Origin of the sequence: Streptomyces sp. NPDC059255 (genome assembly GCF_042752355.1) — a bacterium.
GTDB lineage: Bacteria > Actinomycetota > Actinomycetes > Streptomycetales > Streptomycetaceae > Streptomyces.
Map to the genome: position 1 here is coordinate 1 of NZ_JBHYZP010000029.1, position 57,157 is coordinate 57,157.

58 protein-coding genes (1 of these 58 cut by a window edge) are annotated in these 57,157 nt (G+C 70.4%); 46 read left to right on the forward strand and 12 right to left on the reverse strand.

Translation table 11 applies throughout. The annotated features are described in order from the left end of the window. Positions 1-332 precede the first annotated feature (332 nt). The 8 genes from ACFXKG_RS28295 to ACFXKG_RS28330 all read left to right on the forward strand — a co-directional run bounded on the left by ACFXKG_RS28295 (position 333) and on the right by ACFXKG_RS28330 (position 8,977). Complete coding sequence (locus ACFXKG_RS28295; protein ID WP_384844929.1) at positions 333-1,445, forward strand: C40 family peptidase; 1,113 nt, start codon at positions 333-335, stop codon at positions 1,443-1,445. A gap of 114 nt (positions 1,446-1,559) precedes the next feature. Continuing rightward, positions 1,560-1,871 (forward strand): DUF6112 family protein, encoded by a 312-nt coding sequence (locus ACFXKG_RS28300; RefSeq protein ID WP_384845266.1) that lies wholly within the window; start codon positions 1,560-1,562, stop codon positions 1,869-1,871. Beyond that, positions 1,871-2,560 (forward strand): hypothetical protein, encoded by a 690-nt coding sequence (locus tag ACFXKG_RS28305; RefSeq protein WP_384844932.1) that lies wholly within the window; start codon positions 1,871-1,873, stop codon positions 2,558-2,560. The genes ACFXKG_RS28300 and ACFXKG_RS28305 overlap by 1 nt, the downstream gene beginning before the upstream one ends. Before the next feature lie 15 nt (positions 2,561-2,575). Continuing rightward, positions 2,576-3,973, forward strand: a complete 1,398-nt coding sequence (locus tag ACFXKG_RS28310) for an ATP-binding protein (protein ID WP_384844935.1) — start codon at positions 2,576-2,578, stop codon at positions 3,971-3,973. An 81-nt stretch (positions 3,974-4,054) separates the two neighbouring features. Continuing rightward, complete coding sequence (locus ACFXKG_RS28315) at positions 4,055-5,527, forward strand: SCO6880 family protein (RefSeq protein ID WP_384845269.1); 1,473 nt, start codon at positions 4,055-4,057, stop codon at positions 5,525-5,527. 57 nt (positions 5,528-5,584) lie between these two features. After that, entirely contained in the window at positions 5,585-6,028 is a 444-nt protein-coding gene (locus ACFXKG_RS28320; RefSeq protein ID WP_384844938.1) for a DUF6238 family protein, read from the forward strand. 25 nt (positions 6,029-6,053) lie between these two features. Further along, entirely contained in the window at positions 6,054-7,565 is a 1,512-nt protein-coding gene (locus ACFXKG_RS28325; protein WP_384844941.1) for an ATP-binding protein, read from the forward strand. Between the two features lie 140 nt (positions 7,566-7,705). Continuing rightward, a complete protein-coding gene (locus tag ACFXKG_RS28330; RefSeq protein ID WP_384844944.1) occupies positions 7,706-8,977 on the forward strand; it encodes a DUF317 domain-containing protein in 1,272 nt (423 codons plus the stop codon). 430 nt (positions 8,978-9,407) lie between these two features. Here the strand turns inward: ACFXKG_RS28330 and ACFXKG_RS28335 are convergent, their stop codons facing one another. After that, positions 9,408-9,839: a DUF3592 domain-containing protein gene (locus ACFXKG_RS28335; RefSeq protein ID WP_384844947.1), complete on the reverse strand. Its 432-nt coding sequence runs from the start codon at positions 9,837-9,839 to the stop codon at positions 9,408-9,410. 605 nt (positions 9,840-10,444) lie between these two features. Here ACFXKG_RS28335 and ACFXKG_RS28340 point away from each other — a divergent pair. From ACFXKG_RS28340 to ACFXKG_RS28365, 6 genes are all read left to right on the forward strand, one after another. Then, complete coding sequence (locus ACFXKG_RS28340) at positions 10,445-11,410, forward strand: hypothetical protein (RefSeq protein ID WP_384844950.1); 966 nt, start codon at positions 10,445-10,447, stop codon at positions 11,408-11,410. A 32-nt stretch (positions 11,411-11,442) separates the two neighbouring features. Beyond that, positions 11,443-11,991 (forward strand): hypothetical protein, encoded by a 549-nt coding sequence (locus tag ACFXKG_RS28345; protein ID WP_384844953.1) that lies wholly within the window; start codon positions 11,443-11,445, stop codon positions 11,989-11,991. A gap of 106 nt (positions 11,992-12,097) precedes the next feature. Next, positions 12,098-12,883: a hypothetical protein gene (locus tag ACFXKG_RS28350; RefSeq protein WP_384844956.1), complete on the forward strand. Its 786-nt coding sequence runs from the start codon at positions 12,098-12,100 to the stop codon at positions 12,881-12,883. A gap of 295 nt (positions 12,884-13,178) precedes the next feature. Beyond that, complete coding sequence (locus ACFXKG_RS28355) at positions 13,179-14,015, forward strand: hypothetical protein (protein ID WP_384844959.1); 837 nt, start codon at positions 13,179-13,181, stop codon at positions 14,013-14,015. A 12-nt stretch (positions 14,016-14,027) separates the two neighbouring features. Continuing rightward, positions 14,028-14,579: a hypothetical protein gene (locus tag ACFXKG_RS28360; protein WP_384844962.1), complete on the forward strand. Its 552-nt coding sequence runs from the start codon at positions 14,028-14,030 to the stop codon at positions 14,577-14,579. Positions 14,580-14,745: 166 nt separating this feature from the next. After that, positions 14,746-15,018 carry a hypothetical protein gene (locus tag ACFXKG_RS28365; RefSeq protein ID WP_384844965.1) on the forward strand — a complete coding sequence of 91 codons (273 nt, stop codon included), beginning with the start codon at positions 14,746-14,748 and terminating at the stop codon, positions 15,016-15,018. Here ACFXKG_RS28365 and ACFXKG_RS28370 read toward each other — a convergent pair. Further along, positions 15,002-16,681 carry an ISAzo13 family transposase gene (locus ACFXKG_RS28370; protein WP_384844968.1) on the reverse strand — a complete coding sequence of 560 codons (1,680 nt, stop codon included), beginning with the start codon at positions 16,679-16,681 and terminating at the stop codon, positions 15,002-15,004. The two genes, ACFXKG_RS28365 and ACFXKG_RS28370, sit on opposite strands and share 17 nt — an antisense overlap. 395 nt (positions 16,682-17,076) lie before the next feature. On the opposite strand from ACFXKG_RS28370, the gene ACFXKG_RS28375 reads away from it, so the two are divergent. From ACFXKG_RS28375 to ACFXKG_RS28440, 14 genes are all read left to right on the forward strand, one after another. Next, positions 17,077-18,159: a hypothetical protein gene (locus ACFXKG_RS28375; RefSeq protein WP_384844971.1), complete on the forward strand. Its 1,083-nt coding sequence runs from the start codon at positions 17,077-17,079 to the stop codon at positions 18,157-18,159. A 40-nt stretch (positions 18,160-18,199) separates the two neighbouring features. After that, the gene (locus ACFXKG_RS28380; RefSeq protein WP_384844974.1) at positions 18,200-18,640 is read left to right on the forward strand and encodes a hypothetical protein; all 441 of its coding nucleotides are present in this window, start codon (positions 18,200-18,202) and stop codon (positions 18,638-18,640) included. Beyond that, the gene (locus ACFXKG_RS28385) at positions 18,637-19,827 is read left to right on the forward strand and encodes a hypothetical protein (protein WP_384844977.1); all 1,191 of its coding nucleotides are present in this window, start codon (positions 18,637-18,639) and stop codon (positions 19,825-19,827) included. The genes ACFXKG_RS28380 and ACFXKG_RS28385 overlap by 4 nt, the downstream gene beginning before the upstream one ends. 35 nt (positions 19,828-19,862) lie before the next feature. Then, a complete protein-coding gene (locus ACFXKG_RS28390; protein WP_384844980.1) occupies positions 19,863-20,381 on the forward strand; it encodes a hypothetical protein in 519 nt (172 codons plus the stop codon). A gap of 186 nt (positions 20,382-20,567) precedes the next feature. Then, a complete protein-coding gene (locus ACFXKG_RS28395; protein WP_384845272.1) occupies positions 20,568-20,789 on the forward strand; it encodes a hypothetical protein in 222 nt (73 codons plus the stop codon). A gap of 196 nt (positions 20,790-20,985) precedes the next feature. Beyond that, complete coding sequence (locus ACFXKG_RS28400) at positions 20,986-22,128, forward strand: AAA family ATPase (protein ID WP_384845275.1); 1,143 nt, start codon at positions 20,986-20,988, stop codon at positions 22,126-22,128. Beyond that, on the forward strand, positions 22,125-23,924 hold the full coding sequence (locus ACFXKG_RS28405; protein ID WP_384844984.1) for a hypothetical protein: 1,800 nt from the start codon (positions 22,125-22,127) through the stop codon (positions 23,922-23,924). Before ACFXKG_RS28400 ends, ACFXKG_RS28405 begins: the two co-directional genes overlap by 4 nt. Positions 23,925-24,086: 162 nt before the next feature. After that, complete coding sequence (locus ACFXKG_RS28410; protein WP_384845278.1) at positions 24,087-24,524, forward strand: hypothetical protein; 438 nt, start codon at positions 24,087-24,089, stop codon at positions 24,522-24,524. Between the two features lie 100 nt (positions 24,525-24,624). Then, a complete protein-coding gene (locus ACFXKG_RS28415; RefSeq protein ID WP_384844987.1) occupies positions 24,625-25,050 on the forward strand; it encodes a hypothetical protein in 426 nt (141 codons plus the stop codon). Beyond that, a complete protein-coding gene (locus ACFXKG_RS28420) occupies positions 25,047-25,811 on the forward strand; it encodes a hypothetical protein (RefSeq protein WP_384844990.1) in 765 nt (254 codons plus the stop codon). Before ACFXKG_RS28415 ends, ACFXKG_RS28420 begins: the two co-directional genes overlap by 4 nt. A 168-nt stretch (positions 25,812-25,979) precedes the next feature. Next, entirely contained in the window at positions 25,980-26,408 is a 429-nt protein-coding gene (locus ACFXKG_RS28425) for a hypothetical protein (RefSeq protein ID WP_384844993.1), read from the forward strand. Between the two features lie 26 nt (positions 26,409-26,434). Beyond that, a complete protein-coding gene (locus tag ACFXKG_RS28430; RefSeq protein ID WP_384844996.1) occupies positions 26,435-27,199 on the forward strand; it encodes a hypothetical protein in 765 nt (254 codons plus the stop codon). Between the two features lie 32 nt (positions 27,200-27,231). Then, a complete protein-coding gene (locus tag ACFXKG_RS28435; protein WP_384844999.1) occupies positions 27,232-28,242 on the forward strand; it encodes a hypothetical protein in 1,011 nt (336 codons plus the stop codon). A gap of 220 nt (positions 28,243-28,462) precedes the next feature. Continuing rightward, the gene (locus tag ACFXKG_RS28440; protein WP_384845281.1) at positions 28,463-29,011 is read left to right on the forward strand and encodes a putative immunity protein; all 549 of its coding nucleotides are present in this window, start codon (positions 28,463-28,465) and stop codon (positions 29,009-29,011) included. Positions 29,012-29,045: 34 nt separating this feature from the next. Here the strand turns inward: ACFXKG_RS28440 and ACFXKG_RS28445 are convergent, their stop codons facing one another. From ACFXKG_RS28445 to ACFXKG_RS28455, 3 genes are all read right to left on the reverse strand, one after another. After that, positions 29,046-29,879, reverse strand: a complete 834-nt coding sequence (locus ACFXKG_RS28445; protein WP_384845002.1) for a transposase family protein — start codon at positions 29,877-29,879, stop codon at positions 29,046-29,048. A gap of 66 nt (positions 29,880-29,945) precedes the next feature. Then, a complete protein-coding gene (locus tag ACFXKG_RS28450) occupies positions 29,946-30,977 on the reverse strand; it encodes a hypothetical protein (RefSeq protein WP_384845005.1) in 1,032 nt (343 codons plus the stop codon). 123 nt (positions 30,978-31,100) lie between these two features. Next, positions 31,101-31,556, reverse strand: a complete 456-nt coding sequence (locus tag ACFXKG_RS28455) for a hypothetical protein (protein WP_384845008.1) — start codon at positions 31,554-31,556, stop codon at positions 31,101-31,103. Positions 31,557-31,808: 252 nt separating this feature from the next. On the opposite strand from ACFXKG_RS28455, the gene ACFXKG_RS28460 reads away from it, so the two are divergent. From ACFXKG_RS28460 to ACFXKG_RS28530, 15 genes are all read left to right on the forward strand, one after another. Continuing rightward, positions 31,809-32,213, forward strand: coding sequence for a hypothetical protein (locus ACFXKG_RS28460; protein WP_384845011.1), 405 nt, complete (start codon positions 31,809-31,811; stop codon positions 32,211-32,213). 455 nt (positions 32,214-32,668) lie between these two features. Next, positions 32,669-33,052 (forward strand): hypothetical protein, encoded by a 384-nt coding sequence (locus tag ACFXKG_RS28465; protein ID WP_384845014.1) that lies wholly within the window; start codon positions 32,669-32,671, stop codon positions 33,050-33,052. Further along, positions 33,049-33,852, forward strand: a complete 804-nt coding sequence (locus tag ACFXKG_RS28470) for a DUF317 domain-containing protein (RefSeq protein ID WP_384845017.1) — start codon at positions 33,049-33,051, stop codon at positions 33,850-33,852. The genes ACFXKG_RS28465 and ACFXKG_RS28470 overlap by 4 nt, the downstream gene beginning before the upstream one ends. Before the next feature lie 64 nt (positions 33,853-33,916). Next, positions 33,917-34,735, forward strand: coding sequence for a DUF317 domain-containing protein (locus ACFXKG_RS28475; protein WP_384845020.1), 819 nt, complete (start codon positions 33,917-33,919; stop codon positions 34,733-34,735). Between the two features lie 65 nt (positions 34,736-34,800). Beyond that, positions 34,801-35,358 (forward strand): hypothetical protein, encoded by a 558-nt coding sequence (locus tag ACFXKG_RS28480; protein WP_384845023.1) that lies wholly within the window; start codon positions 34,801-34,803, stop codon positions 35,356-35,358. A gap of 3 nt (positions 35,359-35,361) precedes the next feature. Next, entirely contained in the window at positions 35,362-36,144 is a 783-nt protein-coding gene (locus ACFXKG_RS28485; protein WP_384845026.1) for a DUF317 domain-containing protein, read from the forward strand. 42 nt (positions 36,145-36,186) lie between these two features. Next, the gene (locus tag ACFXKG_RS28490; protein WP_384845030.1) at positions 36,187-37,974 is read left to right on the forward strand and encodes a type IV secretory system conjugative DNA transfer family protein; all 1,788 of its coding nucleotides are present in this window, start codon (positions 36,187-36,189) and stop codon (positions 37,972-37,974) included. After that, the gene (locus tag ACFXKG_RS28495; protein WP_384845033.1) at positions 37,971-38,429 is read left to right on the forward strand and encodes an XF1762 family protein; all 459 of its coding nucleotides are present in this window, start codon (positions 37,971-37,973) and stop codon (positions 38,427-38,429) included. The genes ACFXKG_RS28490 and ACFXKG_RS28495 overlap by 4 nt, the downstream gene beginning before the upstream one ends. A 154-nt stretch (positions 38,430-38,583) precedes the next feature. Then, positions 38,584-39,162 (forward strand): hypothetical protein, encoded by a 579-nt coding sequence (locus tag ACFXKG_RS28500; protein ID WP_384845036.1) that lies wholly within the window; start codon positions 38,584-38,586, stop codon positions 39,160-39,162. Positions 39,163-39,197: 35 nt separating this feature from the next. Then, on the forward strand, positions 39,198-40,016 hold the full coding sequence (locus ACFXKG_RS28505; protein WP_384845039.1) for a hypothetical protein: 819 nt from the start codon (positions 39,198-39,200) through the stop codon (positions 40,014-40,016). A 395-nt stretch (positions 40,017-40,411) separates the two neighbouring features. Then, positions 40,412-40,699, forward strand: coding sequence for a hypothetical protein (locus ACFXKG_RS28510; protein ID WP_384845042.1), 288 nt, complete (start codon positions 40,412-40,414; stop codon positions 40,697-40,699). 154 nt (positions 40,700-40,853) lie between these two features. Beyond that, a complete protein-coding gene (locus tag ACFXKG_RS28515) occupies positions 40,854-41,723 on the forward strand; it encodes a hypothetical protein (protein ID WP_384845284.1) in 870 nt (289 codons plus the stop codon). Positions 41,724-41,728: 5 nt separating this feature from the next. Further along, positions 41,729-42,994: a DNA cytosine methyltransferase gene (locus ACFXKG_RS28520; protein WP_384845287.1), complete on the forward strand. Its 1,266-nt coding sequence runs from the start codon at positions 41,729-41,731 to the stop codon at positions 42,992-42,994. Continuing rightward, positions 42,994-44,121 (forward strand): DnaB-like helicase N-terminal domain-containing protein, encoded by a 1,128-nt coding sequence (locus tag ACFXKG_RS28525; protein WP_384845045.1) that lies wholly within the window; start codon positions 42,994-42,996, stop codon positions 44,119-44,121. The genes ACFXKG_RS28520 and ACFXKG_RS28525 overlap by 1 nt, the downstream gene beginning before the upstream one ends. Before the next feature lie 60 nt (positions 44,122-44,181). Next, positions 44,182-45,576 (forward strand): DUF317 domain-containing protein, encoded by a 1,395-nt coding sequence (locus tag ACFXKG_RS28530; protein ID WP_384845048.1) that lies wholly within the window; start codon positions 44,182-44,184, stop codon positions 45,574-45,576. Positions 45,577-45,645: 69 nt separating this feature from the next. On the opposite strand, the gene ACFXKG_RS28535 is transcribed toward ACFXKG_RS28530, so the two are convergent. The 7 genes from ACFXKG_RS28535 to ACFXKG_RS28565 all read right to left on the reverse strand — a co-directional run bounded on the left by ACFXKG_RS28535 (position 45,646) and on the right by ACFXKG_RS28565 (position 53,069). Further along, positions 45,646-45,771 carry a DUF6233 domain-containing protein gene (locus tag ACFXKG_RS28535; protein ID WP_384845051.1) on the reverse strand — a complete coding sequence of 42 codons (126 nt, stop codon included), beginning with the start codon at positions 45,769-45,771 and terminating at the stop codon, positions 45,646-45,648. Positions 45,772-45,811: 40 nt separating this feature from the next. Beyond that, complete coding sequence (locus ACFXKG_RS28540) at positions 45,812-46,147, reverse strand: YciI family protein (RefSeq protein ID WP_384845054.1); 336 nt, start codon at positions 46,145-46,147, stop codon at positions 45,812-45,814. Positions 46,148-46,245: 98 nt separating this feature from the next. Next, positions 46,246-47,157, reverse strand: coding sequence for a 3-hydroxyisobutyrate dehydrogenase (mmsB, locus tag ACFXKG_RS28545; RefSeq protein WP_384845057.1), 912 nt, complete (start codon positions 47,155-47,157; stop codon positions 46,246-46,248). Positions 47,158-47,533: 376 nt separating this feature from the next. After that, positions 47,534-48,421 carry a LysR family transcriptional regulator gene (locus ACFXKG_RS28550; protein WP_384845060.1) on the reverse strand — a complete coding sequence of 296 codons (888 nt, stop codon included), beginning with the start codon at positions 48,419-48,421 and terminating at the stop codon, positions 47,534-47,536. A 441-nt stretch (positions 48,422-48,862) separates the two neighbouring features. Then, on the reverse strand, positions 48,863-49,282 hold the full coding sequence (locus tag ACFXKG_RS28555) for an FUSC family protein (RefSeq protein WP_384845063.1): 420 nt from the start codon (positions 49,280-49,282) through the stop codon (positions 48,863-48,865). Positions 49,283-50,356: 1,074 nt separating this feature from the next. After that, positions 50,357-51,745 carry an MFS transporter gene (locus ACFXKG_RS28560; RefSeq protein WP_384845066.1) on the reverse strand — a complete coding sequence of 463 codons (1,389 nt, stop codon included), beginning with the start codon at positions 51,743-51,745 and terminating at the stop codon, positions 50,357-50,359. A gap of 121 nt (positions 51,746-51,866) precedes the next feature. Next, complete coding sequence (locus ACFXKG_RS28565) at positions 51,867-53,069, reverse strand: CaiB/BaiF CoA transferase family protein (protein ID WP_384845069.1); 1,203 nt, start codon at positions 53,067-53,069, stop codon at positions 51,867-51,869. Between the two features lie 640 nt (positions 53,070-53,709). Here ACFXKG_RS28565 and ACFXKG_RS28570 point away from each other — a divergent pair. From ACFXKG_RS28570 to ACFXKG_RS28580, 3 genes are all read left to right on the forward strand, one after another. Beyond that, a complete protein-coding gene (locus tag ACFXKG_RS28570) occupies positions 53,710-55,212 on the forward strand; it encodes an aldehyde dehydrogenase family protein (protein ID WP_384845072.1) in 1,503 nt (500 codons plus the stop codon). Positions 55,213-55,255: 43 nt separating this feature from the next. After that, positions 55,256-56,221, forward strand: coding sequence for a quinone oxidoreductase family protein (locus ACFXKG_RS28575; protein WP_384845075.1), 966 nt, complete (start codon positions 55,256-55,258; stop codon positions 56,219-56,221). Positions 56,222-56,322: 101 nt separating this feature from the next. Further along, on the forward strand, positions 56,323-57,157 hold the beginning of the coding sequence (locus ACFXKG_RS28580; protein WP_384845078.1) for a methylmalonyl-CoA mutase family protein. The gene runs 1,013 nt beyond the window's last position; only the first 835 of its 1,848 coding nucleotides appear in the window; it begins with the start codon at positions 56,323-56,325; its stop codon lies off the right edge, out of view.

Below are 57,157 nucleotides of genomic sequence, written 5' to 3' on the forward strand. Positions count from 1 at the left end.
TTTTTTTTTTATACCCTGGGGGGGGGGGGGCCCCCACCCCCCCCCCCCCACGCCCCACTTTTTGGTCAACCGCCGATCCGCGCCTACAGTTTTACAACCGCCAGGAACACACCGACGACTGTCCCAACCTCGTCGGCGCCGCACGCCTGGCAAGCCTCGCGGGTGGCAACTCGCCCGCGCCCCACCCTTGATCGTCCGCCCTCCGGACGCGGGGCCTCTTCCGCCACGCCCCGCGTACGCCGCGCCCCGGACACCACCGTGAAGGACACCCTCATGACTTCCCGTTGCCCTCCCCTGTCCGCGCCCGATAGTGGGCGAGCGGGTCACGCGGGTTGAAGGCGCTCGCCGCCGGTATCGGCGTCGTCGTCCTCTCCCCGTTCCTCCTGGGCGGCGCGGCTGTGATGATGGCCGCCTCCAGCGAATCCGCCCAGAGCACGGGCGCCATCGGCTCGTGCCTGCCCGCCCTCGACACCGGGAAAATCACCGGGGAGGTGACCCGGATTCTCGACGGCGCGGATGCTTCCGACGTGCGTATCGAGGGTCTGGCCCTGCCCGACGAGCAGATTCCCCATGCTCAGACCATCGTCGCCACCGGCATCGGGCTGCAGGTTCCCCGGCGCGGGCAGATCGTCGCGCTGGCCACCGCCATGCAGGAAAGCCGTCTGCGTAACCTCTCCTACGGCGACCGCGATTCGCTCGGGCTGTTCCAGCAGCGGCCCAGCCAGGGCTGGGGCACCGCCGAGCAGATCCGCGACCCCGTCTACGCCTCGCAGAAGTTCTACAAGGCGCTGCTGGGGGTGAGCGGCTGGCAGCAGATGACGGTCACCCAGGCCGCCCAGGCGGTCCAGCGCTCCGGCTACCCGGACGCCTACGCCCAGTGGGAGCCCCTCTCCACCGCCCTGCAGAAAGCCATCGCCGCCACCTTCCCCGGCGCCGGCGACAACACCGCCGGCCAGGACACCGAACCCGCCACCCCCGGATGCGACCGTGCGGACGGCTCGGCCTTCGGGAAGATCCCCGAAGGCGCCGTGCCGAAGGGATACACCATCCCCAAGTCAGCCGATCCGCGGGCGCGCAAGGCCATCGAGTGGGCGATGCGGCAGCTCGGGATGATGTATCAGTGGGGCGGCTCCTGCACCGATGCGCACGGCCCGGACCCGATGGGCCGCTGCGACTGCAGCTCGCTGATGCAGCAGGCATACGCCCACGCCGGCGTGACACTCACCCGCACCACATACACACAGGTCAGCGAAGGCAAGGCCGTCTCCCCCAACCGGCTCCGGCCCGGCGACCTGATCTTCAGCCGGGGCACCAAGAGCCGCCCCGAACATGTCGGCCTGTATCTCGGCGAGGGCCTGGCCATCGAGGCGCCGCGCACCGGAAAGCCGGTCCGGATCACCCCGCTCACCGACTGGGACATCCTCACCGTCCGCCGCGTCCTCTGACACCAGTCCACCCTCACGCATCGCTGGGCATCGCTGGCGCCCCTCCCCATTTCCCCCGCCCGTCTTCCGTTGGCCCTCACCCGGCCCGCGTACGCAAGGAGCCTTGTCATCCCTCTGCCTCCCCTCCCCGACCGTCTCGTCCAGCTCGCCTACGACCCGGGGATCACCCCGAAGGACGGGGGCCTGCCCGGTCTGGCGGTCCTGAAGAACGTCGTCAACTCGATCAACCTGTTCGGGATCGTGGCCGTGGTCGGCGCGCTCGCCGTGTCGCTCGGTGTCTGGGCGTGGGGTCACCATTCCGGTGGCCACCAGGCCGAGGCGAACGGGAAGAAGGGCGCGGTCGTGGCGGCCGGCGCCGCCATCGGGCTCGGTGCCGCCAACGGGATCGTCCGGTTCTTCTCCGCCCTCGGCTCCCAGGTCCAGTGATGCGCAACCCTTTCCCCTCCCCCGCGCCCTTCGGTCAGGGCTTGTCGGCGAACCGGCGCATCGCTCTGCTCGCGACCGGCCTGGCCTGCCTCCTCGCCATCGCCGGCGCAACCGTGTATTTCACCGGCCGCGGTGAACAACACCGTCCCCCACCCGCCGCCGCATCCCCGTCCGAGGCCGACAGCCCTTCGCCCTCGAACAGTGCGCGGCCGACGGACGGGAAGACGGGCTCGGTGCCCGCCCCGCCGCGGATCTCCGATCCGGTGGAGTTCGCGAAGGCCGCAGCCCGGATGCTCTGGTCCTACGACACCCGCACCACCCGCCACGAGCAGCAGCTCGCCGGCATGGAGGCGTGGATGACCGAGGAGAGCCGGTACAGCGACTGGTCGTCGGTGTCCGCGCAGATGCCGACGCCGGCTTTGTGGGCGCGGATGGGCGACCAGCACCAGCGTGCCACCGCCACGGTGACCGAGGGCCACTATCCCTCCGCGTTCAAGCAGGCTCTGGCGGAGGATCCGTCGGCGATCACGCAGGCGTACATCTATGCCGTGACCGTGACGGGCAAGCAGCGGATCGCCTGGTCGAAGGGCGGTCAGGGGGCGGAGGACCGTTCGGTCACGCTCGCCGTGCAGTGCCGCCCCTCGCAGGACTGTTCCCTCGTGTCCATCGCCCCGCGCGTAGCGCCCTGACGGAAGGAGTCCCTCGTGGAGTTCTGTGATCTTCCCCTGACGGGCCCGGTCTGCGTGGTCGGAGAGGCCGTCGATTTCGCTTCCGATCCGGGCAAGGCGATCGGTGACTGGCTGGCGAAGTCGACCGGTGAGCTGGCGGCGGCCTCGGCCGATCTCGCGGCCAAGGCGGTCGACGCCACCACCCGCGTCGACCTCAACGCCGCCTGGTTCCGCGACAACTACGAGACCATCCTCCCGATCGCCCTGATCGTCCTGGTGGCCACGTTCTGCGCCCAGTTGGTGCGGGCCGCAGTCAGGCGGGACGGCCAGGCCCTCGCCCAGGCGTTCACCGGCACCGCCTCCGGTGTGCTCTTCGCGTTCGCCGCCATCGCCATCACAACGGTGGCCCTCGAAGTGGTCGACGCGTTGTCCGCGGGGCTCCTCGCGTCCGCCAACCTGTCGATCGAGACCGCCGTGCGGCGCATCGTGCGGGTCGGACAGCTCGGGGCGCTCTCGGGCCTGGGCTGGATGGTGATGGTTCTCGCCGCCCTGGGATCGGCCATCGGAGCGCTCCTGTACTGGTGCGTGATGATGGTCCGCAAGGTCGGCATCCTGATCATGGTCACGCTGGCCGCGTTCGCCGGAGCCGGCGGCGGCTGGGAGGCCGGACGCCGCTGGCGCAAAGGCTGGATCGTGGCCACTTCCACCCTCGTCGTCTCGAAGCTGTTGATGACGATCATCTTCGTGCTCGGTGTCTCCGCGATGGGCGAGACCGAGTCGAAGGACGGTCTGACCGCGCTCGCCGACGTCCTCGCCGGCATCGTGATCATGATCCTGGTGCTGCTCTGCCCGTATGCCACCTTCAAGTTCGTCCACTGGGCGAGCGAGGGAAGCGACGGCGAGTCCCTGCACCGCGCCGGTGGCGCCGGCGCCCAGCTCGCCAAACAGCACGCCGAGCGGGCGGCGAAGAAGGCCGCCGCGATGGCGGCCACCGCCGGAACCGGCGGCGCCGCAGCAGGAGCCGGCGCAGGAGCTGGTTCCAGTGCCGGATCCGTTGGCGGAGCCGCCCCGCAAGGCCCGGACTCACTCCCCGGCAACATCACCTCCGGCCCCACCGGCGCAGGAGACGGCCAGGGCAGCCCACAGAGCGGTGGCACCGGCCTCTCGCCCGGCGGCGATGCGGTCAAGTCCGGTCTGGAGAAGGCCGTACAGCCCGCGCCGACCAGCCCGTCCCAGGACACCAGCGGCCAGATCGGCGGCAGCCCGGGACCAGGCGCCTCCTCGCCCGGCGCCACGGCCGGCCAGGGCAGCGAACGGGTTTTCACCCCGCCGACGACCAGCCCGCCGCCGCAGGGCCCGCCGCCGTCCGCGTCCGGTCCGCAGTCCGCCGGGGCCGGCCCGGCGGCAGCCGGGCAGCCCCCGTCCGGCCACTGACCAACTGCCCCATTCCCTGGGGCGGGAGGTGTCCCGCCTCGCCTCCCGACCCCGGTTCCGCCCGCGCATCCAGGACACCCACTGTCTGATCTCTCCGTTGCCCCGCTCACGGTCAAATTCCCGCACCGGTCACGGCGAGGCATCCTCCTCGGCCTCTCCCTGCCCCAACTCATCCTCACCTCCACCGCGTTGGCGCTGCTGCTGGGGACGTTGCTCTCTGCCGGTCTGCTCGGTGCCATCGTCCTGGCCCCGCTGTGGGCCGCGATCGGCGCGCTGGTCGTGATCCGGCGTCACGGGCGCTCGCTTGTCGACTGGGCTCCGGTCGTCGCCCGCTACGCGTACCGGCGCCGGACCAGCCAGATCCTGTGGCTCGCCCGGCCCGTGACCCGTCCCCGCCACGACGGCATCCTCCACCTGCCCGGAACCGCAGCCTCTCTGAGGGTCGTCACCCCGGGCGACTCCGCGAACGGAGCCGCGGCCGTGCACGATCCGCACCGTCAGACCCTGACGGCCGTTGCCCGTGTCTCCTCGCGCGCTTTCGTCCTGCTCGATCCCGCCACGCAGAACCATCACGTGACCGGCTGGGGGCGCGCTCTCGCCGGCACCGCCCGGACCGGGCATGTCGCCGCGGTGCAGGTGCTGGAGCGGACCGTTCCCGACGGCGGCGACACCCTGGCCCGCCACTGGGCCCGGCACGGCCACTCCACCGCACCGGTCGCCGGACAGATCTACGCCGATCTCGTCGCCTCGGCCGGACCCGCCGCAGCCCCGCACGAGACCTACCTGGCCATCTCCCTCGACCTCAAAGCCGCCAAGAGGCTCATCAGCCAGGCCGGGGGCGGACTGCCCGGGGCGTTCACGGTGATGGAACAGACCACCGCGTCGATCGCGCAGGCAGCGCGGGACGCCGGACTGATGGTGAACGGATGGCTGAACGCGCGGGAGATCGCCGCCGTCATCCGCACCGCCTACGACCCCACCGCCCTGCCCGCCCTGCAGCAGTGGTCGGCGACCGGCCGGGCCGAGGCCGACCCGGCCGCTGCGGGCCCTGTCGTTCAGTATGAGGAGTACGACCGGCTCGCCACCGACACCGCCCGCCACACCACCTACTGGGTGGAGAACTGGCCCCGCACCGAAATGGGCGCAGGTTTCCTCCACGGGCTGATGTTCACCCCCGGCGTCCGGCGCACCCTCTCCCTCCTCTACGTGCCGCAGTCCCTGGAGTCCGCGCTGCGCGACGTCCAGCGCCGCAAGGCCGCGATCATCGCCGACGCCAGCGAACGCACCCGTCGCGGGCAGGTCGACAGCGAGGAAGACTCCGTCGAATACGCCGACGTCAAAGCCCGTGAACGCCAGCTCATCGCCGGGCACGCGGACGTCGCCCTGACCGGTCTGGTCACCCTCACCGCCACCACCGACCGCGCTCTGGACGCGGCGTGCGCACAGATCGAGACCGCCGCCGTCACCGCCGGCGTCGACCTGCGCCGCCTCCACTACCAGCAGCCTCCCGCCTTCACCCTCGCCGCCCTCCCCCTCGCGCATACCGCTTTGTGAGGAAGCCGCCCGCACAGACGATTCAGCCCCGGCAGCGGCAGGAAGGAACACTCTCTTTTGACCACATCCTCGCGCCCGAGTGACGCGCACCCCTATCTCCGGGCCGCGAGCGCGGGCATCCGCCACCACACCCGAAGTGTCCGGGCCGACACCCTGGTGGTGGACCGCGTCCACCTGAACGTGCTCCACGCCCACCTCACCGCCCTCCACCAGCTCCTCGACCAGCTCGCCGAGACCGCGCGCCCGCCCCATCCGGGCGCGGGCCGCAACCTCGCCACCGCGCGCACCCGCCTCTGGCAGACGACCGCCGCCGTCCACGACGCCTTCCACCTCCTGCCCGGCACCGCGCCGGACGCGGACCGGTGCCACCCCGAACGGCTCCCGGAAGGACCCCCCGTCCTCACGATCTGCCAGCGGCACCTGGCCGCCGGACACATCGCCCGCCGTACCACCACCCCCACCGACCTCAACCGCCCCCACACCACCGCATGTGTGCGATGAACAGCCGCCGAAACCAGGAGGCCCGTTGAGCCGGCCAGGGCGCCGGGACCGCCGTGCTTCCGCCAGCCCGCTGTTCACCCCGCACGGCACCGACCGCGCCAGCCGCAAAACGGCACGCCGTGAACTCGCCGAAGCCACCGCGAAAGCCCGCGCCGAAGCCACCACCCCTTCCCCGGGCTCGGAGCCCGCGGAACACGCAGCCCCCGCGCCCCTGTATCCGGCGGGCGGACGCCCGGGGCCGGCTTCCGCCCGCGGGAACCGGCTGAAACTGCCCGCCCACCGCATGACCACCGCCATCGCCGCCGGGGCGTACCCGTTCCTCGCCGAAGGCGGGCTCGGCGCCGAAGGCATCTACATCGGCCGCGACGTCCACGCCGAAGCCTCCTACGTGTTCGACCCCTTCGCCCTGTACGGGAAGGTCGAGGGCTTCACCAACCCCAACGTCCTGCTCGCCGGCGTGATCGGCCAGGGCAAGAGCGCGCTCGCCAAGAGCTTCGCGCTGCGGTCGGTGGCCTTCGGATACCGTGTCTACGTCCCCTGCGACCCCAAGGGCGAATGGACCCCGGTCGCTCTGGCGCTGGGCGGCACCTCCGTCGCCCTGGGCCCCGGGCTGCCCGGCAGACTCAACCCCCTGGACGCCGCCCCGCGCCCCGCGAGCGTGACCGAGACGGACTGGGCCGGGGAGATCCGTAAACGGCGTCTGCTGCTGCTCGGCTCGCTGGCCCGCACCGTCCTCGGCCGGGACCTGCTGCCCACCGAGCACACCGCCCTCGACATCGCCCTGGACACCGTCGTCACCCGGGCCGCCGAAACCGGCCGCGCCCCGCTCCTGGGCGACATCGCCGCCGCCCTGAACGACTCCGCCGCCCTCGACGAGGCCGCCGGCATGATGTCCGGGCGGCTCGGGGACGCGGCCCGCGACCTCGCCCACGCCATGCGCCGCCTGGTGGCCGGCGACCTCGCCGGCATGTTCGACGCCCCCTCCACCGTACGGTTCGACCCCAGCGCGCCGATGCTCACCATCGACCTGTCCCGGCTCGGCGGATTCGGCGACGACACCGCGCTCGTCCTGGCGATGACCTGCGCCTCCGCCTGGATGGAGTCCGCCCTCACCGACCCGAACGGCGGCCGGCGCTGGATCGTCTACGACGAGGCATGGCGCCTGATGCGCCACGCCGGCCTCCTCCAGCGCATGCAAGCCCAATGGAAACTGAGCCGCGGGCTGGGCATCGCGAACCTGATGGTCATCCACCGGCTGTCCGACCTGCTCACCGCCGGCGACGCCGGATCACAGGGCCGCGCCCTGGCCGAGGGCCTCCTCGCCGACTGCTCCACCCGCATCATCTACCGCCAGGAAACCGACCAACTCCACGCAGCCGCCGCCCTCCTCGGCCTGACCACGGTCGAGATGGACGCCATCGCCCACCTCAACCGGGGCCGCGGACTGTGGAAGGTCGCCGGACGCAGCTTCATCGTCCAGCACCTCCTGCACCAGCAGGAACTGGCCCTCTTCGACACCGACGCCCGCATGCACTGAAAAGCCTGTCAGTTCCGGGAAATTGCGGCCGCATTCCCGTGAGCTTGCGGGCGAGTCCCCCTTCGACAAGAACGCCGCCACCTGAGGAGAACGCCGTTCATCCACCTTCCGAAACCGGCTCCGCCCATGAGGGCACCGAGGTGCTCGTCACTCCGCGCTACCTGGCCGGCCCTCGCGACGACGCCTTCGAGATCTTCACCGCCGCCTTGTTCCAACACGGGTGGACCTGCATCGACGACGGGTATGACTTCAGGCTCTTCACGAGCCCGTGCCTGCGTGTCCGGGTCGGCTGGCTCCCCGAAGTCCCCGCAGAAAAGCCGATCCAGATCACCGCCAGCACACATCCGCTGAAGTCGCCCCTGTGGCACATCTCCCTGGACGACCAGGCGCCCACCGAGTTCCTGACGGCCGTCATCACCACGCTGGCACGCACACTCGCCGAATCCCCCCACACCCTGTTCGCCCCGGACAACGACCAGCCCGACGACCTTCCCCTCCCGCCCACCTGGACAGGCTCCTCAGGACCACGCGTCTCCCACGGAAAAGCACCCGACAACCTGGCCAGCTACTCCGCCACCCCCTACAGCCACCCGGCGAACCGGCCGCCTGAGGAACAAACCAGATGGGAGTTCCGCGCCGGTCCACGAGAACACGCCTGGCAAGCCCGGTTCAGCCCGGCCACACCACCCGTACTCGTCGAGGCGTTCCACCGCTCCTTCACCGACCCCGCGCCCTTGACCCGGCACAGGTACGAACTCGATCCCCTCCTGCTTCCACACCTCACGCTCACCGACCCGGCCACATCAAGCCCCGGCGACGCCCCCACCACCAGCCAGAGCGGTCAGTCCATGAATGCCGACGCACGTCGCGACCTGATACCCCGCAGCACCACGCTAAGCCTCATCGAAACCCTCGACACCCTGCGAGGCAGATTCCTCGACGCCACCGAGCAGTGGGAACTGCTGGACGAGACCGGTCATGTACCGGCTGAGCCGTCCTATCCCGGGCTGCTCCAGCAGGCTCTCGACTCCCAGGCCCTCTCCCGCGAAGTCGTCCAGCTGACCGTCGGCTTCGCCCACAGCGCCACCAGCACGACCCGCGCCGGCACCAGCCTGCTCGCCCACCTCGCCATCGCAGCCACCCACTCCAGCCACGCCGTGCCGTACTTCGCCGGGACCGCGCAGGAGGCTCTGTCCCTGAACTCCTCGCCGACCGACCGGAAGTACCAGGAAAACCGCATGGTCATCATCCACGCGACGGCGCGCCGCTATCTGCGGCGCACGTCGGAATCGCTCGGCGAGGCCGTCAAGGGTCTCCACGACCATCTCGAATTCCACCGCTTCTTCCCCCCGTCTGCCGGCCGGGAGGTCCCGGCGCCTCCGCCGCCCGGGCAGGGCGCGCCCCACCGTTAGGGCGGGTATCGGGTCGTGATCAAGACGTTTGCGTGAGGTCTTTGATCCAGATCACGATCGTCCGCGGCGGTGTGCCGTCATCGGCGCCAGCGCGAAAGGCTGGAGAGGATCTGGCAGCACTCCTCGCTGATCTCCACTACGGGCAGACGGTGGCGATCTCCCGATTGAACTGGTCGAACTTGCGCCGACGACGCCAAGCAGTCCCGCATCGCTGTCATTACGTGGGCGTTGTCGCATGATCGAGGGACGGCCCGCGGGCGCGGTCAGCGGGGCGCTGGGGAAGCTGGCCACAACCTGCCTCGGCGGCATGGAACAGAGGCGCACACAACGCGGTCAGTCAAAGAGGGAAGGCAGATCGGTCGCCTACTCCAACCTCGTCAAATACCTCCGGGGCCGCCACGGCATCCGCCCCTTGGACTCTCTCACCTGATCAGAGGACAATCTCGGTGAAAAGCGCCACCGCAGTGGCAAACAAAGCGAGCGCGATGAAGGCCGTCTTGACGCGGCCGTCTCCGCGATACCCGGCGATTTCTATGCTCTGGGGGTTGACGGGGTCGTAGATCACCCGGACCTTTTCATCCGAGAAGGCTTCCATTTTGGGCGGATAGGACTTCCAGTTCGGGGACTCGGCGATGATCTCCTCGCCGCCGGGAGGGGTGAATGCCACGACGGGATAGAAACGTGCCCTGCCGTCCTCGTCCTCGTCCTCGCGTGCGCCGACCAGGTCGGCGTCGATCCACTCCCCCCGCATGGACAGCCGGAACTTGCGCCACGCGTTCACGGACTCGCTGACCCCGATGATCCCCAGCAGAAGAAAGAGAAGAACGCCGAAGATCTTTTCCAACACGACTTCCGCTACCATGCGCCGCATTTTACCTCGACCTTTGGTGAGGGGTCGCCGGAGCAACAAGGAAAAGGCGGTCCGCCTTGCCGGGCCGGGATCGGAACGTAAAATTTCCGGAACCTGCTCCTGGAATTCATTGCGGCTTGCCCTCAGGTTTGCATCCAGGGGCGGCGAGGAAGAGGAGTCCCGCCTCCTGAATCCCTTACGCCGCACCAGACCGGCGCCGAAGCAGAGACCTGATCGGCCGTATCGGGCACCGGCTGGAGGCGGACGCGAAGCTGTTGATGCTCATGTCCACGTCCCGCTACAACCCGGCCATCCAGCCAAACCCGCAGCTCAGACAGCAACATCCTGCTGGAGTACCGGCTTGCACCGAAGTATCCACGTACCAGTCTCAAGGAGCCCTCTGACCCGCCCCGCCAGTTTCAGCGACGCCGACTGGGCCGAGCACCAGCAGTGCCAAGCCGAGCACGACGCCCTCCTCGCGCAGTCCCCCGGACACGAAGCCCAGATGGAACACAACCCGGCCGACGCCCGCGACGCATACGCGGTCACCGCCACACCCCGTCCCGCCCGCCGGATCCCGTCGCCGCACCGGGCACCCGCCTCCCGCGGGAGAATCCGTGGCCACTGACAATCCGGGAGGCCCGGACTCACCCCGCCCCGGCGCCCGCCGCGAGACGGCCCAGGGGGTGCCACTCGCCCCGCTCCCCGACCACCGCAACGCGAACACCGCCTGGTGGCAGGAGCAGTGGCGCCATCACGCGCACATCACCACGCCACTGCGGCAGCGCGGACTGACATGCGACATCGAGTTCGCCCTCAGCTCCTTCATCGTGCGCGTACCGCTCGCGGACAGCAGTTACCTGATCATCGGCCCGCCGCAGGAGACCACCCCCAACGCCCCGTTCGGGGATCCGGAGGGGTGGACCGTGACCCGCCAGCACGCTGATCACCACGAGCTGTTCGAGGTGATCTACGACTCCGCCCCCAGCGCCGGCTCCGGTGCCCCCGAGCGGCCCGAAGTCCGGCACGGCATGAGCGCCACGCCCCTGGTCGAGGCGATCGACCAGCACCTTGCCCGGCTCGGGCTGCTGCCCGACACCGCCTCGTCCGCCCGAACCCCGCTCGTGGCCGCCGCCCCGGAGCCCCACGGGTCCAATGCCCCGGATCTCTCCGGCGACGTGGAAGATGCCTCCGTCTACCCCTATGGCGATGCTCTGCGCGCTCTGACCGACCGTCTCAACAGAACCGAGTCGCACGCGGAAGTCGCCAACCTGCTGCACCAGATCGTAGACCCGGACAAGGGCCTTCTGGAACGGCTCGCCGACTTCTTCGAAGCGGCGGCCGACAAAGCCAAGGACGCCGAGCAGGACGAGGGATTCGACCTGTCGGACGACCTCGCCGACGCCGCAGCCCAAGTCCGCGACCTCGGAGAAATACTGCATGTGACGGAAGAAGGGATGCGCGCACTGACCTCACCGCCGCCGGTGCCCTTGCCGTCCCGAGCCCTGCCCCGGACGCCGCAGCTTCCCTCGCCGGACCTCCCGCCAGCGGCACCGAAGTCCCTCCGGGCACCACGCCGTTGACCCCGGCCTCACGGGCCCGCGAAAGTGCCCCCGTGCTGTCCGGCTTCGATGCCATGGTCCAACTCCGCAGCCTGGCCGAGCACATTCACCACACGGCCGACGACATGCCCCTCACCGGCCCCGCGCACACCGTCAACGACAACCTCGACGAACTCGAAGACCGCGTCCGTGACACCGTCGGGCTGATCGTCCACGTCACCGGTGCCGCAGCCACAGCAGACCGCGAGGCCCGCAGCCACCCCGGAGCGCAGGCCGAAGCCACCCGGCGCCGGGTCACCGCACTGACCCATGCCGTGAGCACCCTCGGGCGCGCCCTGGCCGACCTGACCCAGGCCGTCGCCCACGCCGGTGTTCTGCACCAGGCCGCCGCTCTTCCGCGCTCCGCTCTGCTGACCGGTGTCCGGGACGCCACCCGCCTGCTGCTCACAACCCGGCTCAACAGTGCCCGAGAGCACCTCCACGAGGCAGGCCGTCAACTCCAGCACGACGCCGCGCAGCTCTCCCCGCCGATCACACCCGGCCACCCGCAGGTCCCCGCCGCCGCGCCGGAAGCCGCCCCGGTAAACCCCCGGCGCCGGTAGGGCCCCGCCCTCGTACGAGAAGAGGTCGGGCGTCATGCCCGTCGCCCTCCGTGGCAGATCACGCAGTCCTCCTCGCTCACTTCACCCGAACCGCCCCTGGGATCACATGCCCACACTCCGCACCGACCTTTCCGCCTTCGCCCATGCCCTGGCCGCCCGGCTGCCCGACCGCTGGACCAGCACGTACGAACGGCACGCCCCGTACAAGGACCAGTTCGAGACCAGCCGCGGGCTCTGGGACTCCGGCCACGTCGCCGCCGTCGCCCATCAATATGTTCTCGGCCACCACGCGATCCTTCACGGTCCGGACAACCTGCAGCTCTACGTCGCGGACCGCCCGCTGCGCCGTCACCAGTTCGTCGTCGCTGCGCTGGAGCCCGAAGGCCACGGCATCCGCCCCCACCACTTCGCGGAGGTCGACGATCCGTCCGGAATCGCTGTCCCCGACGATCCGGCACGTGCAGCAGCCCAGGTCACCCGCCGTCTCCTGCCCCGCTACCAGGCGGCCCTGAACACGGTGCGCCACAACGCGGCAACCCACCCGGAACCTCCGCACCGCCCCGGACCACCGCAGGCGGCCCGCGTGGTCACCCTGACCTGGTACGAGGACGGAGCACTCGGCGCACCGTACGAGAGTGTTCCCGAGGATGCCCGGATGACGCTGTACAGCCTCGGTTTCCAGTACCACCCCCTCCAGGCCGCGTTCCTCCTGCCCGCCTCCTATGGCGAGGACGGCCGCGCACTGCGCCTGCGGGCCCTCACCCACCAGCTCGCGGACAGGGGCATCGGCGTGAACCTCCGCCACGCCACCACGCCGGCCGCCTCGCCGACTGCCACATCCACCCGGCCGCCTGTCGCGCCGCAGGTCAGCAGCACCGCGCGCCACCGCTGAGCAGCCACCACACCGGTGCGACCAACCGCCCCCAACCGCCCCCTTCCCCCTTTCGCCAGACCGAGGAGTATCCATCCGCACCGTCCGCCGCACACTGCCACTGATCACCACCGTCCTGGGCCTCGCCCTCGCGAGCACTGCCTGCACCAGCGACAACGACAGCGGCAGCGGCACTCCTGCCGCCGGGACGACGACACCCCGCGTCACCGCCGCGCCGGCGCCGGTGCCCGCGCTCACCCGCACGCAGGCCCGCGACGCCATCACCACCTATTCGAGGATCAACAACGTCGCGCGGATGAGCCAGAACCGTGTGCTCCTCGACACCGTCGAGGGCGGACCCCGCTACGCGATGTCCCTGGCCGACCTCAAGCAGGACCAGGCCCTGCCGGCGGCGGACCGCGAACCCTACCGGCCGTGGGCGTACGACCTCGCGGCCACCGACCTCTACATCCCGCGCCTGGGGCCCGGCGAGCAGCGGTGGTTCGCCGCCGTGACCCGGGCCGGCAGCAAGAAGCAGTTCGCCCGCGTCCTCGTCCTGGCCGAGGACGCCAGGTCGAAGGGGTGGGAGATGGTCGCCACCATCGACGTCGATGATCCGCAGGACCTTCCGGATGTCGTCCTCGACGCCGACGGCTACGCCACCGCGGTCGACGCCGCGACGAAGACCCTGGCGACCCCGCTCGGGGTGTTGCGTTCGGCTGTTGCCGACAACTTCGTCACCGGCGGTGAGCGCACAGGGCGCAAGCTCCTGGCGCCGACCGAGTCCGCCCGGCGGCAGATCACGGTCCACGACGAGACCATCGGGAAGTTCGGGCCCAGGGGCACCACCCGCTTCGCCGCGGCGCCGGCGGAGTTCGCCGACGCCTACGCGCTCAAGACCGCGACGGGAGCGTTGGTCGTCTTCTCCCACACGCACACCCAGCACGATGCCGCGACCGTGCCGGGGCTGCAGATCGTTCCGGAGAAGGAGGACCGTGCCTGGCTCGGCACCAGCCCGAGCCCGGCCTTCGCCTACCGCTTCACCTGCTCGAACGCCGCCGCCGTCCCCGACGCCCCGGGGCGCGCCAGCCTCCTGGGCTACGGCTGCCGCCGCACCGACGCCCAGGCCCCCGCACCGAGCACCTCCCTCTAGGAACACACCACCATGCACCAGAATCCTGACTTCGAGTTGTACGACAACGTCGGCCGGACCTCCGAGCAGATCGCCGCCGCCCGTTACGGCATTGCCACCCGGGATGACCTTCTTCGCTGGGCGGCGCGGGACGCGGAACAGTTCCTCGCCGAGCACCCGCTGCCGGACGCGCCGCTGCCGGTGCCGGATACGGCGCCGTATCTCGCCGCCCTCGCCGCGGCCAAGACTCCCGCGGAGGTCAGCGCCGTCACCCAGCACCTGCTGGACTGCGCCGAGCCCGCACTGAACGCGGTGAGTGAACTCCTGGCGGCCATCGCCCGGTGGGGCGACCGCCACCGCCATGCGGAGAAGGGGGATCCGCCCAAGATGCTCATGGAAGCGGCCAGCCGCAGCCTGTCCGTACTCGCCCTCGCCCACCAGGCCGACCTCGCCGTCCTGCGCGCCGAATACGACCCCGCGCCCGCCCCGCCGGCCGGCCAGCCGCCGGGGCCGATCCGGGTATCGGGTGGTCTTCCCCCCGCCCCGCCGAGTACCCCGCCCGCCGGCCAGGCGCCCGGCCGCTAACCCGCAACGCCCGCCGGAGGCCCTCCTGTCCATCCGTTCCTTCATCGCCCGGCCCACCCCAAGCGGCTACGCCGGGATATACGTCCACCTCGACGGGCAGCCGAACGCGAAGCTGCCCCTGCTCCTGGCCGCCTACCAGTACCGGTTCGCCCGCGACCATCAGGCCATGGCGCGGCATCTCATCGACGATGTCCCCGTCGGCTGGGAAACACTGGGCACCGACCTCCTCGACGGCGCACCGGCCGAACTCGTCACCACGCTGACCCGCGGCCGGAGATGGCCCAGCAGCACCCTGGACCACTCGATCACCCTTGACGGTTCCCCGCCGGCACGGATGACGGTCACCCACGAGCACGCAGCCGACCAGAACCTCCAGTGGGGGTACGTCCTGCGTCCGAACGGCATTAAGGGCTTGCCAGGAATCAACACGCTGGTTTGATCTTGGAGTTGTCTGGGCCGAGGAATCTGGCGATGTCGGCTGGTGTGCGGAAACGGGCTGTTGAGGCGGGGATGCAGACGCCGTGTGCTTCCAGGAGCGGGCGGACGTCTTTGACTGCGCGGCTGATGGTTATGGCGGTGGTGTTGAAGAGCTGCCCGAGGAGCTCCTGAAGAGAGTGCTTTCGCAGGTAGAGGACGGTGACCAGGATCTGGTCGGCGGGGGTGAGTGTGGGTTTGCGTCCTGTCCCGCGGGCGACGCGGCGTGATCCACCGCGGGCTGCGTGGCGGGCTCGTTCACGGCGCTCTTCCAGCCCGGGCATCAGGGTGCCGATGAGGTCGCTGAGTCGTTGGCGTGTCATGCCGGTCAGATCCGGATGTTGCAGGTCATAGGGCGTGAGGGGGTGAGAGCCGCCGGCTGACGTCCCGCCCTGCCGGGAACGGTCCGGGTGCGGTGGGTGACTGGCGGGGGCGAAGGTGTAGTTCCAGTCTCCGTGGAAGCGGTGGCGGCTGATCGGTAGGGCGGCGATGGCCTCGTCGCTGATCTGGATGCCGGTGGGGTACTGACCGTTGTCGAGTTCGGCGTGCACCGTCAGGCCGGTGCGGCTGGTGGTCGCGGCGATGGTGTGGAGCATGACTTCATGGCTGGTCAGGGGCCTGCCGCGCCAGTTCATGGTGATGTGGGAGAACAGCCGGTGCTCGATCTTGTTCCACTTCGACGTGCCGGGCGGTAGGTGACACACGGTGATCTCAAGACCGGTCTCGCGGGCGAGGTCGGCGAGGTGCGTTTTCCAGCCGCGGGTGCGGTAGCCGTTGGAGCCCCCGGCGTCAGCAGTGATCAGCAGTCGGCGGGCTCGGGGGTAGTCGTGCCGGCCGACCGCCTGCCACCAGCGGCGGATCGAGGCGACGGCGAACGCCGCGGTGTCGTGATCGGTGCCGATGCTGACCCAGCCGGTGTTCGCGGCCGTGTCGTAGATCCCGTACGGGATCGCCTTCTCGGCCTGGCTGGGGAAGTCGTGGGTGCTGACCTTCACGGGCCGCTGGGCGGGCCGCCACTCATGACCGGCGTTCTTGTAGTTGCCGATCAGTTCCTTCTTTTTGCTGTCCACGCTGATCACCGCATCTCCGGCGTCCCGGTGATCTCGTGCCTGCTCGTTGAGGTAGCAGAACTGGGCGTCCCGGTCCGGGTGTTGGGCGCCTTCGACGGTCTTGGCGTTGGCCTGCAGGCTGAAGCCTTCCTCCCGCAGCAGGTTGCCGACGGTGTCGGCGGAGACGCGGTGGCCCTGGCTGGTCAGTTCTGTTGCCAGGTTCCGGGTCGACTTCGTCGTCCAGCGAAGCGGCGACATCGGGTCGCCCCGCTCGTCAGGCTCGACCAAAGCCAGCAGGGCTGGAAGCAGTCCCGGATCCAGCTCGGTCGCCTTCTTCCGGCCTCCGCCCGCTCGACGGACCCGCCCCAACGGGCCCTGGCCGGACTCCAGTTCGGCCACCCCGCGAGAGACCGTGCCCTCCTGGACTCCGGCCGCACGGGCGACGAGCCTGATCCCGCCATGCCCCAGCGACCGTGCCTCCGCCCCTATGGCCAGGCGGCGCTGACGCTCGTCCAGATGCGGCAATAACATCTCGAACTTCGCGGCCAGCACGGCCTCGATCCCCTCCACACTCCCCATACCACAACAACGATCCCCAAAGCCGGAAGCAACGACTTATTTCCTGGCAAGCCCTAAAGTGATCAGCCTGGCCTACGAAGACGCCGGCCCGGTCGTCAACTGGAACACCGACCCGTGCAGCGTCTTCACCAACTGCGCGGACCGGTGGACCCCCCGTTCACCCGCGCCGGTCATCGTTCCCGCGCGCACCGCACCGACCAGAACCGCTGTCTCGGCCACCACGCCGAAGGCCGAGACGGGTGCTGCGCGGCGCCGCTAGAACCACCGGGCGGCGTGCCGCCCGGATGCAGCCGCCGTCTGCGGCCGGTACCGGGAGCTTCTTCACGTTTCGCCGATGGGTCCAGCGCTCACGCGAACCGCCCCCATCCCCTTGTATTCATCCGACGGGACCTTTCATGCATACTTCTTCCGCCACGCAGATCATGCTCTTCCACCGCCGTGACACCGGCATCGTCGCCTTCGCCCACGGTGAGAAGTACCACTGGGCGCAGCCCGCCCTGGAATCCTCGGGGTTCCAGCGTCGTGACAACGGCACCTACCTTCTGCCGCCGAGTACGGCCGGTGAGGCTCAGGCCGCGGCGGCGGATCTGATCCGTACGGCTGAGCGCCTCCAGATCACCGTGGCCACCAGCCCCCGTCGCTACCTCGGTGACATCGCCGACCACCTCGCCGAGCAGTTGCCCGGTACGTGGAACGCGTCGGTGACGGTCTACAGCCAGCCCGTGTGGCAGGAAGACCTGGTGGCCTGGCTGTGGGACTCCGGCGAACTCATGGAAGCCGCCCGGGCGGCTTCCGTTCCCTACGCCGCAACCTTGAACAACGGCGCGGGAATCGAACTGTTGCTCATCGAACGCCCCGGGCACCCCACCGGGTATGTGGTCGGCGCGTTCTCCTCCGAGGGCTTCGACGACAACTACCAGGACGCGACTGCGCCGGCCAGCCTGGTAGCGGAAGAGTCCGATCTGGCCGCCGGGATCACCGACCGGTTCCTGCCCGCCTACCAGCAGGCCCTGCACGCCCGGCGCACCATCCAGGTCACTTCCGCGCTCGACCGCATCCGGACCGAGTTCCGCGCCTGGAAAGCCCTGGTCGCCTCCACCCGGTACAGCACCGCCACGCCGGTCGGTATCGAAGCGCTCGGCACCAGGACCGAGGAGTTCCTGACCAGAGCCTGGCAGGACTTCCTCGCCGTCCTGGACCACGGGCGCCCGCTGCTTGAGCAGTACCCGCCCGCTACGCGTCCAGGGAACGCCGACATCATCGCCCGGTTGTCGTCCGCCCTGACCGACGCCGAAGCCGTTCTGGTCTGCGACACCCCGCTCACCCGCCAGGAGCGCAGCGCCCGTATGTGGCCGGCCATCGAGACCTGGCTCATCGACGGTGAACGGCTCCTGCTCCAGGACCGGCCCACAGCCGCAGCCGCGCACCAGCCCCCGGCCCTTCCCGCATCTGAGCCGCCCCGCACACACCGCCGCTGACCTGCCTCAATACTGTCATCGCCAGGAGAGATACACCCTGTTGGATCCCCGTACCCACTTCGTTTTCCGGGCTCATCCCGAGCACGGTTTCGTCGCCTCCGCCACGCCGTCCGTGTCCGGTCACCTCGCCCACTGGTACCTCACCCGGGAGCAGTTCGAGCCGGTCCCCGACGCCCCGGGGCTGTTCCGGCTCGCCGAGCCCGATCGGGAGGGAGCCCGCCGCACCCGCCAGGCCGTCCACGATCTGCGCCGCCACGGATTCACCGTGGTCGCCGACGTCGCTCTCGACCCCGCCGCCTCGCCCGGCCCGCCGCCTCCGCTTCTGCGGAACGGGCTTCTGGAGCGGCGCAGCCGTCTCGCCCGGGCTTCCGCCGGCCGAACGACACAGCACGACACGGCGTCCGCCGGCCCGGTCCCGCCGAAGCCTTCCTACGCCCCCACCGTTCACCTGAATGCCCCGGCCTCCGGACGATCCCGGTGACGGCCAGCAGTGACCCGGTGCCCCCGAGCGGCGGGTCCGCGATTCTCGACCTCGCGGGCTGGGCGCGTGGTTTCGGGCTGCGGATGGCTGTCATCCGCGGCGAGAGCGAGACCGCGCTCGGTCTGACCCGCGACCGGCACGGCCGAACCGTTCGCCCGGACGCCGCAGAAGCCGCCCTCGACCGCCGCGACCGGGCGGCCGTCGTGGCGTACACCCGCCATCTCGCCGCGTACGCCGACGCGCTGCTCGACACAGCCCGCCGTGCGCTGGAGGACCTGCCGCCCGCCCGGCACGTCACCGCGTGGCGGACCGTGCTGGACGGCCTCGCCGCCTCTGTCACCGAGATCCACCGGGCCATCGACCGGCCCGCCGTGCCCGGCTCCCCGGCCGAACGCTCACAGCGCAGGGACCTGTGGCCTCACCTGGTCGCCTGGGCGGAGCACGGGACGATCGCCGCCGCCCTCGCCGACCAGCACCACCAGCCCGAGCCTGCGCTCGCCGGTGAGGAGCGGCGGAGGTGGACCGAGAGGGCCCGCGCCGCCCAGAGGCGGGGTGAACTGGACCTCATCGAGTCCTGGTACTCGGCGGACGGCCGACTGATCACGCTGGCCTATCTGGTCGAGGACGACAGGTCGACCGTGATCGCGCTCACCGGAGACCCCGACGCGCCCGGCTGGGAAGTGATCGGGCACTACGCCCATGAGTACGCGGCGGGTCAGGCCCTGCCCCGGCCGGTTCCGGCCGGCGTCCTGCGCCCGGATGCCCCCTCGCGGTTCAACCGGCCGCCCGCCGCTCCCGAGGTGTCCCTGCAGGACCTGCTGCGGGATGTCGTCGAAGCCCGTACGTCCGGCGACGTCGCGGAGACTCTCCTCACCGCCACCCAGCGTGGCCACGCCGCGGGTCCTCTGATCCGCGTGGAGGAACTCCTCCACGCCGCGGCGCAGTTCGCGCAGGCTCTGGAGACGGTGCAGGGCCAGCGGAGCGCCGCACGGCTCTACGCCCTCAGCCGGCAGCTCGACTTCCTCGCCGACGAAGTCCACGACGCGGCCGAAGACCTCGCAGCGAGCGTTGCCGTCCTGCCGCCCCACCGCACCCCCGCGACCACGCAGATCCGGGCGCGCCCCGCCGTGGACACCACACCCCCGGCACCGCCGCCGCGCACCACAGCCCCCGCACACAACCGGTAGAACACCCGCCCGCTCCCGCCCAAGGAAGTTCCACCATGACCGTCACCCCGCCTGATTACTGGGAGTACGAGGGCTCCCGGCGCAAGCCCCGCTGGCTACCGAGGAAGACACCCGCACAAGCTGCTCGCGACAGGTACGAGCAGCCGCCGGACTCCGGAGTCTCCGTCCGCGCCGCGACCGACGCCCTCCAAGACGCCCCCGGCCTCGACCGGTTCACCGAGGTGTTCGACCACACCGTCGACGACGAACACGGCGCCTTCCCCCGCATCCACCAGTTCCTCGAAAGCGCAGCCAACTGGTGCGACGAACACGGCGCCCCCAACTCCGCCGCCACGCTGACTTCGTACGCCATCCGCCTCGAAGAACTGATCGAGGACATCCGCCTCCTGCCCGAAGAACTGTCAGCCGAACTCACCACACAAGCCCTCCTCGCAGCCCAGACACGGGCGCCGATTCGGCCCCCTCCGGTCACCACCAGCACATCCACGCCCGCCCCGCCACCCGCTGCCGGGACCACCCCGGCGACACCGGCACCATCGGTGAAACGCCGCTGAGCACGGCCACCACACCTCCCAGCCAGCCCCCACCTATTACTTACGTTTTCAGGAGATTGATCCATGGTTGTTGTTGGTACAGCCGGCTATCAGAACGGGCGAGGCGAGTCAGGTAGCTGCGGGGCGGTGAGGCCCGCCAGCACCGATAGGAGTTCCGTCTTGCCCGAAGTTCCAGCGGAGCCGTTCATGCCGATCCGGCACGCCATCACCGGGGAGATCACGACCACCGGCTACAACGCCGCCGCCCGGCGGATCCTGCTCCAGGACGGCTTCGAAGAGACGCCCGGCTGTGCCTGCCGAGCGGCGGGACCCGGTACGGAGCGGACGCACGGGCCTGCTCGGCAGCCAGCGAGCTGCTCGTCGTCGGCCATCCCCTGCGCCTGGACCGAGCCCTCGGTCGGCCGGTGAGCGCCGACGGTACGCCCCGGTTGGCCCGGTCGGCGATGTCGGCACAGTCCGTGATCCACTCCGAGAGCGGCCAGCCTCTCCAGCGCATCGCCAACCCCGCCCGCACCCACACCTGTTGAAGGGGCCTCGTTTTTTGTCCACACCCGGAACGCCTACCAGTCCAGCGCGCACCAAGGGCGGCGAACTACGGGCCAAGGTGGCCCGACTGCTGGCCGACCGGCCGGCGGACACGCTCACCATCGGGGACATGGCCAGGCAGCTGGGCCACTCCCACGGCGCCGTCCGCAACGCCGCCCTCACCCTGGTGCGACGCGGCGAGGCCGACCAAGGCGGAACCGGACAACCGGAGTTCCGCGCGAACGCGAAAACCGCCGCAGCCGCGCAGACCGCTGTGATCAGCCCACCGGGCACCCACTCTCCCCGCGCCCAGGCGGCCACGGCCCGCACGACCATTACCGCCGCAGCCACGCCGAAGCAGAGCGGCCCGATCCGCCGCGCGGGGGGCCAGGTCTACCACCCCCGGGAGCTGGCCGATCTGCCCGACGTCGAGGCGTTGAATCGCTTGCGCGACGCCGATGTGCCGGTGCTGCTCTACGGCCCTCCGGGCACCGGCAAGACGTCGCTGGTGGAGGCGGCGTTCCCGGACCTGCTCACCGTCGCCGGTGACGGCGACACCACGGTCGGCGACTTGGTCGGCGAGTACACGCAGGCCGACGGCGGAGGCTACGTCTTCCAGTACGGTCCGCTGGTCACCGCGATGACCGAGGGCCGCGCCCTGCTGATCGACGATGCCACCTTGATCTCACCGAAGGTCCTGGCGGCGCTGTATCCCGCGATGGACGGGCGCAGGCAGATCCAGGTCAAGGCCCACAAGGGCGAGACCATCAAGGCCGAGCCGGGCTTCTACGTGGTGGCGGGCCACAATCCCGGCGTCCACGGCGCGGTGTTGACGGAGGCGCTCGCGAGCCGGTTCAGCGTGCAGATCCAGATCGGCACGGACTATGACCTCGCCCTGGCGCTGAGGATCGATGCACGGGTTGTCCGGGTCGCCCGACACCTCGCCCACCAGGTTGAACTGGGTGAGCTGGGCTGGGCCCCTCAGCTGCGGGAGCTGCTCAGCTACCAGAAGACGGAGGCCGTCCTGGGCACCAGGGCCGCGCTGGCGAACCTGGTCGGCATCGCTCCTGTGGAGGATCGCGACACCGTCGCCGCCGCCGTCATCAAGGCTGCCGGCGTCAAGAAGATCGCGCCCCTCACCCTCGGCAAGCAGCTCCCCGCCTCGGCCGTCCGGCAGCCCCCGGGCAGCACCGGCTCCGCACACCGGGGCCGCTCGCGATGAGCGCCCACCACCACGTCCAGTCCCCTGCCACCACCCGGGACGACGACGCCGACCTCGCGCGCTGGGACGACGACGGCGCCCCGCCCGCGCAACCCCGTTCCTCCCCGGCCGCGTGGCTGCGCGTGGGAGCCGAACTCGGCGACCGGCTGGTCGACCTCTCCGGCCGCCAGGACCTCCTCGTCACCTGCCGCCCCGGCACGCGCAGCGGCGCACCGGCCGCGTTCTTCCCCACTCTGGGCGAGGTCGAGTTCGACGCCCGGCTGTTCGCCCCCCTCCAGCCCCACGAGATCCATCCGCGGATCATGGGCGACGAGGAGCGGTATCCCGCCGCCTGGGGAGTGTTCGTCCACGAGGCCGCGCACGCGGCCCACTCCGTCTGGACACAGCCTGCCGGAGCGGACCCCCGTGTCGTCGAGGCCGCGCTCCTGCTGGAGGAGAGCCGCGTCGAAGGCGCACACCTGAACCGGCGGCCCACGGACCGCGCGTACCTGCGCACCAGTGCCCGAACCCTGGTCATGCCCGACATCGCCCACCCCACCCTCCAGGGCATCGAGCACGCCGCCGGCGTGGCGGCCCTGGTCCTCGGCCGCCGTGACGTCGGCATCCTGGACGCCGGCGAGACCCGGGCCGTCGCCGATCTGTGCGAAAAGGTGCTGGGCAAAGACCTGCTGGCCACCCTCACCCGCATCTGGACCGCAGCCCATCAGTGCGCCGACCACGACGCCACGACCATGCTCGCGCACGCACAGAAATGGTGCGACGCTCTGGACACCGCGGCCCCCGCCCTGCCCGTGCCGGAGAACCTCACCGATCTGCTGTCCGGCGCCGTGGGGGTCGTCATGGACAGCACCGCCGCCACCGACGCCGCCGACCTCGCGGCACAGGCCGCAGCGACCAACGCCAAGGCCGCGCAGTCCAAGGCGCAGGCACAGGACCGCGCCCAGCGGGCCGGCCAGCGACGCAAAGCCGCCGCCACCGCCAAGAGCGTCTTCAACACCCGTGGCACCACCGTCAACCCCGACGGCACACCTGCGCCCTACGGCAACCCGGTCACCGGCACCCGCAGGCCCACCGCCGCCGAGCAGAGTGCCGCCGCGCGCCTGAGCCGCGCCCTGCGCGCCGCCGCCTACCGCGAGCGGACCGAGGAGCGGACCACCAGCCCCACCCCGCCCGGCCGCCTCAACATGCGCGCGGCCCTCGCCCGCGACGCCCAGCGCGCGGCCGGGTCGGTCCCCACCGCGGAACCGTTCACCCACACCCGCCGCCGGAACTCCCCCACCCCACCGCTGCGTGTGGGTATCGCCGTCGACGTCTCCGCCTCCATGCATGCCGCCTGCGCGCCCGTCGCGTCCGCCGCCTGGATCGTGGCACGCGCAGCAGCCCTGACCGACCCCGACTCCCTCACCGCCACCATCGCCTATGACAAGCACCTGACCGCCTTGACCCGACCCACCCACCGAGCACCGGAGCGCGTGACAACGTTCGGCGCCAACGGCAGCAGTCACAACCTCGCCAATGCCCTGGACGCGCTCGACCACGGCCTCGAACTCAGCCGCCCCGGCGCCGGCCGCCTCCTCGTGATCGTCACCGACGCCCGGTACCGCAGCGACGAAACCGCTCAAGCCCTCACCCGCGTCAAGCAGCTCACGACCGCCGGCTGCGCCGTACTCCAGCTCACCCTCACCGCGGAGTCCCACCACTTGCCGGGGACCACCTTGCTGCACCTGCCCCAGCCCTCCAGCGCTCCCGCCGCCATCGCCACAGCGGCCACAAACGCCATCCGCAGGACACGCTGAGACGACGCAGGCCACCACCCCAACCGCCAACGAAAGGCACTCGATTTGAAGCCCCAGACCAGCAGCCCGACCTCGAACGTAGCGCCCATCAAACGGAATTCCCCGGGGGTCCCTACGAACTGGACTGTCGAGCATTCCTGCGGCCACGAGTTCGTCCATGACCTGTCCGACCGGCCCGCCGACCGGCGGGCCGGATTCGCCCGCTGGCTCGCCGGCCGGGACTGCACCGACTGCTGGAAGGCCGCCCGCGGCGCCGACACCGAGTCCAAGGAACAATGGCTCGCCGGTCGGCGGGCCGAGGAACAGCAGGCCGCTGCGGAGTGGGCGCGGAAGTTCGACATGCCGCCGCTGGAGGGGCCCGAGCGGACCCTGGAATGGGGCGAGCGCTCCCGCCACCAGCTGATGACCGCCGCGCACATCGCCCTCGTCGCCGAGGGGGCCTGGGACGAGGCCGACTGGGGTGAACTGGAGGAAAGGGCCCGCATGATCGCGCGGGCCGGATGGTGGATCGACAGGCGCGACGCGGAGGGTGGCGACCTGCCCGAACTCCTCGACGCGGCGGGCGAGGGCGACCGCGGGACGGAGAACCCGTTCCGGTGACGGCGGGGACCATAGCCCGGGATCGCCGGTTAGCCAAACCGGCGTTCTTCCGGACCATTGTTCCTCCACCGCCACCCGCCCCTGCGTGGAAGGAACCCGTATGGTCCTGCCCCCGAACACCCCATCGTTCGCACCGACTCCGGACCCGCTCACCCCCGTCCGCGACATCACCCACGGCCACTTCCAGCCCGGTGACCAGGTCGTCGTCCTCAAGGGGGTGGTGGCCGGGGAGCTGTGGGGCGATGCGATGCGTGTGGTCGCCCCGTCCTGGCACACCACGACCGACGAGGACGGGTGGCGCCTGTACGACGCCACCGGCGGCGCCCAGTCCTATACCACCGCCCACCCCCGGTACATGGTTCATCTGCAGCGCCGGTGCCCGGACTGCCTGATCCACCTGCGGGCCATGGAGGACCACCTCCTGCCCCAGCACGCCGGACACGAGGCGCTGGTCGACTGCGGCTGGTACACCGTCACGGCCCTCGGGCAGCTCGTCCACGTCGCCGACGCCCGGAGCGGCCGGTGAACAGCCTTGAGCGCCGCACCGCCCTCCTGCGCGCCCGGGCACGTGCCACCGTGAACACGGCGGACCGGTCCTGGCCGGGCCGGCTGGCCGGTGATCTGCGCGAACTGGACGCCGGCTGGCGGGAGTCCGCCGAGGTGTGCGCGGATGCCGCCTGGACGGCCCGGGCCACCGGGCACAGCGTCCTCGGCCTGCTGAGCCCGGACCGGGTCACCGACGGCGGCCTCGATCCGCTGACCGCGCAGACCTTCCGGCATCTGTATCTGAGTGCCCTGCGCTACGACTTCCGCTGCTCCAGCATCCAGGCCCTGGTCGAACAGCTCCCGCAGCCCACGCGCAAGAACCTGGACTGCTACAGCCGGGCCCTGTACGCCTTCGCCCTGCTGGGCCGGTCCCGCCCTGAGGGCCTGGACCTGATGGACGAGGTCCTCGACCAGGCCGGAACGCACGCGAAAACCCTGCATGTTCTGCTGCACGGCCTGTGGCTCGGCCAGGACCTGGACCAGGGCGCGAGCCGGCTTCTCGCGCTGAGTGCCCGGCCGCCCTTCGACACCGGCACCGATCCGATCGTGCTCTTCCGCCGGGCCGGCGCCCTGCGCCGCCTCGGCCGCTACGCCGAGGCCCTTGCCGCCATCGACACGGCGATGGAGCTTCTGCCACCTGGCGACATCACCGTCCACGCCGACCTGGTGCGCGAACGGTCCCTGATCACCACTGCCGGCGACCTCCACCAGCTCATCCACGCCGAGGGCACATTCACGTGATCCTCCGTATTCACGAACCGACCGCGTGCCCCGGCCACGCGCCGGGTCGCCCGGTCCACTCGCACACCGGCCGGCAGGTCCGCGCCACCGCACAGCAAATCCTCTGCTGACGGGGCCCCCCTCGCCAGGTCACCCAAACGCCCTCATCTGCCCACTCACCAACTGGACTTGACCACGCTCGCCGCCACGATCCGCGCAGCCCGCGCCCGCCGAGCCCGCTCCCTCCTGTGGGCCGAGCACAGGGGACGTGCCGCCAGTGCCCGCTCGACCAACTCCACCGTCGCCGCTGCCCGCTCCCGCCTCGCCCGCTCCCACCGCTACGGGGAGCGCCGCACCATGCCGTGGCTCAAGACATACGCCCTGAGGGGCGAGTGGCCGCACCGCACGCAACAGGCCGCCATCCAGCGCGGAGGTATGGCCGCCGCGACAGCGTGGCGCTCCAGTGCGTACGGCCGTCCCGTTCCCGCGCCGCCCGTCATTGCCCACCAGACCGCCGGACACCCGCAGTACCGCCGCGCCGGACACCGGACACCATCTGGTCCGGGCACCGTGCCGGCCCCGCCTCCACCGCCCCTGGCAGCCGGTCCGCGCCGCTGACCCCGCCCCATCTGACCAAGGAATCCATGCACGACTACGAAGCTTCCGGGCGTCTCGCCTCGTTCGCCGACGTCCTCGCCGGCGAACTCCACAAGACCTGGACCAGCACCCATCACACCTCCGCGCACAAGGATGATCTCGCCGCACTCGCCGAGCGGATCTGGGACATGGACCAGGTCGCCGCAGCGCTCGCGCAGCGTCCGCTGCGGCAGGCGGCCGTGCTGACCCGCCAGGACGGTGCTCAGCTCATCGTCCTCGACTGGAACGACGACCTCGGCGGGTTCCTCATCGCCGCCCTCGCCCCCCGCGACCTCCCCGACGAGGCGTTCCGCGGTGTCCGCGAGCCGGACGGCATCTCCGTGGGGGACGACCCTTTCCTGAGCGCCGCGTTGGTGACCGACGATCTGCTGGTCCGCTACGAGGCCGCGCTCGCCCAGGTCCGCCACAACGCCACCCACCCCTTCCCCACTCCCGGCACCGCCCGTGCGTCTCAAAGCGAGGCGGTCGTTCTGGCGTGGCAGCCGGACGGCGCTCTCGCCGCCGCTCGCGTCAGTGACATGGCGGCCGACGTGCTGGTCGCGAACGGTTTCGTCCACGACGAGGGGACCGGCGGCTACCGGCTGAGCGGTGACGACAGCGCCGCCCAGGCACGATCCGTACGCGCGGCAGGCGAGCAGCTCGACGCCAAGGGCATCACCGTCACGCTCCAGCACCGGGCGGCGCGGTCCGCGCCCGGCGTCACCGCCGCGAAGGCAGCGCCCTTGCCGTCCGCGACCGCCCGGATGCGATGAGGCAAGGGGACAGCGCCGCGTCCGGTGGGCCGGTGCGGGGGCATGTCACGATCACGCAGGATCCGCGCACCGGCCTGGTCCTCGCGCTCAGCGGCACCCGGGCCACGGACGCCATCCTGCAGACGGCGGGCGGCTTCCTCCGTACTCCGGGCCCCCGCGGGCGCTACCACCGCCTGCCGCCCGGCCTGCCCAGGGAACAGCAGCGCCTGGCGGCCACGGCCGCCGCCCGCGCGCTGCTCGCCGGCGGACACAGCGTCCGCCTCGACGCCGGCCTGGAAGCCAGCCCCACGGGTGACGCGGCCGACCGGACCGCGAGGCGGCACGCCGTCCGAAAGGAGGCCGTGGCCCGTGACGGGCTCCGCGGATTCACCAAGGCTGTGGGCATACGGCTTCCCGGCGGCTGGAGTTCCGACGGCCATACCATCCCCCTGGACGCTGATCCGGCCGGCGACCGTCTGTGGGACACCGGCCCTCTCAACTACACCGCGTACGGCCAGGGCGCTCACCGCTCGGTCCTCACCTCGCGGCACGGCATGCAGCTCTACATAGCCGAACACCCCACCCGCACCGGCCAGTTCGTCGTCTCTCCTCTGCTGCCCGCGGGGACCGGTCCTGCCGACGCGGTCGGTGTCACGGCTCCCAGGGCCATCACCGTCGCCGCGGACCCCGTGCGGGCCGCAGCCGACATCAGGCGCCGTCAGCTGTTCGCCTTCCGCGTGGCATCCGTGCGGGTACAGACCAAGGCGAGTCCCGGACCCGCTCTGCCCGTGGAAATCGTCCTCAGCTCTGGCGGCAGGCCCCATGTGAACACCGTCTACCCGCGCGCCCTGTACGAGCTGCTGACGGCGGGCGGCTTCCACCTCGATCCCGCCTCCGGCCAGTGCTTCCTGCCCCGGACCGTCAGCGCCTTGGCCGCGAGCCACCGCGTGCTGCGCACCGCCCGGCGGCTGGATCGGCTCGGATTCAGCGTCCAGGTCCGGACAGCCGACCGCATCGCCCCCCACGACAGACGGCGCGACGTCACTGAGCCTCCGCTAACTTGAAGTTGCAGGTCACAGGGCTGGTGTGACCGGCCCTCCGGGTGCTCACGCTGGTCGTGGGCGGCAGTCTGCCGAGTAGATCGTCTGACGGGATGGTCGGCCGGCCGGTTCCTGCTCGCTGTGGCCGGGCGGCCTTCTATGATCCCGACTAAGTTGGGAGCTAGCCGGCATGGGCGGCCCCGAGCCGCCCCAACCGCCCAGCGCAGTCATGGAAGATGAAAAGATGACAGCGGAAGTGAGCGAGATCGTTCTGAGCAAGCAGGACCTTCGTGAGGTCGCCGCGTTCGCCGCAACGTGTGCAGAGGTGGTACTCAAGATATTTGAGGCCGATCAGCCGGGCGACTCGCGGCCTCGAGACGCTGTCAGTGCCGCGTGGGAGTTCGCCCAGGGCGGCGAACGCGGAAAATCTCTACGCGACACAGCGTCGGCGGCCCTCAAGGCAGCCAAGAGCGCGGACACTGCGGCTGCGCGAGAGGCAGCGTGGGCAGCGATGTCCGCAGCGGGCGCCGCCTACCTGCATCCATTGGCGAAGGCCACCCAGGTCAAGCACATTCTCGGAGCTGGCGCCTATGCGGCCAGAGCAGCCGAACTCGTCGCCGACGACGATCGGAGCGTTGGCGCCGGGCACCTTGAGCAGACGGCGCATCGTGCGACGCCCATCCTCGTTGACGTACTCAAACGTTTCCCCGCGGCGCCAAGCGGTGGCGGACGGGTTGGTGAGTTGATCCGAATACTGGACACTGACCTTCGTTCACTCACCTTCGCTGAGTGACTTTCAGCTTTCAGACGACGCGGCCTCACATCCGTCAGCGGTTGACTTCGAGGTTCGTCAGTACGAGCAGAGCGCGCAGGAGGCGCGTGGCGCGGCCGGGATCGGTGCGGAGCTTGGTGAGGGTTCGCCAGTTCTTGAGGTGGGCGAAGCCGTGCTCGACTGGTGCACGTCCGACGGCAAGGACGCGGTTGGCGTTCTTCTGGCCGGGGGTGAGTTTGTGGGTGCGGCTGGCGGTGTAGCCGGTGACGATCACGGGGTCGAGGATGTCGTTGTCCAGGCCGCGGAAGCCTAGGTCGGCCAACGCCCCGAGGCCGGCGGCGCGCAGGTGGGCCAGGATGTGGTCGTGGCGGGCTGCGGTGTTGTCGTGGGTGCGGCCGGGCCGGGCGGTGGATATCCAGATCAGGCGGCCCCTCTCGTCGGTCAGGGCAAGGAAGTGCAGGCCATGGCTGTGGTGTTTGCCGGAGTAGTTCCGCCGGTCGGCCTTTCCGGTGCGCCGCCTGGTGCGTATGAGGGTGCCGTCGATCAGGACCACCTCCCCGCCCTGCTTGGCGACCTTCTTCAGAGCACGGTCCAGGCGCGGGGCCTGGGCGGCAAGCAATCCGATCAGCTCGTCGCGCCAGCGGCGGACAGTGGACTCGGACACATCGTTGCCGCCGGCCATGTCGGCCAGGCGCTGATCGTGGCGCAGTACGGCCAGCACGACCACCGCGATCTTCCCCGGTGGCAGGATCCGCCACCTGGACCGAATCGCCTTCAGATGGCGCCGCAGCAGATCGGCGAGGTGATTGACCGTGCGCGTGGACAGCGGCAGACGGCACTGGTAGACAAGCGGGCAGGTGTCCTCGGCGCGCTCTTGGGTATTCGTCACACAATTCCAACAGCCGCTGGGGGCAGGGAGGTTACGCTCGCCGCGCTTCCTCAGGGGCACGACAAGCTACTGGATGCTCCAGCGGTGCGGATGCTCGGGCTCGTTGGGACAGGCGAATACGTTGAGCTCACCCCAGCGGCCCACAGTGACCTCCGTGGGAGTGGCACAACGGTGAGTGGGCTGGTTCTGGTCCTCCAGCGGTTTCCAGCTGCCGCTGCCGCAGTCCCATTCCGAGCTGTCGATGGTCAACAGCAGGTACATCGGTGTCGTGCAGGTCGGACAATCCATGGGATACGGGTCGGTCGCGTGCCAGGAGGCGAAGCCGCCCACGCGCCAGCCTGGCGGGATGGACAAGTCGTACTGGTATCCGAGCGGCTCTGTCGCGCTTTCGTCCGCCGACTGCTCAGCTTCCTCTTCAAGGGCTTCCTCCCAGGCGTCGATCCGGGCGCACAGTTCCTCCGGCAGAAGGCCGGCAAACGGGTAGGTGACCACCTGCTCCGGGTGCAGCACACAGGGCTCGGGTACGAAGCTATCGGACCCGACGACCAGCGGCTGCGGCGGCACGGTCAGCGCCTCGCCGACCTCCCACGACCGCCGCCAACGCAGGTGCAGCTCCAGGTCATACCGGCCCGGGCCGTGCGCGTTGAAGGGACACCAGAACACTTGAAGTAGATCGCAGTCGCTCGGCCCTGCCGGCAGGTCTGGCACATCCCGCCGGTACAGCTGCGCGAGGCCGATCATCGGCAGCGGGTCGGTCTCGGATGCCCCGGGGATCCGGTGCTCCCGGTGCAGCTCGCCCAGGAGCTTCCGTTGCTCATCCGTCGGGCCGGAAGCCTGCTCGCGGGCCCATGCGGAAGCCAGAACCTCCCGATAGCGACGGATATCAGCCGGGCGTCGACCACACCCACGGCCGTGTGCCTCGCCGCACACCGGCCACAGCTCGTCCGCCGGCCACAGCAGAGGACCGCCCACGGAACTGGCCGAAAGGTCTGGGCTGCCCGGCCGTGGATGGAGCCGAGTTGTCGTTCCCCGAAAGGCGGCCAGTTCCGGGAAGAGCGCCTCGACATCGAGAGGGCGCGCGGGCGTGGTCCTCGTCATGGACGCGACCTTAGACGCCTGAAAGCTCCGGTCACCGAGCACCCCCGGCAGCTTCACCCCAGCACCGGCGCTGTCAGGGCCCGTTCTCGTGGAACAAAGCCAATCAGGCGGCTGCGTCACCGGTCATAGGCGGGTGGTGAACCGGCCGTCGGGCATTTTCCGCAGCCAGCCGCGGTCAGTCAGTCTTACCAGCTTCCCCCGCAGCGGCTCCAGCTTGGACCGCACGCTGACGTCCACTCCCAGCATCTCGCCGACCTGCCGAGTCATGACCGGTCCGCCGGCCTGTCGCACGGCGGCGAGGATGCGCTGGTAGTCCGGCGGGAGCATGGTTTCCTCCACGCCCGGCTCGCGGTGCGGGATCAGCATCACCGCTCGGCCGCCCACCTGCCCGGGAGCCGGGACGGTCGAGGCGCGTTCGTCGGCGAGCTGCTCACTCACCCGCTCAAAGACACGTTCGGCGACGACGAGTTCGTCCCGCTCGGCCCGCACCTCCGCCAGCTGCTTGACCAGCTGCTCTTCGAGTTCGTCCAGTTCCACACGTCGTGCGGTGATCCGTTCCAGCAGCTCGGGATCCAGCATGCACAGGATCGTAGAAGGCCGTCCGGCCGCAGCGGGCAAGAACCGGCGAACCAACCGCCCCGCCAGACGATCTTCTCCGCAGACTGATGCCCACGACCAGCATGAGCACTCCGACAGACCGGCACACCAGCCCTTTGACCAGCGACTTCAAGTTGGCGGAGGCTCACTGCGTTGCCCAAGCCCCCGCCCCCGGCCGGTCCGCGTCGTGCACCGCACTGATCACCCCACGCCCAACCGCACCCAGGAGTACCCATGGGGAACCGTGCCGACGACCAAGGCACCGACGTCGAGATCTACCGCAAGCCGCTGTCGGACACGATCATCGCCGACACCGCGACCGGGTCCCCGGCCGAACTGCTCGACATGCTCGACCTGCTCGGCCTGGAACGCAAGGAAGTCCGCACCAGCGGACCCGTCTACATCTGGCACGAGGTACCCGCACACCTCGACCCCGAGGAGCAGAAGCGTCTGGCGTCCCGGGCGATCCCGTGGCTCCTCATCGCCGGATGCAAGGCCAACTGCACGCCCGAGGTGTTCGACGAGGCCGCCTACCAGCAGGCCGTACGCGCAGTCCGCGGCCACCAGACCCACCACATCGGCCAGCACCCCGCGCCGGCCGCCCCGGACCGGGCCACCCCGCCCCGGCGCGTTCCGTGACGGGTGTCCCCCTGGATCTGAACGGTGGTGCGCCTGGTGGGCCGCGACGTGGAGTCTTTCCGTTCTCGTCGGTCTTGGGTGGCGTGTCCTGATGCGATGGAAGCGTGACGGGAGCCCCTCCACACGAGGCTCCCGTCACTGCGGGAGCCACTCCAGACGAGGCTCCCGTCACTGCCCGTGCTCTCTCGGAAAGGATCCCCACGGGCATGACCCATGATCGCAACCCACCCGCCGCTCTGTGGCGGCGCAGGAGCCCCCGGCGAACCCATCACCCATACGGCGGGCACACCTGCTGACCGACGAACCCATGGGTGCGCCTGGCGCACCACCTTTTCTGGCGACTCAGGCACCGGCCCTGCCCCGAGCGCCGGCTTCCACACCGTGACCTCCCCGTCGTGCCCCGGGCGGCGGAAGACCACGACTTCTTTCTGATTCCAGCCTTGTCCAGGAGGAGCATGACCCGCCCCACCCCGTATCCGGTACGGCTGGCCGACGAGATCGCCCGTCAGATCGGCCAGCTCACCGACCGCCTCTCCCACCTCCCGCCCGCCGAGGCCACCCAGGTCATCACACGGGCCGTCGGCACCGAAGACGGTGTCCTCGGCCGCCTCACCCATCTCATGGCCACCAGCAGCACCATCGCCAAGACCCAGGCCGAGAACGGCACCCTGCCGCCGGAGGTGCCGCTCGCCCTCGCCCGCGCCGCGAACGACCTGCACGACGTCCACCTCGACCTCGACGAACACATTCAAGCCCTCGCCGACTTCAGCACCGCTCCGGCCGGACCTGCGGTGAAGCCTGCGGCGCCCGGCCCGCTGATTGTCCGGCGGCACCGGTGAGACGCAAGCAGCGCACCTGGGGCTGGCGGGCCGGTGAACAGGCCGAGCCTCACTACCTCGTCCACCCCCGCCACCTCGCCGGCGGAGGCGACCTGCGCCACGTCACCGAATACCTCCGCGCCGCAGGCTGGAAGGAACGCTCGAAATCCGGCGGTCCCACCGTGTTCGACAGCCCCGACCGGAGTATGCGCCTGGGGTACGACCCGTTCGTCCAGCCCGGTGGCTGGACCATCAGCGGCCGGGCCACCGTCACCCAGGAGGCGTGGCACGCGACCATGTCGCGTGCCGTTCCGGTCGAGATCGTCGCGGGGGTCACCGACGCGCTGACCCGTCCGCGTCCCGCACGGGCGCCCAACGTGTGGGCGCCGCTCGTGCATCACGGCTGGCAGACCAGCCAGGGTGAACACCTGACCGCCAGCAGCCCGGACGGCAACGCCTTCGTCCGCTACCACCAGTCCAGCCACGGAGAGGCCGTCTGGTGGGCCAGCACCCGCGGCGACCACGGCCGGGTCTGGGACGCAGTGTTCACGGCGACCACGCCGATGCACCTGGTGCAGACCTTCGCCGCAGCCCTCGCGAACCCGAAGCCCGTGATGCGTCCGCACGGACACGTCCCCCGCGGTACGCAGATCCGGGCCCGGGCCGTGTCCGTCCTGCCGTCCCAGCTCCGGGCCTGGCGCCAGGCGCGGATCGCCGCCGCCCGCTCCGAAGCCTGGGCCCTCAGCACTCCCGGCACCCGCCGCCCCCGCACCACAGCCCCACCTCACGCCACCACCGGGCGCGCACGCGCCCGCCGCTGACCCCAGCCCCGCCCTCCACCTCTCCAAGGAGCCTTGTGCCTGTACTGACCCCGGAGTGCCGCGGATGCCGGTGAGTGAGCGGCAGATCACCGAGTTCGCCGACCATCACCTGTGGAAGATCCCGTTCGACACCAGCCCCCGCCACCTCGCCGGTCCCGGAGACCCCCGCCACGTCACCCACGGACTCGCCGCCGCCGGATGGACCCGTGCCTCCTCCGACCCGCTCAGCCCGAAGATCGTCCTGCACAGCCCCGACCACCGCACCAGCCTGCGCTTCAACCCATACGCCTCCGACTGGTGGGTGCTACGGGCCGAACCCACCGACACCAGTCCAGGCTGGTACGCCCATTTCGGCGAGCTTCTGCCGGGGGAGATCCTGGGCAGTCTCACCGACGCTCTCCACACCCCGCCCCCGGCCGAGGCCCCCGACCCCTGGCAGACACTGACCGCCGCCAGCTGGCTCCCCGACGACCAGGGGATTGTGCGCTCCTCGGACGGTATGTGCCGCGTCGAGCCATACCCCCTCGACCGGAGCGAGCCGATGGACTGGCGCGTCGTGGCCCACGAACGCGGTTACGGCTATCCCGATGGTCGCCGAATCTGGTCAGCCTGGTTCAACAGCCGCACCCCCGTCCATCTGGTCAACACCTTCGTCACCGCGCTCGTCGACACCGCCCCGCTCCAGCGCGAAATGTATGCCCGCACTGCCCACTGCAGCGCCACCCACGAGCGCAGTCCACTCACCCCGCAGCAAGTCGTCAACGCTCACACCACCCGCCTCAACGCCCTGAGTGCACAGGCCCGCGCCGCCAAGCGCCACAAGCCGACCACCGCCGTGGCGCCGGCGCAGCCGGGGCGTACGACCACGCCGATACGGCGCTGAACCGCACCACACCCCTGCCGGCCCCGTCCCCCGCCGTCTGCCCCAAGGACCCCCTCATTCCCTCGATGCCTGATCCCCAGCGCTCGTCCCTCGACCGTTTCCTGCGCGAGAGCAGAACCATCCACGACGCCTGGGACACCTACTCCGACGAGCACACCGACCTCGACGGCTGGCCCCACGACCCCCACGCCTACGGGCTCCGCGCCGCCCGGCGGGACCGTGAGACCGCCGACGCGTTCGAGACCGTCCGCGACAGCGCGCAGCATCTTCTTGCAGCCGCCGAGAAGCAGTTCGCCTCGTTGCCCGGCCGTGCGGTGCAACACCGCTGGGTGTGGCAGCTCGGCACCCTGCGTGACGCTCTCGGGCAGCTCGATGCCCTGCACGAGCAGTGGCTGGCGACCCGTGACAGTCTGCCCGCCGACGCCAAGCCGGGCAGCGAGGTGTTCGACGACGCGCTCGCCGAGTACCACGGCGAAGCGTGGAGTTACCTGGACGACTGGGCCACCCACGGCCACGTCATCCGCGAGATCCACACCGCCGCCGCACAGCCCGGCCGCTCCACGTCTTCCCCGTCGCCGACCGCCGTCGCCGCTCCGGTCAGGGCGACCACGGTGCGGAGGTGACAGGTGCCCAGCCGTCCCGACTTGGTTGATGTCGACTTCGTGGCGCCGCGGCATCTGGCCGGCGGTGGTGATCCGGCCTGGGTCACCGTCCCCCTGCACCGCGCCTGCGGCTGGAGCCACGGCAACGACCCCCTGATGCCGCGGGTCCTGCTCTCCAGCCCCGACCAGAGAGCCCTCCTGCGGCTGGAGCCGGCGAACGGTCTGCAGTGGTGGGCCCTGCACCACACCGCCGGACACGGCCGCCCCGCCTGGCACATGACCTTCGGCGGCCAGACTCCCGTCGAGACCGTCGCGGCCGTCACCGACGCCCTGACCGACCCCGCCACCAGCCTGGCCACCGACACGGACCCCTACGAGCCGCTCCTGGACGCCGGGTGGAAACCCGTCCGTGGCGCGGACGGGATCTTCTCGCCCGACGGGAAGGTGCAGTTCGAGCACATCGCCACCGAGGCAAGCGATGTGTGGCTCGCCACCACCACGCTCGGTCCGTCCCAGAAGCCGGTCTGGCAGGCCATGTTCCGGGAACACACCCCGCCCGTCCTGATCAGCGCGTTCACCCGCGCCCTCGCCGACACCAGCCCGGTGCCCCGCCAGTACCTCTCGCTGACCGTCCCCGCCTACGGCACCCGGCTGATCAGCCACACCCAGCGTGAACTCCCCGCCCAGCAGGTCGCCTCCGCCCTGGAGGACCGCGTCCGCGCCCTCGCCGAACGGCGCCCCACCCCGCCGACGCCCCTGCGGCGACCCCCGCAGCCCCCGCAGGCTGGTCCCCGCCGTCTTCGCTGACCCCGTCCCCCTGTCTCCAGTTCCGGAAGCGCCCCGCCTCTTTTGCCTTCTTCTCCCAGCAGTCCCACCGACGGGTACGACATCGCCCTGCGTTTCCTCCTCGGTGCCGCCGCGGTCGTCGTCCCCCTGTCCCACCTCGCCTGGCTCTGCGGCAACTTCACCGCCCAGGCCACCGGCAACAAGTGGGCGCCCTACCAGCCCACCACCGCGCTGCTCCACCCCGACCAACTCTGGCCCCAGGCCGAGCAGATGCCCCTGCTGATCGGCACGCGGATCATCCCCGTCACCATCCTGCTCGCCCTCCTCGCCGTGGCCGGCGTCCTGTGGTCCCGCCACAAGAACCGTGCCGGTACCCGAAAGAGGATCACGGGGATGGCCAAGGCACGGGACATCGAGCCCCTGATGGCCAAGGCGATCACCGACAAGGCCCGCTCCCTGCGCCCAAGCCTGAAAAACGCCAAGCACATCGAGGCGAAGGACACCGGCATCCTCCTGGGCAACCTCCAAGGCACCCGCCACGAGGTCCGCATGGGATACGAGGACGTCGCCGTCGCGATCATGGCCCCCCGCTCCGGCAAGACCACAAGCCTGGCGATCCCCTCGATCCTCGCCGCCCCGGGCCCGGTCCTGCTGACCTCCAACAAAGCGGCAGGCGACGCGTTCACCGCGACCCTCGACGCCCGGGGGCAGGACGGGCGGACGTGGACCATGGACCCGCAACAGATCGCCCACGCCGAACGCCAGATGTGGTGGAACCCCTTGGCCGACGCCAAGACCCTCGACGGAGCCGGCAGGCTCGCGGGGCACTTCCTCGCCGCCTCGGTCGACGCCTCCCAGCAGGGGGACTTCTGGTCCAAGGCCGGATCCAACATCCTGTCCCAGCTCTTCCTCGCCGCGGCGCTCGACGAACGGCCCATCACCGACGTCATGCAGTGGCTCGCCTTCCCCGCCGACCGCACCCCCCTCGACATCCTCCGCGACCACGACTTCACCCCCGTCGCGGCCCAGCTCAAAGGCACCGTCGAAGGGCCACCCGAAACACGCGACGGCATCTACGAAACAGCCCGCCAGTACGCCGCCGCCCTCCTCAACCCCGAGATCGCCGCCTGGGTCACCCCCCAGAAGAACATCGAGGAATTCAAACCCTCGGGGTTCGTCACCTCCACCGACACTCTTTACCTCCTGTCGAAGGACGGTGGAGGCGGAGCCAGCGCGCTGATCGCCGCGTGCGCGGACTCCGTGATGCGGGCGGCGACCGCCCAGGCCGAACGCGCCGGCGGACGGCTCGACCCGCCCATGCTCGCGATCCTCGACGAGGCCGCCAACGTCTGCAAGATCAGCGATCTCCCGGACCTGTACTCCCACCTGGGGTCGAGGGGGATCATCCCCATCACGATCCTCCAGTCCTACCGCCAGGGCCAGAAAGTCTGGGGCGACGCCGGCATGGACGCCCTGTGGTCCGCCTCGACGGTGAAGGTCATCGGCTCCGGCATCGACGACCCGGACTTCGCCGACAAACTCTCCCGCCTCATCGGGGACCACGACGTGGAGACCCTTTCCACCTCGCATTCCGAGTCCGGCAAGTCCACCTCCGTGTCGATGCGGCAGGAGAGGATCCTGCCCGCCGACGCGATCCGCGCCCTCGCCAAGGGCACCGCCCTGTGCTTCGCCACCGGCATGCGCGCCGCCATGCTCGACCTGCGCCCCTGGTACCTGGAACCCGGCGCCGGCGAACTGTCCGCCGCCTCCGCCCACGCATCGAAAGCCATCACCGAACGCGCCATCGCGAAGCACGCGCCGGCACGCTCCGACGTCGGGAAGGCCGCGTGAGCCAGGCCAGGCTGCGCCTGGTGCCGGTCCGTCTCCGTGAAGCGAAGCAATTCGTGCACGCGTGGCACCGCCACCACCCACCGCCCGTCGGACACATCTTCTCTGTCGGAGCAGCCGACGAGGAAGGCACCCTGCACGCGGTGGCCGTCGTCGGGCGGCCGGTGGCCCGTCACTTCGACGACGGCGCCACCCTCGAAGTCACCCGCACCGCCAGCGACGGCACACGCAACGCGAACTCCCTGCTGTACGGGGCATCCTGGCGGGCGGCGAAAGCGCTCGGATACCGGCGGCTGATCACCTACACACAGCACGCCGAGAGCGGCGCGTCCCTGCGCGGCGCGGGATGGCACCTGATCGCCCACCGTCCGCCCCGGGCCGGATGGCACACCCCCGCCCGCCCCCGCACCGGCCACGACAACGACCACGTCGCCCGCTGCCTCTGGCAAGCCCCCTGAACCACAAGCCCGGTAACACGCCGCTCGTCGGCCTGCCATACGTATGGCCCGGCCCGGCCAGCCACGCGCGCGCCTACTTCGACCACGGCCTTCCCCGGGCCACCACTCCCCCTTCCGAAAGACACGCTCCTTGGCTATCACCGACCATCACGACGTGTTCGTCGGGTCAACCGGCGACCGTCACACCTTCCTCATCCTCAACCGCCACATCAACGGCGCCCACCGGCTCCTGACCGAGGCCGGATTCACCGCCCGCGCCCACCACGGGCGCACCGTCTACCTGCTCCCGCCCGGCACGGCCGACGACGCGATCGAACGGGCCGGTGCGGCGGCTTACCGGCTGCTCGCCCACACCATGGACTGCGTCGACCTCGCCAACACGACCCGCTACAGCGCGGCCGGCCCCCTGCCGGAGCCCGACGTGCGCTTCCGGTTCACCGACGGTGAGGTGACGGCGACCGCCGGTGGCATCCGGGCGGGCATCCTCCTGACCCTGCACGGTTTCACGCCCGCTGCCGCCGGTACCCGGTGCACGCTGGAGCCCAGGCTGGACGAGCGCGATGCCGTGAACACAGTGGTAAGGGCCGAAGCCCACCTCCGTTCCGAGGACTTCGACGTGAGCATCGATCTCGGCATCGCGACACCGGAAGCGATCCCGCCCGCACCCCGCCGGACAACCACCACCGACCCCAGCACCCCGGCCCCGCAGCACAGCCGGCCCCGTACCCGCTGAAGCCCGTTCGAGCAAGGAGAGCGTCCTCCCACCTCATGCGCCAGATCGACCTTCTCGCGCAGACCGACAGTCTGCGTCAGCTCGGCCGCGACTTCGCCACCCTCCGCACAACCGTCCAGAAGCTGGAAGTCCGGCCCGGCAGCGACACACTGCTCCGTCTCGGCCCCCAGATCCTCGCCATCAACGAGCTGGTCGGCCGAACCCTGGCCCAGCTGGCCGATCTCCACGGCAGCCAGTACACCGCCGTCCCCGGAAGCCGCTACACCCTGCAGTCCCTCTCCTCCATCGTCTCCACCGCCTCCCTGGCCGCATCGGGCCTCGCAACCACCCTGTATGCCAACCGTCCCGACGCGGCGGGGTTTGGCTATGAACCTCCGGAGGAAGAGGCGGCGCGCCAGGCGGTACCGGCCCTCGCCGGATTCCTTTCCGACGCCGCCCGCCAGCTCGACCGTTGCGCGGCCACCTGCCAGTCCGCCGCCGCGGACATCATCCGGAACCTCAAGAACCATCCAGAGCAGCAGCCTGCCCTCCCGGACCTGACGCCCGCCCAGTACGGCGTCCTCGGGAAGGTGGCAGAAGGCGGAGCCCGGCGCTACGTCCGGGGCCGGGGCCGGGGCATCGTGGTCCGGGCCGCAGACGGCACACCCCTGCGTCCCGCCGCTTTCGGCACGCTGGCCAAGCACCGCCTGGTCAGCGTCGACGCCCTTGTTTCCCCGGTGGTGGGACAGGAGATCACGGTCACTGCCGCCGGCGAACTTGCCCTGTACATGCAGCCGACCGCCCACGCACGCCCCGCGGTGCCGCCGGCGGCGCCGGTACAGAAGCCGCCCAGCCCACCCCCACCGCACCGATAAACGACGCGCCCTTGTCGCAGCACAGGCCGGGCGCTCGCGTCACCGCAGCTGTCGGCCGTTCCCCGCGAGTCCCGCGGCGGGCGGCCGGCCTCCTCCCACCCGCCTGGAGCCTCTACGTCCGCCGATACCCCCACGCCCCATGACCTCGCCCGTGCTCTCGCGAGCCGGATCCACCCCGAAGCCCCTCCGCGGGACGTGATCGTCACCTTCCACGTCCGCCCCCAGGCTGCCGCTGAATTCCGCCACAGGAGCGGTGGCGGGCCGGTCACCGTGATCGCCCAGGGGCTCCACGCCCAGCTCTACGGCCTGCCCACCGCCCCCGACCCGCTGCCCACCGCGCTCGACGCACTCCTGCAGACCACCCGCGCCGCGCTGAGCGGACAGCAGCGGGCGCGGTGCTGCGGCGGGTCGCCGACCAGCTCCGCGACGGGGCCGAGATCATCAAGGACTCCCAGTACCGGGCCCAGTGGGACCGCCTGCCCGACGACATCGCCGTGCAGCTCCGCCAGGCACACGACCTCGCCCAGCAGCTCGCCGACATCCTCGACCACGTCGCCCCCGCCTTCACCAACCCCGGGGCCGCTGCGGCTGGTTCGCCCTCACCGGCCTCGGAACGGGGGCAGGAGGGGGCTGTCGCCGCTCCAACGCACGCCTCGGCGCCGCAACCAGGCCGCCGCCGCTAGACCAACCGCTGACCGGCAGCTCCTGCCGGAAGGCGTGGTGGTCTCCCTTCCGAGGCTTTTTATGTCTCACTCCGCCTCTCCCTCAGGAATGACTATTTCCCCGACCCCGCAATTTCTGGCCCTTTCTCTAGGTGCCGGAGTCCAGTCCAGTACTCTGCTCGCCCTGTCCGCCGAAGGGATTCTCCCCAAGGTCGATTACGCGATCTTCGCCGATACCGGGTGGGAGCCTGCAGCCGTCTATACTCATCTCGACCGTATCGAAAAGGAGATAGCCGAACCGGCCGGAATCCCCGTCCTCCGCGTCACCTCGGGAAACATCCGGGACGACGCTCTCGACCCCGGGCACCGGTTCGCTTCCATGCCCCTGTACGTCCTGAACAAGGATGGAAAGCAGGGAATGACCCGGCGCCAGTGCACCGGCGAATACAAAATAAAGCCGATCAAGAAGAAGGTCCGCGAACTCCTCGGATACCCCCACCCGCAGCGCATCCCGAAGAATGTGTTCGTCGAGCAGTGGGTCGGGATTTCCACGGACGAATTCCACCGGGCCAAGGACGCCGACGTCCGCTACATGCGCAACCGGCATCCGCTCATCGACATCGGCTGGTCACGCAGCGACTGCGTCCGCTACCTCACAGCACTCGGCCTCGCGGACACCCCCAAATCCTCGTGCCTGGGCTGCCCGTTCCACGGGAACGCGCAGTGGCGGCACATCCGTGACACCAGCCCCGACGAGTGGCAGGACGTCGTGGAGTTCGACGCCGCGATCCGCCAGGGCAACGCCCGCGCCAACGCCGCCGGCAACCACCTGCTCGGCCAGGCATTCCTCCACCGCTCCCGCGTACCCCTCGACCAAGCCCCGATCGACCACGTCACCGCAGCCGAATGGGCCGCCCTCCAGCCCCAACTAGACAGCACCCCGGACGCGGAGGAACTGGAGCAGGGCGTGGTGGACGGCTGCTCCCCCTGGGCCTGTCGCGGTGACGTGGATGCGGTGCGGGACGGCTTCGGTCTGGCTTCGTGAGGGGGATCGTCCTTGACTTGTTCGCGGGTCCGGGCGGCTGGAGTCACGCTCTGGCCGTGCTCAGGGCCCGGGATGTGGGTCTGGAGTGGGATGAGTGGGCGTGCCGGACCCGTCAGCGGGCTGGGCAGTTGACGGTGCGGACGGATGTGGCGGCGTATCCGACGTGGCCGTGGCTCGGCCGGACGACGGGGTTCCTGGCGAGTCCGCCGTGTCAGGCGTGGTCGACGGCCGGTAAGCGGCTGGGGCTGGTGGACCAGCCGCTGGTCCACCAGGCGGTTGCCGACCTCGCAGCCGGCCGCGACACCCGCGACCAACTTCTCACGGCCTGCCGGGACGTGCGTTCCCTCCTGGCCGCCGAGCCCATGCGCTACCTCCAAGCGCTGAACACGGTGGGCGAGCCGGAGTGGATCGCTATGGAGGAAGTCCCCGACGTGCTGCCCTTGTGGAAGCAGTACGCGGCCGTCCTTCGGACCTGGGGATTCTCGGTGTGGACGGGGATTCTCCAGGCCGCCGACTACGGCGTTCCCCAGACGCGGAGGCGGGCGATCCTCCTCGCCTCCCGGGTTCGGACGGCCGAACCCCCGGCGCCGACCCACGCCCGGGTCGCGGAGCCGGAATCGCTGTTCGGGCCGGGCCGCGCCCGCTGGGTCAGCATGGCCGAGGCCCTGGGCTGGGGCGCCACCGACCGGCCCGTCCCCACCGTCTGCGCCGGCGGCGGACCCGGCGGAGGCCCCGAACCCTTCCCCTCCGGCTCCCGCAGAACGCTGTCCGACGCCCGCGACCGCGGCACCTGGACACCACGCCCGGAGGGGATGATGGTCCCTCAGTCCGGTCGGGGGACCGCCGGGCCCGGTGTCCAGAACAGCTGGCCCGCAGGCGCCCCGGTGACCACGCCCGTGGCGGAGGCGGAGGGGAACCGGTGGTCGTGGTCGCTGCGGAGCAACAACCAGGCCAACGCCACCGTCCGGCCGGTCACGGAGCCGGCGGGGACGCTGTTCTTCGGGCACCGGGCGAATGAATGCACCTGGGTCGCCGAACCCGTCCTCTCCCACCCGGGCGGCACGGGCACGGTGGCGCCGGAGCCGATCCGGATCACCGCCCGTGAAGCGGGCCTGCTGCAGACGTTCCCCGCCGGCCGCTTCTGGGCCGGCAACAAGGGCCAGCAGTTCTCCCAGATCGGCAACGCCGTCCCGCCGCTCTTCGCCGGCCACCTCCTCGCCCCGCACTTGGACGTCACCCTCAACCCCGACGACTTCACTCTGGCCGCCTGATGCCCACCACTCCCGGACCCGGACCCCGCATGAACGGCGGCCATGATGCTCTCCCGCTGGCGCAGCCGGTGTACTACGCCGAGCGGGCCCTGCTCGGTGCCCTCCTTCTCGAACCCCACCGCCACGCCGGTCTGACCGGGATCGGCGCCGGATCGTTCTCCAACGCCGCGCACGGCGCCGTGTTCACCGCGATCGGAACCCTCCCGGTCCCCGACCCTGTCCAGCACGCCCAGGCCACGACCTGGCTCAACGAAGTGCTCAACGCCGCCCGCGAGCAGGCACGCGGACTGACCAGCCCGTATCTGCACACCCTGATCCGCGCCTGCCCACAGCCTCGTCACGCCGCGGCGTACGCGCGGATCATCGAGGCCGACCACGCCCGCCGTACCCTCCACGGCCGGGCCCAGCGTCTCGCGCAGACCGCGACCGACCCCGCCCTCCCGCACCCGCTACCGGCGGTCTTCGCCGAAGCGGACGCCCTCGCAAAGATCGTGGACGGCCTCGCCGCACGGGTCCCTCCCCACCCCGGCGCCCTGCCCCGCGCCCCCGCACCACCGCCCCACCCCGACCTCGACGGCCGTGACGAGGCGCTCGACGAGGAGAGACTCCTCCTCGCCTCCGCGACCGCGCACCCCGCCGAGATCGAGCGGATGCGGTGGCTGACCGACCGCGACTTCAGCGACGCACTCCACGCCGGCCTGTGGACCTGCCTCACCGGGCTGCACCGGCGCGGCGCGCCGATCGACCCGGTCACCGTGCTGTGGGAGGCCCAGCAGCGGGGGCTGGCCACCGAGGTCGTGCCCGCGGAGCTGCTCGACGGTCCCCCGGCACCGGCCGGGTCCACGGTCTACTGGGGCGAACGGGTCCTTCACCGTGCCGTTCTGGCGACCGCGTACGAAGTGGGCTGCCGGATCGAGGCGTTCGCCTCCGATCCCGTATCGACGCCATACCAGCTCGTCCTCGGCAGCCGACGCGCCCTGGCCGACCTCCACGCCGTGCGCACCCGCTGGAACCACGCCACCTCCCCACCCCCGGTGACGAAGCGCGCGCAGACCAAGTCCTCGGCGCCGCCGCGAGCCGGCCCCCCGCACACAGCGGCTCCTTCCGCATCACGCCCCTCCCGCTGACCCCGACCGCCGTCGGCCAAGCCCCGCAGCCCGGCCAACGGCTCGAAACGAGGCACACCTTTGACCACACCTTCCATCGACGCGCAGATACGCCTCCATACCCACCCCAGCCACCCCAGCGCCGTGACCGCCACCCTCACCGGCACGCAGCACCACACCGCCCACGCCCTCCTGACCGCCCACGGGTTCGAACCCGTCAACGAGCACAACCTCGTGCTGGCCCGCATCGACCACGAAGAGCCCTACTGGGCCCAGCAGAGCGCCCGGAAGCTGGCCGACGAGGAGGGCGTGACCGTCGAGATCACGCCCCGGCTGCGTGCGGCGATCGACGAGGAATGGCCCTGGGCCAACTACCCGATGCCCTGGTGCACCCGCCGGGAGATCCGGGAGGTCTCCGACCAGGCCAACCAGCTCTACGAGGACATCCGGAGCGGGCGCCTGGTCATCCACGCGCACGCGGAGGACGCGGGGACCACCGTCGCGGTCGGTACGTACCGCGGCGGCACGAGCGTCTACCTCCACGGGGAGAACCACCTGCGGCAGACCGCCGGCACCTTCGACTCCCCGGCCCAGGCCATCGCCGCCTTCGAACGCCTCCACGGCACGACCATGCGCCCTGGCTCCGCACCCGCGACCGAAACGGAGCAGCAGACCGCCGAAGCCCTCACCTCACTGACCACACCGGCACCGGACGGCGCCTCCACCCCATCGGCCGAACGGGACGAGCCGAGGACAGAGCTCGTCCCGGCGTATGCCGCCGACCCGGGCAACCACGAAGCCCTCCTCGACGCCTTCCTCGACGAGCAGGGCGAGTGGCAGAAGTACCGGACGTGGGTCGAGAACACGACCATCGCCACCCATGAGTCCCTCACTCTGCGGATCGAATTCATCCACGAGGCATACATCGACGATGTCGCCTGGACGATCGCCGCCTACGAATCCCCTACTGGTCCCCGTGTCTGGCACCTCACCGCGACCTCCGCCACCCCGGTCGGAATCGTGGAAGTCCTCCTCGACAGCCTCGCCGCCCAGGACGCCTGGGCCCAGGAAGCCGACGGTCTCAACGAGCAGACCGTGGCCCAGGCCATGAGACCGCTGGCCGACGAAGGCTGGTCCCAGAAGGTCGACAGCCGCCGGATCCAATGGTCAGAACCCACCGGCAAGCCCGCCGGCGCCGAGTTCGACGCCTTCGCCGCCACCACCCAGGCCGCAAGCCCTCTGCCCGCCTGGACCATCTGGGGCGGCAAGCACATAGACCACCCCACCTGGGCGATTCGCTGCTCCCCCCACACCCCCGCCGGACTGCTGGCCGACCTCACCTACGACCTCATCCACGGCGAAGTCCGCCATCAGGTCTCCCCACCCGCCCCGGCGCGATCCCCGCACCATGCCGCGCAGGCAACAGCACCCGCGCCGGCGGCACCACCGCAACCCCTCACCCGACGCAACCGATGAACCGGGCGGACGGCGCTGTTGCAGCACCGGAACAGGCCAACACTCCCCGGCGCCGACCCGCACCAGGAACTACTCCGTCAGGCCCAGCTCCGTGTCCGGCCGGCAGAACTCGCAGGCTTCCGCGCCCACCACCGCCTGCGTGAGCGCCAGCCGCGCCTCAGCGGCACTGCACGAACTCACCGAGCGCTGCGTCATGGTGCAGTCACCGACATGGATGTACCTTCGAGCGGAACCGCTACACGTTCGACCCATTTGCGAACAGGTCGGCTCCGATGGATAGGGTCCAGCTCTGCACCATCCGGTCGACGATCACGCCCCGCGCCTGAAAAGGGTCGTTGTCCGCGATAGCCAGCACGCGTCCTGCCGAGTCCACATCGAACACCAGCAGACCGCCTACAGGGCCTGGCCCGCCCAAGGGTCCGGCCACCACCAGCTCGCCCCGCTCCGCGAGAGCCCGAAGGTACTGACGGTGCTCAGGACGGTGTGCGGTAACGAGCTCGGCATCGCCGGTGTAACGGTAGGTGAGAGTGAAAAGCGGCATGGTCGGACTCCAGTCGACAGGTTCGATCAATTGGTCCAGTGGAAACTGACACCCCCGCCGGCGGCTCTGTCTCCGCTGAGGAATTCTCGGCGGACACGGAGCCGCCGACGGGGAGGCAAGGCCACCACCTATACGGATGCGGCCTCTGGCTCGTCCCGGGCCCCCAGCTCCAGCGCGAGCGCGGTGCAGTCCCGTTTCCCGGCGCCGGCTGCGGATGCCGCTGCGAACAACCGCATCGCTGTGCGCGCGGTGTCCAGCCGCACGTCGAACTCTTCGGCGGTCGCGGTGGCCAGGCGGAGGTCCTTGTGCAGCAGGTCGATCATGAAGCCGGGCTCGTAGCCGTGCGAGCTCGGAGACGTCGGCACCACGCCCGGCAGCGGGAACCAGTTGCGGAACGCCCAGCTGTCACCCGAGGACCGGAGGACGATGTCGTAGAAGACCTGGGGGTCGAGCCCCAGACGCTGCGCGAGCACCGACGCTTCGCACGAGGCCGCCATGCTGATGCCCATCATGGCGTTGTTGACAACCTTCATCGCCTGGCCGTCACCACTCGGGCCCACGTGGACGATGTACGAGCCGATCTGCTCGATCAACGGAGTCGCCCGCGCCACGTCGTCGGCGTCGCCGCCCAGCATGAGGGTCAGGGACGCATCCTCGGCACCTTGTACACCACCCGATACGGGGGCGTCCACGAAGCCGACTCCGTGCTCCTTGGCCCGGCTGTGGAGCGAGCGGGCCATGTCGATGCCGATCGTCGAACAGTCCGCGACGACCGAGCCCTTGGGCATGTGGGCGAAGGCGCCATCCGGCCCGGTCAGCACTTCTTCGACAACTACGCCCGATTGCAGCATGGTGAAAACCACCTCGGCATCACGGACGGCCTCGGCAACCGAGCCGCTCACCTCAACGCCATGGGCGCGGGCGGCTTCCCGGGCACTCTCCTCGATGTCGAAGCCGCGCACCTTGTGTCCCGCCTTGACGAGGTGTGCTGACATGGGCACACCCATGTGCCCCAAACCGATCCAAGCAACGTTGTTCACTGCCGATTCCTCCCTTGCCCAGTAATTCCGCACCAGGCGTTGTCTCGGGTGCGGACATTCTCACTATGCGAGCCTCTGGGCTGGGCGCCAATAACCATCAGTACAGAGGGACTGTGCACATACGCAGACCGCCTGCCAGGACGGACACTGGCCCGCATTACCGGGATCACCAGCTACGTCGTCCGGTCTCCCGAGTCTCCGGAATTCCCTTACCGACCCGGCTCGCGGATGTTCGTCCGGCCACCGGCCTCGTGCGGCTCACCGCAAGCTCAGGTCGACGGATCCGGTGAGCCAGCGCCGCCGCGTGGAGACTGTCGTCTGTACCCGGACCGGAGCGCCAGGGTCCGGCCAGTCACCATTCCTTCCGCAATTCGGACTACATGGGTTTCACCAGTTCGTCGTGCCGACGACGGACCTCTTCGCGCAGCGCTCGCCGCACGGCCTGCACAGCCGGCCGGGACACCCCGTCGCGGCGGGCAGCCAGGGTGAACGGGAGGGTGATGTGCACACCCAGGTCATCGAGTTCGACCAGACCGGGTACGCCCACCGTCATAAATCGCGGTAGCAGTCCTACGCCCGCTCCCACCGCTGTGGCCTGGAGTTGGGCAAAAATACTGGTCGAGGTGAACCGTGCGGTCACGCCGGGCAGATAGAGGCCGAGGTCCAGGTCGCCGACCTGTAGCAGGGAATCGATGTAGAAGATGACCGTGTGGTCCCGCAACTCGTCAGTGCTCTGCGGTCGCCCGTAACGGGCCAGGTAGTCCTCGCTCGCGTACAGCCCGAGTGAGTATTCGGCGAGTACCTCGGAGAACAGTCGCCGGGTCACTGGGGCACCCACGGCGATGGCAAGGTCGAAACCCGACTGATGGAGGTTCAGCTGCCGGGTGGCCGTGATGAGCTCGATGGTGAGTCCGGGGTGCTCCTGCTGCAGACGGGTGAGAGCTGGAGCAGCGAAGAGAGCACCGAACCCGTCGGGTGCCGTGATTCTGAAATTGCCCACGAGAGCGTCCTGGCGCATGCCCCGGGCTGCGAGGACGACATTCTCCAACGCTTGCTCAATAGGGCGCGCCTGTTCGGCGACGACCCGCCCCATCTCGGTGAGTTCCCAGCCGTCCGAGCCACGTTCCAGCAGCCGCGCGGCGAGTACCTTCTCCAGCGCCCGAATGCGCCGGGAGACAGTGGTGTGGTCCACCCCCAGAGCGGAGGCGGCCGCAACGAGGCGGCCTGTGTGCGCCACGGCCAGCAGATAGCGGAGGTCGTCCACCCGTGGTTGGCGTGGCTCGGGCTCTCCACGGTGTTCCATGTGCTTCCCGTTCTGTCATGCCGACGGAACCTCACCGAAGCCCCACGGCTCTCCCTTGCAGTCTGACTCATTCCCCAGTCTCGGGCCCTCTCGTGTATTTGTCGGATTCCGACGAGGACACCGTCCTCGCCTCCGGTTCCTCTCCCCTTGGACGATGGAACAGCAACCGGGCCGTTGTCGCGTCACGCCTCTCCTCGGCCGCACGCAGGATGTCCGGCCAGTCTTCCGGATGCGACTGGCGTCAGTGGCGTTCGACCGTGAGCGTGTCGCGCCGCCTGGCGCGCCTCGGAGATGCGTCGGCAGACGGCGCGACCCGACGCATGAGCCTCGTGCACCGGAGTGTGCAGAGGCGTCGACCCATAACGGCGGGACACCTGTACGGCGTCATCGATGCTGCCCTCCTCACACGCACTCCACGACAGCCTCCACACCGTCCCGTACACCATCAGAACGATCACGGCCGCGATCGCCGTGTCCACGACCCGGTCCAGAAAGAGGGCTCGTCGTCGCCGAGAAATTCGACGAAGTCGAACATGATCGCAGTGAGTGCGAGCGTGCTGACCGCGTGGTGCCGCAGACACCCACGGCGAGCACCATGCCGCACACCACGACCAGCGCCATGAGAACGTAGTCGTTGCGAGTGAGGGGGAGGACGGTGCCGACCAGGGTGACGCCGAGTACGGTTTCGAGGCAGCGGTGAAGGGCGCGCCGGGGTACGGGGCCAAGATCCGGCTTGGAGATGAACGCGACGCCCAGCGGCAGCCAGTAGCCACGAGGCCCGTCCAGGAGGTGTGCCGCGAGGCAGACCGCGGCAGCGGACACGGACAGCATGGTGCCGGAACGCGGCCGGGTCGCCCACGGCACCGGAGTAGCGGTTCGGACCGAGGGAACGCGTGCGGTGGAGTTATCCGGGCTGGCGCGCGCCACCTGTTCGAGGGCGAGCAGTCCGGGGGTGTTCGCCCGCCACGTTGTTGTGGCGCTCTCAGCGGACGGCGAGACGGTCCCCCCTCCAGGCCCGCCCGCCGGGCCAGGCGTTCCGGCTCACTGAGGACCGCAGTCGGCCGAGGCATTGTCTCCCATCCCAACCCCGTGGCGGCCTCGCAGAGGCCGAAGGCTGTATGGAAGGCCGTTGCGAGACCATGGCGCGCACCGGTCCGCTCGCCGGCGGCAGCGTAGTGGGCGCGGTTGAGTGCCAGGGTCATCGCACGGCGGGCCTCCAGTGCGCCCGGTGTGCCGGCCGTCTTCAGGAGTTCCTCCGCCTTGCGGTAGACCTCTCGGAGAACGCGCCGTTCCTCACCCGCCCGGTGCCGGGACCACAGGACGTCGGTAAGCAGAAGGACCAGGGCCGTACCGCTGATCAGTTCGGCCAAGAACAGCCAGACCGGACCGTCCAGCGGCAGAGCGCTTCCCACGATGGTGCCGAGCGGAAACTGCATGGACACCTCCGGGGAGAGCAGGCCATCAGGACTGAGCAGACCGGAGACGAACGCCACGGTGATCACCAGGGCGGTCACGGCGAAGCCGGGCTCCACGCGCAGAACAGTCTGCCCGGCCAAGAACCCGTCCACGCTCGCCAGTCCGCTTCCGGTGACGCGGATCAGACGCTCCCTGCGGAACCCTGGTTGGTCGTGGCTCGTCGCCCACAAGGCACCGAGGGCGACAACAACGCCCATCTCCGGAGCATGGAACATGACCCCCGCGGCCAAAGGCACGGTGATACCGACAGCGGCTCGGGCTCCCGCAACCCAGGGAGCACGGCGTGCGGTACGTAGCGGGTTCTTCGACACAGGGTCAGCGTGGGCAGTCGACTCGTGTGCACACAAGAGACACTTCGGCACCGGTACTGTGCAAAGATGCAGACAGAGCATGTTCCGCCTCAGCGGAGACGATTCCCGCTCACGGGGTCGGTACGTCCGCTTTCGCGGCGGCTACCAGGGGCGCCGCCTTTGCCTCGGTCGGCGTCTCGGTCAGGTCACGGCCCCTGGTCTCCCGGGCGCACGACACGGCGATGACAGTGACGACCGAAGCCAGCGTCAGATACACGGCGATGGGCTGGAAGGTGCCGTACGCCTGCAACAGGGCGACAGCGATGATCGGAGCGGGAGCGCCCGCCACTACCGAGGCGAACTGGGCACCGACCGACGTTCCGGTGTAGCGCACGCGGGTCGCGAAGAGTTCGGAGAAGAACGCGGCCTGCGGGGCGTACATGGCGCTGTGGAAGGCCAGGCCGATGGAGATGGCGAGGACCGCGGCGGGGAACGAAGCGGTGTCGAGCAACATGAAGAAGGCCCAGGCCCACAGTCCGGTGCCGACGGCCCCGGCCAGGTACACCGGTTTACGGCCCACGCGGTCGGACAGCGCTCCGAAGCAGGGGATCAGGCAGAACTGCACTGCTGAGCCGATGACAACGGCGATCAGGGCGTCCTGCTGCGGCATGCCGAGGTGCTCGACGCAGTACACGAGCACGAACGTGGTCAGCACGTAGTACGCGATGTTCTCCGAGAACCTGGCTCCAATGGCTATGAGGATGTCCCGCCAGTTGTTCCGCAGCAGATCGACCAGCGGCCGGTGCTGCTTTCCGGACGGGGCGCTTTCCTCGTGGGCCTCCTTGAACACCGGTGACTCGTCGATGGAGAGGCGGATCCAGAGTCCGGCGAGCACCAGGACGGCGGAGAGCAGGAACGGGACGCGCCAGCCCCAGGCGACGAAGTCGTCGCGGCTCAGCGCCGTGGACATCACGGCCAGCACTCCCACGGCGAGGATGTTGCCGGTGGCCAGGCCGGCCTGAGGCCAGGAGGCCCAGAATCCCCGTCGGCGGGCGTCACCGTGTTCGGAGACGAGCAGCACCGCGCCGCCCCACTCGCCGCCCAGGGCACAGCCCTGGATCAGGCGCAGGACGGTGAGCAGGATCGGGGCCGCCATTCCGATGGTGTCGTAGCTCGGGACGCAGCCGATCAGGACCGTCGAGCCCCCCATCATCAGCAGGCTGACCACCAGGAGTTTCTTACGGCCCAGCCGGTCGCCGTAGTGCCCGAAGACCACGGCGCCGACCGGTCTGGCGACGAATCCGACGGCGAATGCCATGAAGGCGAGGAGCGTGCTGGTCAGCGGGTCCGACGAGGGGAAGAAGACCTGCCCGAAGACGAGGGCCGCGCTCGATCCGTACAGGAAGTAGTCGTACCACTCGACGGTCGTCCCGACGAGGCTGGCGAAGGCCACCCGGCGCAGGCCGGGCTTTCCGGCAGGGGAGGATGGTGTGTCTGTTGCGGCTCTGGAGGTTGTCATGGGGATACCCGTTTCACGCGATGGGATGACGCACTGCTGACAGAGCTCGCGGGCTGGTGAGCAGAGGACTCACCGGCCCGGAGGGGACCGAGCTCGGAGGGAACCGAGGAAGTGGGTACGGTCAGACCGTGGGCTCGACCTCGTCGAGCCATCGCCGCACACTGCCGTCGTGCTGGCCGAGCAGCGGGGGCGCGGCGTGTTCGCGGCGGGGGTTGTGGTCCAGACGGACCGCCGGTCCCGGGAGCCGGACGCTGCCGAGGGAGGGATGGTCGACGTCGAGAACCAGCCCCTGGGACAGGGTCTGCGGATCCTGGTAGACCTCGTCGAGGGTGCGGACCTTGCCGCAGGGGATGCCGTGCCCGTCCAGCAGACTGATCCAGTGATCGGCTGGCCGGGTCTCCAGGTCCGCCTCGATGACCTTGATGAGCTGTTCGCGGTGGGCGACCCGGGCCACGTTGGTCGCGAACCGCTCGTCGTCGGCGTCGATGCCCAGGACCTCGGCGAGTTTGCGCCACTGGCCGTCGTTGGCCGCGGTCACCTGGATCGCGCCGTCGGCACACCGGAACAGGCCGTAGGGGGCGATCGCGACGTGGTGGTTGCCGGCCGCCCGTCCGACCTCTCCGGCCACCGTGTAACGGGTTCCCTGGAACGCGTGGACACCGACGATGGCCGACAGCAGGGACGTGCGTACGACCTCGCCGCGGCCGGTGGCATTGCGCGCGACCAGCGCCGAGGCGACCCCGTAGGCGCCGTACATGCCCGCGAGGAGGTCGCCGATCGGGACGCCGACTTTGGTGGGGGTCTCGGAGTCGGGGCCGGTAAGGCTCATCAGGCCAGCCTCGCCCTGGGCGATCTGGTCGTAGCCGGCGCGTCCGCCCTGGGGGCCGTCGTGCCCGAAACCGCTGATGGACAGGATGACCAGCCCGGGGTTGAGGTCGTGCAGCCGCTCGTTGCCGAAGCCGAGCCGGTCCATGACGCCGGGGCGGAAGTTCTCCACCAGGACGTCGGCCTGCCGGATGAGGCGCGTCAGCAGGTCCACACCTTCCGGGGCCTTGAGGTCCGCGGTCACCGATTCCTTGTTGCGGTTGCAACTGAGGAAGTACGTAGACTGCCGGTCGTCCTCGGGGCCCACGAACGGCGGACCCCAGCCGCGCGACTCGTCGCCGCGCCGCGGAGCCTCCACCTTGATCACACGGGCACCCATGTCTCCGAGCATCATCGCGGCATGAGGGCCCGCCAGAGCACGGCTGAGATCCACGACGAGTACTCCGTCGAGGGGACCGTTCCTCTCCTGGGACGGGGCCTCCGGCTCGTTGGTCGTCATCAGTTGCCCCTTCGTCGGTGTCATGGGGGTCGGGTCGGATAGGTTGACGAGCCGGACCGGAACAGACATTCGGGTACGCCAAAGGTTCAGAGCGCCGACAGGCGACAGCAGCCCTGGTGCACGGTCGTTGTGCGGCTCGTGTTTCACCGTGCTGACCGGGCCGGGGTGCGGGCAAGAGCCAAATCGGCACCGCGAGTGTGCGCAAATGCACAGCTGGCCCCACGCGGCAGAGCCGCGCGGATGCCCCGGACGATCACCGGCGGTGGCGGCCGGGGCGCGGCGCCGTCCACGGTCGTGTGCGTTTCTGCAGACTGGGCCTGCGTGTCTGGTGCTTGTTCGCATGGGCGACAGAAGTGACAGTCGAAACCAGGTGGTGATCGACCGGCACGTCCTTCAAGCACCGTGGCCCCGTGCTCTTCGAAGGAGAACACGACGACCGCCCTGGCGTGGACCGGGCTCGCCCGGAGCTGGCCGAGGAGTGTCATCGGCCCGTCGGTCGGGCCGCCCGGTCCGCCGCCGACGGCCACACCGGCCGCGGCCCGGGCCGCGGTGACCGGACCTGGCGCCGTCGCCTCCGCCGGGCCGAGCCTGTATCACAACTGACTGTGGAAGAGCCCAACTGACTGTGGAAGAGACTGACATGGCGGACAGCAGCGTTTTCCCCGGATCCTGGCGTCGGGAGTCCGGCCTGCCGATCGGGCTCATGCTCATCGACGGCAAGTGGGTCGAGGCGGCCGGCGGGAAGTGGGACGAGATCACCTCACCCGCGCGGCGCGGCGAGGTGATCGCCCAGGTGCCGTCGGGCGGTGACGAGGACGTCGACCGTGCGGTCACAGCAGCGCGGAGGGCCTTCGAGTCCTGGCGGCAGAGCCATTTCAGCGTTCGGCAGCGTGCCCTCGGCAGGATCGCCGACGCGCTGGAGGAACGTACGGAGGAACTCGCCCTGCTCACCGCCCTCGACACGGGCAACGCGCTGCGTACCCAGGCCCGCCCCGAGGCGAAGGTCTTGGCGGAGCTGTTCCGGTACTTCGCCGGTGTGGCCGGCGAGGTCAAGGGCGTCACTCTGCCCGCCGGCGACAAACAGCTGCAGTACACGCGCCGCGAGCCGCTCGGCGTCATCGCGGGCATCCTCCCCTGGAACTCCCCGCTGATGATCGCCGGGTTCAAGGTGCCGGCCGCGCTGGCCGCGGGCAACACCGTGATCCTCAAGGCGGCGGAGGACGCACCGCTGTCGGTCATACTGCTGGCCGAGATCTGTGCCGAGCACCTGCCCGACGGCGTGCTCAACGTCGTCACCGGCGAGGGCCGGGTCGTCGGCGAGGCACTGGTCCGTCACGCGGGAGTCGACAAGGTCTCGTTCACCGGCTCGACCGAGGTGGGCCGGGGCATCGCGCGCAAGGCCGGTGAGCGCCTGGCGCACCTCTCGCTCGAACTGGGGGGCAAGAGCCCTTCGATCGTGTTCCCCGACGCGGTCGACGACAGCCTCGTCGACGGCCTGGTGCTCTCCTCGCGCATCTCCCGCCAGGGCCAGAGCTGCACCGCGGGGTCCCGCCTCTTCCTCCATGAGGACGTGTACGACGAGGTCCTCGACCGCCTAGCGGCCCGGCTCGGAGCGCTAGCGGTGGGCGACCCCCTGAACGAGGCCAGTGACATCGGCGCCATCATCAACGAAAAGCAGTTCCGGTCCGTGCAGGGCTACATCGACGACGGTCTCGCCCACCCTTCGATGCGGGCGGTGCTGGGCGGTCGTCCTCCCGCCGACGGTCCGCTGTCCGAGGGCTACTTCCACGTGCCGACTGTCTTCGCGGGGGCGCGCAACGACTTCCGGCTCGCCCGGGAGGAGATCTTCGGCCCGGTCCTGGTCGCGATCCCCTGGCGTGACACGGACGACGTCGTACGCATGGCGAACGACAGCGTCTACGGCCTCGCCGCCTACGTCTGGAGCCACAACCTGGAGCAGGCGCTGACCACCGCGCACCGGCTGGAGGCCGGCTGGGTCCAGGTCAACCAGGGCGGCGGGCAGGTCGTCGGCCAGTCCTACGGCGGCTACAAGCAGAGCGGGGTCGGCCGCGAGGTGTCTCTCGAAGGCATGCTCGAAGGTTTCACCCAGATCAAACAGGTCAACGTCAACCTCCCCCGCTGAACCTGACCCCGCCGGATCGGCCCCCGAACCAAGGATGAGAGCAATGCGCACAGTGACCGTGTCCCAGTACGGCGGCCCGGACGAGCTCAGGACAGCCGACGTCCCGATCCCCTCCCCCGGCCCGCGGCAGGTGCTGGTGAAGGTCGACCTCGCGGGCGTCAACTACATGGATGTCTACCATCGCACCGGCGCCGTCCCCTTGCCGCTGCCCTTCGGTGCCGGCGTCGAGGGCGTCGGCCGGGTGGCGCGGGCCGGCGCAGAGGTGACGGATCTCGCCGAGGGCGCGCTCGTGGGCTGGTTCAGCGGCGGGCAGGGCTCGTACGCCGACTACGTGCTGGTGGAGGCCGAGCGCGCGGTACCGGTGCCGGGCGACGTTCCGGCCGGGACTGCGGTCGCCCTGCTGATGCAGGGCGTGACCGCGCACTACCTGGCCACCGACGCCTATCCCGTCCAGTCCGGCGACACGGTCCTGATCCACGCGGCAGCGGGCGGCGTAAGCCAACTGCTCAGCCAGATAGTCAAGTTGCGGGGAGGCCGGGTGATCGGCACCGTCTCCACCCCGGAGAAGTTCGCCGCGGCGCGTGCCGCCGGCGCCGATGACGTGATCCTCTACGACCGCTTCGACAGCAAGGTCCGCGAACTGACCATGGGCCTGGGCGTGGCAGCGGTGTACGACGGTGTCGGCGCCGCGACCTTCGAGGGCAGTCTCGGCGCACTCAGGCCGCGCGGCACCCTGTTGATCCACGGCACCGCGAGCGGCCCGCCACCGCCCCTGGACATACCGCGGCTCAACGCGGGTGGTTCCCTCTACGTCACCCGGCCGAGCATCGCCCACTACGCCGCGACCGCCGCCGCACTGCGCCGCCGAGCGGACGATGTCTTCGCCTGGGTACGGGAAGGGCTGCTGACCGTCCCGGCTGGCACGCGGTTCGGTCTTGACGAGGCCGCCACGGCCCACCGGGCCATCGAGTCCCGCACCACCACCGGGAAGCTCCTCCTGGAGATCTAGGGCGTGTTTCGAAGTCCGCCCGCGCCGTCGGCCCCGCGCTGCGACAGACTCCCCGCACCGGGACCGGCGCATTCCTCACACACGGAAGTTGACCCTGCACGATGAGAGCCCCGGACCAACCACTCACCCTCGCATCGGAGTTTCCCGCCGCGACCTTCGAGGAGTGGCGCGGGCTGGCCGCCGCCACCCTCAGCGGCGACCTGGCTGACAGGGATCCGGAAACCGCCCTCTCCAGCTGGACCGAGGACGGACTACGGCTGAAGCCCCTCTACACCGCGAGGGATCTCGACGGGCTCGCCCCACGCGGAGTGCCGGGCCGGTGGCCGTACGTGCGGGGCACCGACGTGCCCGACGCCTCCCGGGGCTGGGAGGTACGCCAGCGGCTGACCGCTTCCGGCCCGGGGCCGCTCGCGGAATCGGCCCGTGCCGAACTGAGCGGCGGCGTCGACACCTTGTGGCTGCCGACCGACAGCCCCGCGCTGCGCCCCAGCGACCTGCCGGAGGTCCTCGCCACCGTCGACCTCACCGGGGTCGGGCTGGTCCTGGACGACACTCCCGCGAGCCGTACGACGGTACGCACCCTGCTGGCCGTCGCGCAGGAGCGCGGCATCGATCCCGGCGCCCTCACCGGCAGCCTCGGTGTCGACCCGCTCGGCCGGCAGGCCCGGACCGGGGTACGGACGGAACTCGTCGAACTCCCGGCGCTGTTCGCTCTCGCCCGCGACCTTCCGTCGATGGCCGTCATCACTGTCGACGGCACGGTCCACCACCGCGCCGGCGCCTCGCCCGCGGAGGAACTCGGCCTGGCGACCGCCACCGCGGTGACCTACCTGAGGGCGCTGACCGACGCGGGCCTCACGCCCGAGGAGGTCTTCGCTCGTGTCGAGTTCCGCCTCGCGGTGACCGCCGACCAGTTCGGGTCGCTCGCCAAACTCC

What these genes read in the sequence shown, in the direction of transcription:
- ACFXKG_RS28430 (WP_384844996.1), top strand. Translation starts at nt 26,435, where the DNA reads ATGCACGACTACGAAGCTTCCGGGCGTCTCGCCTCGTTCGCCGACGTC.
- ACFXKG_RS28465 (WP_384845014.1), top strand. Translation starts at nt 32,669, where the DNA reads ATGACCCGCCCCACCCCGTATCCGGTACGGCTGGCCGACGAGATCGCC.
- ACFXKG_RS28355 (WP_384844959.1), top strand. Translation starts at nt 13,179, where the DNA reads ATGAGCCAGAACCGTGTGCTCCTCGACACCGTCGAGGGCGGACCCCGC.
- ACFXKG_RS28575 (WP_384845075.1), top strand. Translation starts at nt 55,256, where the DNA reads ATGCGCACAGTGACCGTGTCCCAGTACGGCGGCCCGGACGAGCTCAGG.
- ACFXKG_RS28455 (WP_384845008.1), bottom strand. Translation starts at nt 31,556, where the DNA reads ATGCTGGATCCCGAGCTGCTGGAACGGATCACCGCACGACGTGTGGAA.
- ACFXKG_RS28450 (WP_384845005.1), bottom strand. Translation starts at nt 30,977, where the DNA reads ATGACGAGGACCACGCCCGCGCGCCCTCTCGATGTCGAGGCGCTCTTC.
- ACFXKG_RS28475 (WP_384845020.1), top strand. Translation starts at nt 33,917, where the DNA reads ATGCCGGTGAGTGAGCGGCAGATCACCGAGTTCGCCGACCATCACCTG.
- ACFXKG_RS28480 (WP_384845023.1), top strand. Translation starts at nt 34,801, where the DNA reads ATGCCTGATCCCCAGCGCTCGTCCCTCGACCGTTTCCTGCGCGAGAGC.
- ACFXKG_RS28360 (WP_384844962.1), top strand. Translation starts at nt 14,028, where the DNA reads ATGCACCAGAATCCTGACTTCGAGTTGTACGACAACGTCGGCCGGACC.
- ACFXKG_RS28505 (WP_384845039.1), top strand. Translation starts at nt 39,198, where the DNA reads ATGCGCCAGATCGACCTTCTCGCGCAGACCGACAGTCTGCGTCAGCTC.
- ACFXKG_RS28460 (WP_384845011.1), top strand. Translation starts at nt 31,809, where the DNA reads ATGGGGAACCGTGCCGACGACCAAGGCACCGACGTCGAGATCTACCGC.
- ACFXKG_RS28535 (WP_384845051.1), bottom strand. Translation starts at nt 45,771, where the DNA reads ATGACGCAGCGCTCGGTGAGTTCGTGCAGTGCCGCTGAGGCGCGGCTG.
- ACFXKG_RS28405 (WP_384844984.1), top strand. Translation starts at nt 22,125, where the DNA reads ATGAGCGCCCACCACCACGTCCAGTCCCCTGCCACCACCCGGGACGAC.
- ACFXKG_RS28525 (WP_384845045.1), top strand. Translation starts at nt 42,994, where the DNA reads ATGCCCACCACTCCCGGACCCGGACCCCGCATGAACGGCGGCCATGAT.
- ACFXKG_RS28335 (WP_384844947.1), bottom strand. Translation starts at nt 9,839, where the DNA reads ATGGTAGCGGAAGTCGTGTTGGAAAAGATCTTCGGCGTTCTTCTCTTT.
- ACFXKG_RS28350 (WP_384844956.1), top strand. Translation starts at nt 12,098, where the DNA reads ATGCCCACACTCCGCACCGACCTTTCCGCCTTCGCCCATGCCCTGGCC.
- ACFXKG_RS28560 (WP_384845066.1), bottom strand. Translation starts at nt 51,745, where the DNA reads ATGACAACCTCCAGAGCCGCAACAGACACACCATCCTCCCCTGCCGGA.
- ACFXKG_RS28390 (WP_384844980.1), top strand. Translation starts at nt 19,863, where the DNA reads ATGACCGTCACCCCGCCTGATTACTGGGAGTACGAGGGCTCCCGGCGC.
- ACFXKG_RS28375 (WP_384844971.1), top strand. Translation starts at nt 17,077, where the DNA reads ATGCATACTTCTTCCGCCACGCAGATCATGCTCTTCCACCGCCGTGAC.
- ACFXKG_RS28370 (WP_384844968.1), bottom strand. Translation starts at nt 16,681, where the DNA reads ATGGGGAGTGTGGAGGGGATCGAGGCCGTGCTGGCCGCGAAGTTCGAG.
- ACFXKG_RS28365 (WP_384844965.1), top strand. Translation starts at nt 14,746, where the DNA reads ATGGCGCGGCATCTCATCGACGATGTCCCCGTCGGCTGGGAAACACTG.
- ACFXKG_RS28570 (WP_384845072.1), top strand. Translation starts at nt 53,710, where the DNA reads ATGGCGGACAGCAGCGTTTTCCCCGGATCCTGGCGTCGGGAGTCCGGC.
- ACFXKG_RS28565 (WP_384845069.1), bottom strand. Translation starts at nt 53,069, where the DNA reads ATGACGACCAACGAGCCGGAGGCCCCGTCCCAGGAGAGGAACGGTCCC.
- ACFXKG_RS28395 (WP_384845272.1), top strand. Translation starts at nt 20,568, where the DNA reads ATGCCGATCCGGCACGCCATCACCGGGGAGATCACGACCACCGGCTAC.
- ACFXKG_RS28305 (WP_384844932.1), top strand. Translation starts at nt 1,871, where the DNA reads ATGCGCAACCCTTTCCCCTCCCCCGCGCCCTTCGGTCAGGGCTTGTCG.
- ACFXKG_RS28440 (WP_384845281.1), top strand. Translation starts at nt 28,463, where the DNA reads ATGACAGCGGAAGTGAGCGAGATCGTTCTGAGCAAGCAGGACCTTCGT.
- ACFXKG_RS28415 (WP_384844987.1), top strand. Translation starts at nt 24,625, where the DNA reads ATGGTCCTGCCCCCGAACACCCCATCGTTCGCACCGACTCCGGACCCG.